The following is a 55,836-nucleotide window of genomic DNA, read 5'->3' as shown; positions in this document are numbered from 1 at the left end:
TTCGAGGTGCTTCGCGAGATTCGCGCTCGCGCTGATGCGCCAGTGCAGGTCGACGAAGTGATCGAAGCCTTCGCGCCCCTTCGCCTGCCACATTTCCTGAAAGCTGAGGCTGTCCCCGACGCGCTCGAAGCCGCAATCCGCGAAAACGCGGCGCGTGCGCGCCTTGTCGCGCTCGCGCACGAGGATGTCGGTGTCTCCCCGGCGGCGCAGGGCCGGGCGCGGATAGAGCGAATAGGCGAGCGCCGTCCCCTTCAGCACGACCGCCTCGACGCCCGCTTCGGCGAGGCTCTCGAGGAGGGGGGAGATCGCGGCGCGATGGCTCTCCTCCCAGAAGCTCTGGCCCGTGGCTTCGTCCCGCAAGGTGCGGGTGAGGCCCTGCGGCCAGCCCGAAGCGACCGGATCGGCCTCCCACAGCAGCAGGCTGATGCCGTGAAAGGCGATGCGGGCGGCGACCTTTTCCTCGCAATCCGCGAACCGGGCGGGCCATGCCGGCGGGTATTGCGCGCGCAATCCGTTGGCGACACAACCGGCCAGATAGTGGTCGATGGTCTCAACGTGCATCGCGAGAAGGTCCGTCGGGAATCGTGTCGACCACCATTCGTTCTTCAGCGGGCGGGCGGCAGGCGCGGCTTGACAGGGTTTCCTATGCACCGCGCGCCGCCGATTGGAAAGTCCGCGCGGCGAGTTTTCCGTTGACCCCCAATGGCTATGCTGCGATGCGGCCCGCCGGGCTAGTGCGAGGGGGTTCGGTTGAGCCAGGCAGGCAGTACGGCGCGGCGGGGGATCATCCTTGCAGGGGGGTCCGGCACCCGGCTTTACCCCCTCACCCGCGGCGTTTCGAAACAGCTCATGCCGGTCTTCGACAAGCCGATGATCTACTACCCGCTCAGCACCCTGATGCTGACGGGCATCCGCGACATCCTGATCATCACCACCCCCGAGGACGCCGAGCAGTTCCAGCGCGTGCTCGGCGACGGATCGGATTTCGGGATCGCCCTCAGCTATGCCGTGCAGCCCCGTCCCGAAGGCCTCGCCCAGGCGTTCCACATCGGCGCGGATTTCGTCTCTGGCGGGCCGAGCGCGCTGATCCTCGGGGACAACATCTTCTACGGCCACGGCCTTCCCGATCTGCTCCACCGGGCCGACGCGCGCACGGCCGGAGCAAGCGTGTTCGCCTATCGCGTCACCAACCCGCAGGCGTTCGGCGTGGTCGAGTTCGATGCGGCGGGCAGGGCGGTGTCGATCGAGGAGAAGCCCGCCGAGCCCAAGTCCAACTACGCCGTGACCGGTCTCTATTTCTACGACGAGACGGTGGTGGATCGTGCCCGCGACCTTCGCCCCTCCGCCCGCGGGGAGCTCGAGATCACCGATCTGAACCGGCTCTATCTCGACGACGGCGCGATGTCGGTCGAACTGATGGGCCGCGGATTCGCCTGGCTCGATACCGGAACCCACGCCTCGCTGCTCGATGCCGCGACCTATGTCCGCATTACCGAGGAACGGCAGGGCTTCAAGATCGCCTGTCCGGAGGAGATCGCCTGGCGACAGGGCTTCATCGACGATGCCCGGCTCGAGGAGATCGCCGGGCCGCTTCGCAAGTCGGGTTACGGCGAATACCTGATGCGATTGCTGAGCGAGCCGCACCCCGCGTGAAACTGATCCCCACCGCGATCCCCGGTCCCCTGATCGTCGAGCCGCGCGTCTTCGGCGACGAGCGCGGCTTCTTCATGGAAACCTGGAGCGAATCGGTTTTCGCGCGGCTGGGGCTCGAGCTTGCCTTCGTGCAGGACAATCACAGCCATTCGCAGCGCGGCGTCCTGCGCGGGCTGCATTTCCAGAACCCCGGCGCGCAGGGCAAGCTCGTGCGGGTCGCGCGGGGGCGGGTCTTCGATGTCGCCGTCGACCTGCGCCGGTCTTCCGACCATTTCGGGCAATGGATCGGGGTGGAGCTTTCGGCCGACAACAAGCGGATGCTGTGGATCCCCGAAGGCTTCGCCCACGGTTTCCTGACGCTCGAGGACGATACCGACTTCCTCTACAAGTGCACCGCGCCCTACGCCCCCGAATGCGAACACACGCTGGCCTGGGACGATCCGGCGGTCGGCATCGACTGGCCGCTCGACGGGCTCGATCCGGTCGTGTCGGCCAAGGACGGGAAGGGCGTCCCGCTGGCGCAGGCGGAGGCATTCGCATGATCGCGGCAGGTGCAGCGCGCGGCATGGTTCCCGGCGCCGGTGGTCCGGCCGATCCCCGGGCGGGCGGAGGATGGCGATGAAGGTCCTTGTCACCGGAGCGGGCGGGCAGCTCGGCGGAGCCTTGCAGCGCTGTGCCCCGGACTTTGCCGACCTCAACGCGATCGACGTGGACGATGTCGATCTCACCGACGCGGCGATGCTGCGGGCGCGGCTCGCGGTCGAAGCGCCCGACCTGATCCTCAACGCCGCCGCCTACACCGCGGTCGACCGGGCCGAGGAAGAGGAGGATGTCGCCCGGGCGATCAATTCCGACGCGGTCGGGATCATGGCCGAAGCGATGGAGGAGACCGGCGGCAAGCTCGTCCATGTCTCGACCGATTTCGTCTTCGACGGCGCCGGCGCGCGGGCCTACCGGCCCGGCGACGAACCGGCTCCGCTGTCGGCCTACGGACGCACCAAGGCCGAAGGCGAGGCGCATTGCCGCGCAAGCGACCTGCTGGTGCGGACGGCCTGGGTCTACGAGGCGGGCGGCGCGAATTTCGTCCGCACGATGCTGCGCCTCATGAAGGAGCGCGGGGAAGTGGCTGTCGTGGCCGACCAGATCGGGTCGCCGACCTGGGCGACGGGACTTGCCCGGACGATCTGGGCGCTCGTCGAGCGCGAGGCGAACGGCATCTTCCATCACAGCGATGCAGGCGTTGCGAGCTGGTACGATTTCGCCGTGGCGATCGCCGAGGAAGGCTTGGCGCTCGGCCTGCTCGACCGCCTGCCGACGATCCGCCCGATTACGACCGCGGATTATCCGACCCCGGCGCGGCGCCCGGCCTTCTCGCTGCTGGACTGCCGGGCGACGCGCGAGGCGATCGGCGATGCGCCGGTCCACTGGCGCGAGAACCTGCGGCACATGCTCCGGGAGGAAACGCGGCTTGGCTAACCTGCTCGTAACCGGCGGGGCCGGGTTCATAGGCGGCAATTTCGTCCATTACTGGACCGCGCACCATCCCGACGACGCGATCATCGTCCTCGACGCGCTGACCTATGCCGGGAACCGTTCGACCCTTGCCGGGGCCAATCGCGCCGAACTGGTCGAGGGGGACATCCGCGACACCGCGCTGGTCGAGCAGCTCCTGCGCGAACGCGAGATCGCGACGATCGTGCACTTCGCGGCCGAAAGCCATGTCGATCGCTCGATCACCGGGCCGGATGCGTTCATCGACACCAATATCCTCGGCACGAACAGCCTGCTCAAGGCGGCGCGCGCGGTCTGGCTCGAGGGCGACGGGATCGAGCATCGGTTCCACCACATCTCCACCGACGAGGTGTTCGGTTCGCTGGAACCGGACGACCCGGCGTTCAGCGAGACGACGCCCTACGCGCCCAATTCGCCCTACTCTGCATCGAAGGCGGCGTCGGACCATCTCGTGCGCGCCTATCACCACACCTTCGGGCTGCAGGTGACGACGAGCAATTGCTCGAACAATTACGGCCCCTACCAATACCCCGAAAAGCTGATCCCGCTGTTCGTCCTGAACGCCCTGCACGGGCGCAGGCTGCCGATCTACGGCGACGGGATGAACGTGCGCGACTGGCTCCATGTCGAGGACCATTGCCGCGGTATCGAGGCCTGCCTCGAACGTGGCCGACCGGGCGAAACCTACAATATCGGCGGCGGAGCGGAATTGCCGAACGTCGAGGTGGTCGAGGCGATCTGCCGCGAGGTCGATCGGGCGTTCGAGGAGATCGAGGGCCTTGCCGACCGCTTTCCCGATGCCCCGGCAGCGCGCGGGGAAAAGACCGAGACATTGAAGTCCTTCGTCACCGATCGCGCCGGGCACGACCGGCGCTATGCGATCGACGAGACCAAGGCGCGCGCGGAACTCGGCTATGAACCCACCCGGAGCTTCGACGAGGGCCTGCGCCAGACGCTGCGCTGGTATCTCGAACGCGAGGACTGGTGGCGCCCGCTGCTGGCGGGTTGAAGCTTACCCCGAACGCAGTTCCTGCCGCACCGCATCACGAAGATCGGTCATGAAGGGATAGGCGTCATCCCGCAGGTAATCCGGATTGCGATGGACCGTCGGCCCGGTGCCGAAATGCCCGCAGGCATCGGCCAGGGCCTGCGCGAGCGGCTCCTCCGCGATCGATTCGAGCGAGGTGATGTTCGGATGGAACCGCGAAAGATCCTTGTGGAGATAGCTGTTGGTGATGGTCCTGAGGCCGAAATGCGCCATTTCCAGAGGGGGGTAGCTCGGATGCGGCGAGGCCATCAGGCTCACCCCGGCAGAGCTGCCGAGGAGCATTTCCGCATAGGCGTCGAGCGACAGCTTGCCGACCGACCGCAGCTTGCGGCCATCGCCCAGATCGACCGGCCCGTGTTCGACACCGGCCGAGACGACCTGCCAATCGGAGAATTGCGGATAGTCCCGCGCCCATCGCCTGAGGCCGCGGACCAGCGCGGGGAAGCAATTGCGTTCGACCGTCGGCCGGCCATAGACCAGCACGCGCTTGTGCCTTGGCGATGTGGCGACCCGATCGAGATAGGGGCGCAGGCCATCCGGGATGACCGGTTCGAAGACGAAGGAGCGCTCGGGCCGGTGCCCGGCGGTCCGGATGTATCGGGCGAGATTGCCGCTGTTGATCACGCCCCAGAGCGGCTGCGAGCCGTCGTAGGCCGCGCGCGCCAGCAAGTGCGCGGACGAGAACGGCATGAAGGCCGGCTCGTAGTCCTGCATCAGCCAGACCAGGGGAACGGGCGCCCGGTCGAAGAGTGTCGCCTGGGCATCGCGCAGCTTCGCGAAAGCGAGCGTGGTCCACCAGTTGTAGGTCACGAACAGGTCGCGTTCGCGGATTGCGATCGGATCATCGCGGCGCTGCACCGTCTCGATCTGGCCGGGGGAGATGGTCAGGCCCGCCTTCGCCGCCCGGCTCGTGACGATCGAGGGATCGGTTTCCGCGACCACGTCGGTAACGAGAACGCGAAGGTCGATCGCCTCGGTGGCGGCAAGTTCGAGATAGAGGCGGCTGAAGATGTCGATGCCGGTCGCCGTGCCCCCGAAATCCGAACCCTTCTGCAGCAGCGGCAGGACGAGGTTCAGGCGCGCGGTCGCCGTCTTGTCGGGCATCGCCCGATATTCGGCGAGCACGACGTCGTCGATGGGCGGGGGGGCGAACCCGGCCCGCACTTTCAGGAACAGCGCCTTGAGCTGCGGCGGAGCCTTGCGTTTGAACAACGACCGGGCCGTAGACGCGATGGTCACGCCGGCTTCCGCGCGATGATCGTCGGGAATTCGGCATTGCTCCCGGTTTCGACCTCGCCAAGCGCGCGGTCAAGGGCGGCGGGGAAGCGGAGCGCGAAATGGCGCGGTGCCTCGAATTCGGACTCATGGTTTAGATCGCGTGTCCACTGGTCGGGAAACTGATTTCTTAACATTGGTGTTCCCCCAATGGCCCGGTCGGGGCTTGCCAGCGACCTGCATGGCAGCCCGCGTGGCTTCAAGGTATTGATGGCCATAACGCCTGTCCGGCTCAAGGTGATTGCCCTCCGCCCATTCGTTCCAAGCGTTGATGAAGACGAATCTTTGACCCGGCGGATTGTGGTCTTGCGACCATTGAATTATCTTTCTCAGCCAGTCTCTGTATTTGGCGGGTGTCGAACCCAAGTAAATCAGCGGACGCTTTTTTCTGCGCGCAGAATTGTCCCAAGATGGGGTGACGCAGCGGAGCCAGCGATCTGAAGTTGTGCCCTCCGGCGGCGCCGCCCCCAGGCGATCATCGATTAGGTCATCGTAAAGATGCAGGCTGGCTTCGTATGCACCGTTGAGCCGCGCGCTAATACGGCCTAGAAGCGTAATAAGAAGGCGTTTCGGAGCGCGATGGGCAGATTGTTTCGCTGGGCACGGAACGAATTCGACCGCTGTGTCGAAATCCCAACCATCAATGTCTACCTCCCGTGTAACGAATGCTCCGAGAAACAGTTCTCCGAGGCCTGCTTCCCTCACTTCCTTGCGCCATATACGAGCCGTGGCTGCGGCATCAGGTAGCATGTCCGCCCGATAAATAAATAATGCCGGCTTCCCATCCATCTTGATGTATCTGGGGTCGGCCAAGATGGGGATGAGCGCACGAATGTGTTCGCGGTCGTCTTCCGGCGAATATTTCTGTTCGAGCAGGACTTCCCGGTCTCTGTCGTACCAAGTCCGAGTCCAGTTCTCGTTTGCCCAGCACAAGCAGAAGGGAAAATCGGGCTCGCCTAATCTGACAATCTCATCGACCGGGCGCTCGAGAATGCGTTTGCCATTGAACCAATAGTGATAATAGCAAAAGCCCGAAATCCCATACTGCTTGGCGAGGTCCGCCTGAGCCTTCCGCGCTTCCGGCAGTCGCAAGTCATAAAAGCCCAGATCTGCCGGTAGCTGCGGCTGATGATGGCCTGGGAAAAGAGGCCGCGCCTTGGTGACGTTCGTCCATTCGGTGAACCCTTTACCCCACCATTCGTCGTTCTCCGGCACTGGATGAAACTGCGGAAGATTTATCGCGATGAGCCTTACATCATCTGGGGTGTCGCATGAGTGTGACGAAGCGGCTTGGGTCATCGAAGGTCCTCGGGCTTACTTCCCAGTTGCGAAGGCGGGTCGCACAGGCAATAGCTCCGGACAAGAGCCTTGGCGCGGGGAAAGCGGGAATAGGCTCGCGGCGGCGGCGGCACCGCTTGGCGTGCGGTGTTCGGACCCGGCAGGAAAGGCGGCTCGAGTGATGGCCCTACCCTCGTTTCGCGGATCGAACTGATGGCGCTCGCGCGCAATTCGTTCCTCAGCCTCGCCCCGACGGTGGCGGGCGTGGTGGTGAGCATCGTGACCATTCCGCTCTACATCTCGCTCGCGGGAGCAGAGCGTTACGGTGCCTTGCTGATCGCGTGGGTGTTGCTCGGCTATTTCGGGCAGGCCGATTTCGGGCTGGGGCGGGCGATCACGCAGCGGCTTTCCGCGACGCGGGAAGCGGCCCCTGCCCACCAGGCCGAAATCGTGTGGTCAGCCCTGTTCGGGGCGAGCCTCATTGCGGGCGCGGGCGCGGTGCTGGTCTACCTCAGCTCGAACCTGTTCTTCGGATCGTTCTTCGAAGCCGATGCCGGATTGCAGGCTGAAGCGCTCGCTTCGACATGGCTGTTCGCGCTCTGCGTTCCCGTCATCATGTATACCGGCGTTTCCGCGGGCGCGCTGGTCGGGGTCGAGCGTTTCGGGGTCGTGTCGATCGGGACGACGCTCGGGAACATCCTGTCCCAGATCCTTCCCCTGGTGGTGGCGGTTTCCCACTCGGTCGAACTGAGCTGGCTGCTCGGCGCGTCGCTGTGCGGCCGCATGATCGGGCTGATACCGATCTTGGCGAGCATGTGGGCGGTCTTCCTGCGGGGGCACCGGGTCAATCCCTCCCTCGCGCAACTGCGCCCGCTGTTCTCCTTCGGCGCCTGGATCATGCTCACGGCGATGGTCAGTCCCTTGATGACCATGTCGGACCGGGTCGTGATCGGGGCGGTGATCGGCACTGCGGCCGTGGTGGCCTATTCCGTGCCGTTCCAGATCGCCCAGCGCACCGTCATGTTTCCGCTGGCGATGGTCCAGGCCCTCTTCCCGCGGTTCGCTTCGCAATCGCCCGAACAGGCGGCTGCCCTGGGCAAGGACGCGGTCATCATCGTGGGCCAGTGGTATGGCCTCGTCGTGATCGGGCTGATCTGCCTTGCCGAACCGCTGTTGCGATTGTGGCTGGGCGACGAACTCGATCCGCGGTCCATCCTCGTCGGCAGGATCATCCTGGTCGGGTGCTGGGCGAATGCCATTGCCAGTGTTCCCTATGCCCATATCCATGCGCGCGGGAATTCGCGTTTCACCGCGCTCGCACACCTGGTCGAACTGCCGATCTACTTCGCCATGCTGTACGGCTTTGGATCGCTCTTCGGCCTCGCAGGGGTGGCGCTTGCCTATTCCCTGCGAACCTCGATCGATTGCGTCGTCATGCTGGTGAAGGCCCGGTTCAACGCCGCCGACCTGCTGCGCAAATTGATGGCGCCGGCCGCGCTGATCGCGGTCGCGCTTGCCGTTTCACCCTATGCTGCGGACTGGGTTTCCGGCCTCGCCGCGGCCAGCATACTGGCAGGCATTCTCCTGCCGGTATGCTGGATGCAGATGCCCGGCGAAGCGAGGCGGGCCCTGGCGGTGCGGTTCAACCAATAGCGCCCGCGGCGCAGGATGACGCCCTGCGGTTTCCCGCCAGATCGTGCAGGACCACCGGCGCTTTCAGGTTCTCCGCCAGCGCTCCCTCCGGCGCAAAGTCCCCCGCGCCTGCATCCGCGAACAGGCTGTCCACCGTGCCCCCGATGCTGTGCCCGCTCGCCCCTGCGGGCGCGGTGGTGCCGGTGAAGGTGTGGTTGCCCGCAATCGACAGGTCCGCGTCGGGCGTTCCTTCCCATTCGATCCCGCCGAATACGCTCGCAGCGATCAGGCAGTATTCGTCCGCGCCATAGGGATCGGTCGTGTTCGTCCGCAGCAGCAGGCCCTGCTCGATCGAACAATGTGCGACGACGACATGGGAATGCTCGCCCCGATCGAACTGCGAGAAGAAATCGCCCTTCGGCTCCGCCGACACGCCGTCCAGATCGTGCAGCGCGTTGTTGACGAAGAACACGTCGTTGAGCGGGTTGAAGGTCGAAAGGAACAGCTTCTGCCCGGCAAAGTCATAGGCGATGTTGCCGTAGGCGATGACGTTTTCGAACGGCGGATAGGGATCGCCCCACACGATCTGCGCCTGCCACCAGTCGTTGTGGGGATCGGGCCGGGCGTAAAGCTCCAGCGGCGCGCTCTTGGCGTCCTGCGGACCGAAGCTGGTGCCGAGATTGGTGGAAAGGCCGAGCATCGACGCCTTGTAGGTGTCGTCCTCCAGCGTCGCGGTCCAGTCGGGCAGGGTGTTGATCCAGTCCACCACGTCGCTCGGGAACTCGGCGTTGCTCGGGTTGAAGGTCGCTCCGACGTTGCGGACCGTCAGCGTGCCGACCGTCTCCCCGTCCACCTTGGCGGTGACGGTGCGCGTGCTGGCGCTGTTCACGCCGCTCATCTCCAGCGTCGCGGTGCTTCCGGTGCCGGTGTATTGCGCGGTCAGGGCGAGCGTGTGGACCATCGCCTCGGCGCTGGAATGGTCGGAGCAGATGTTCCCGACGAGACATTTCGCGTTGGAGGCATAATCCCACCACCCGCCGCTGTTGATGTTGCCGCGCGCCAGACGCGCCTCGTTGAAGGCGTTGGGAACGTCGCTGATGAGGCTGTCGAGGAAGTAGTTCTTGCCGCGCGCGACGCCGAGCTGGCGATGAGTCCCCATCCAGATGAAGCCGATGCCGGCGCTGTTCCGGATGCGGATGCCGTCGAAGGCGCAGCCGTGCTGCTGGCTGTCGAACTCGGTGTAGAGCGACTGGCGCTGGAGTTCGAGCGTGATGTTCGGCCCCTTGAACCAGATGCCGTCGAGGTTCGGGCGGGCGGCCTGCCCGCTATAGGCGGTTGCTTCATCGACGAAGGGGGCAGGCCGGTCGAAGACGACGGGGATGTCGGCCTCGATCGTCAGCCAGCCCTTGGGTGCATACCCTGCCCAGTGCCCGCGCTTGATCTCATGGAAGCCCGCTGCCGGGTTGCTCCTGATCGTGATGCGCGGGTTTTCCGCGTTCTGGGCGTTGACATAGGTGTGGGCGGCGGTGAAGTCGTGGTAGTTGGAACCGGCCACGACGGGCTGCGTGTCGTCCACCGTCAGGTCGATGTCGTGCAGCGTGCCGTTGGCGAAGGGGTCGCGCGGGAAGAAATCGAACGGCCCGATGACGCGGCTCTGCATGGTCGCGTCGGCGGGGATCGCCTCGATGTAGAGATGCGTGTCGCCGCTGGTGCCCGCCGGTTTCTCGAGCGTGACGGTGTAGCACGGCAGGCGATAGGTCGAACCGTCGAACCGGGTGAAGGTGCGAAGCTGCGGCTCGATCACGTCCGCGACGTTGCCCTCGAAATGGAACCGCACCCGGTCGATCCCGCCGATCAGCGTGCCCCCGTCATTGGCAAAGGCCATGGCGCTGACGGTCAGCTCGTCGTCGAAGAACTGGCAAGGCAGGTCGATCAGGTGAACCGCGGGCTTGGCCGTGGTGCGCTCCGGGTCGGTAGGCACGGTCTCGAACCCGCTCTCGGCGGTGCCGTCCCACGATGCGGAAGGAGAAAGAGCACTTTTGGCGGCAGGAGCCCCGCCCCGGCTTTCCCCCTTTCTCGCGGCGGGCGATTGGCCGAACCCCGCCATCAGGCAAGCCCCACGAGCGCGGAGGCCGTCGTGCCGGTCGCAAGCACGGCACGCACGCGCACGTCCAGCGTGTAACCGGACGGGAGATTGCGGAACACCACGTCTTCCTGGCCTCTCGCCGCGCGCAGAACGACATCGCCCCCTTCGCCGACATAGAGCGCCTTGGTCACCTTGGGCAATTCGCCCGTGTCGCTCGGGGTGATGGCGAAGCATTCGAGCGACGGGGCGGTGGGGCTGTCGGCAAAATCCTTGAAAGGCTCGGTAGCCATGAATCACCTCTTCGTGGAACAAATGGGAAACGGCGTGTTTCACACTCGAGCCGAGTAGGAAAACGATTCCCGAAGTCTGCGCCATTAGCGGTTGCCTCGCCGAGATCGCCGGGGCTATTGCAGTGCGGAAATGGCGAGACCTGCGCGGTAGGTGGCATGAGTGCTCCGAACCTCACTGTCGATCGGATGCCGCGCGGCGCTCTGCCGGGTAGCGCGCATCCGCAGCCCGTGGCGAGGGGTGGGGACCTTCTCCGGATAGCGCCGGTGATCGTGCTCGTGGTGGCGCTCATGATGCCGCCCGAAGTGCGAGTGAACCTCGCCGGACAGACGCTCTACGCCTATCGCCTGGCATGGATGCTGCTCCTGCCGTGGACCATCGTCCGGCTGCGGCAAGGCGACCTGACCTGGCGGCTCAACGATCTTTTCGTGTTCCTCGGTTCGGCATGGATGACGGTCTCATTCATGATCGTCTACGGGCCCGGCCCGGGTTTCATGCCCGGCATGGCGCTCACGCTCGACGTCTTCATGCCCTACCTGATCGCCCGCCTGGCAATCAGGGACCTGAATGACCTCAGGCGCGCCCTCATCTTCATGGCGCCGCTGGTCTTTCTCGTGGCCGCCATCCTCCCGCTCGAAGGCCTGGCGGACCGGCGTTATCTCAGGGACGCCGCCGCGGCCATCTTCGGCAATCTGGGTGCGGCCGAATTCGGCAGTTCGTTCGAGCCCTCGATCGCCATGGACCAGAGATACGGCCTGCTGAGAGCGATGGGACCCTTTTCCCACCCGATCCTGGCCGGCCTGTTCTTCAGCAGCCTTCTGCCGCTTTATCACTTCAGTCGCATCCGCGGCTGGCCGAAAGTGCTCGGCATGCTGTCGGGCCTTGGCGCGGTGTTCACCTTCAGTTCGGCGGCGATGATCGGCCTCATCCTGTTCTTCGTGTTCGCCGTGTTCGATGCGGTCCGGCGGATCGTGACCTTCCTGAACTGGCCCATTTTCATGGGCGCGACCGTGGCCGTGCTTTCGGCGCTTCACGTGGTTTCGCAGAATGGCCTCATCGCGGTGCTCATTCGCTACACCTTCAACCCGGCATCCGGTCGCTATCGCCTGCTGATCTGGGAATACGGCAGCAATTCGGTCGAACGGCATCCGCTTTTCGGGATCGGCTTCGCGCAATTCGACGGTCTCGACTGGATGGGCAACAGCGTCGATGCGTTCTGGCTTGCGATCGCCGTTCGCAACGGGCTGCCGGCGGCCGTGTTCCTGGTGCTTGCCACCCTGTTGGCGTTCGTCGGCCTTACCCTGGCGGTCCGCCGCGAAACGGGTCCGGACGAAGCGACGCTCATCGGCCTCGCGGCGACGATCTGCGTGATTTTCCTGCTGGGCTTCACGGTATCGTTCTTCGGGGGCCTCCTGACCTGGTTCGCGATCCTGCTCGGGGTGGCGACGACGTTCGGCGGTCTGACCATGCCGCGCAGGTCGGCAACGACCCTGCCGCTCGGCCCGGCCGTGCAGCCCGCGGCATTCGGACAAGGAACAAGATGAGCCTCAACCGCCTGGGTCGATTGCGCAATCTGCTCGTCTCCCTGAAGCGCGCTTTCTACGTGCGGGTTCTGGGCATGGATCTGCATCCGACCGTCCAGCTTTCGCTTTCCGCGAAGCCCGACAGGACGTTTCCGCGCGGCGTCCATGTCGGCGCCTACAGTTACCTTGCATTCAACGCCCGCGTGCTCACCCATGACCGCACGCGCGGACTTTATCTGCACACCCGGATCGGCAAGAACTGCTTCATCGGCGGGGAAAGCATCATCCTGCCCGGCGTGACGATCGGGGATGGTTCGGTCATCGGGGCCGGGAGCGTCGTCACGAAGGACGTCCCGCCGGGCTCGGTCGCAGCCGGCAACCCGGCAAGGGTGCTGCGATCGGGGATAGTCGTGGGAGCCTATGGTCGCTTCGCCGATGCCGACGAACGCGAACACGACCTGCGCCTGCGCGATCCCGATGCCGCCGCGCTGCCCGACCGCGAATTTCGCAAGGGCAACTGAATGACAGGGGGCGACCGGCACGGGATCGAGGCCGTGACAGATCCCGCGATGACCGGCGCTTCCCCGAATGGCGATGCCGTTCCCGAACTCACGGTCATCATGGTGAGCTACAACACGCGCGAATTGACCCTCGTCGCGCTGGATACGCTGTTTGCCAATGCCGGGCGGGTGACGATGGACGTCATCGTGTGGGACAATGCGTCGAGCGATGGTTCCGCGGATGCCATCGCCGCGCGGTTCGCCGACAGGGTCAGGCTCGTGCGCTCTTGCGAGAATCTCGGATTTGCCGCGGCCAACAACGCCGCAGCGGCGTCCGCCCGCACCGGGTGGCTCCTGCTGCTCAATCCCGATACGCAGACGCATCCGGGTGCGATCGAGAACCTGCTCCAATTCGCGAAGGCCCATCCGGAGGCCGGTATCGTCGGCGGGCGCACCGTTTTTCCCGACGGGTCGCTCAACATCGCCTCCTGCTGGAACAGGATGACGATCTGGAGCCTGTTCTGCCGGGCGACCGGGCTTTCACGCGTGTTTCCCGGCTCCGCGTTTTTCAACCCCGAAGCGATCGGCGGATGGCGGCGCGACAGCGTTCGCCATGTCGACATCGTCGTGGGCTGTTTCCTGATGATCTCGAAGCCGACCTGGGAAAAGCTCGACGGGTTTCGCGGGAAATACTTCATGTTCGGCGAGGAAGCGGACCTCTGCCTGCGCGCCGCAGGGCTCGGATACAGGCCGATGATCACGCCCGACGCGCAGATCGTGCATCATGTCGGGGCGTCCTACGCGGATAACGAGGAACGGATCATCAAGGTCCTCAAGGGGCGGGTGACGCTGATCCGGGATCATTGGCAGCGGCTGGCTCGTCCGATCGGCATCGGACTGCTCCTCGTGTGGGTGCTCAATCGCAAGACCGTCGAAGGTTCGCTGTCGCGATTTTCGAAAGGCGCGGCCGGTGCGCCCGGACCCTGGCGGTCCGTCTGGGAGCGGCGGGGCGAATGGCTGCCGGGTTACGAATGATGGCGGAGCGCGCGCCGGTGCCCAAGAAGGCGACCACGAGGTCACGCCGGGCGCTGCGGCTGGTGCTGTCGCTGCTCGACCCGCGGGCCTGGCTGCATCTCGTGAAGATCGTCAATTACTACAACTATTCCCACGTCGCCCCGCTCCGGCAGATCCGGATGGGCAAGCCGCTCGGCATCACTCCCGACGTCAATTTCAGCGAGCCGCAGAACATCGTCATCGGAGAACGGGTCAGCATCGGATCGCGATGCTTCCTCTGGGCGGGGCCTTGCCGGGGGCGCATCGTCATCGGCGACGACGTGCTGTTCGGTCCCGAAGTCATCGTCACCGCCGCCAATTACCGCTTCAACGACGGGGCGCCCGTGACGCGCCAACTGATGGACGAGCGCGACGTCGAGATCGGCGACGATGCCTGGCTGGGCGCGCGCGTCATCGTGCTGCCGGGCGTGAAGATCGGCGCGGGTGCCGTGATCGCCGCGGGGGCGGTCGTGACGAGTGACATACCGAGTTTCGCGATCGCGGCGGGCGTGCCGGCAAAAGTCGTCGGAACGCGCCGGATACCTGAAGTCTCAGGCGGGGAATGAAGCCGGCCGCCCCGCCTAGGCCCGATCGTTTGCACAGGCAGCCATGAGGCCTTCGCGGAAGGCGCTGCCGATCGCCGGCCGTCTGAAGGTCTGCGCGTGGTCCGAGGCCTGCCAATCGGCGAGCGCCGCCTTCATTTCGGATTCCCGCTCGATCGCCCGGCCTATCGCCCGCGCGATCGAGCGCGGGTCCCGCGCGTCCACTGCGAGTGCGAAGGGCGCATCATCGAAGAAGCCGTCGACCCCGGCTCCGCGCGGATAGATGATCGGGAGGCCCGCGAAGAGGGCTTCGATGAAGACGAGACCGAAGCTTTCGCGCAGCGAGGGAAGGACGAAGACCTTGGCGCGGTTCATCTTCGCGCGGAGCGTGGCGCGATCGGCGGGGCCTGCCAGGACGACCGGCGCATCGCCGATCACCCGTTCGCACGCCGCGCGCGTGGCGGCGTCCCCTCCGCCGAGCACCGTCAGCGGTTCCGCAAACCCCTGCTTCCCGAGCGCGCTCATCGCACGGGCGAGGCCTGGGAGATTCTTGCGCCGGTGGTTCCTGAGGTGAAAGGCCGTGAGTGGTCCGTCCTCGCCCTTTCGCGGGGGCAGCGGGTCGTCGAGATCGGTCGGGCAGGGCAGGATCACGACCGGCCTTTCGGCGATGCCCAGCCTTGAGCGGACCGCGTCCCATGCCCAGGGCGCGAACGGAAAGATCATGCGGGCCTTGGCGATGATCTTCCGAAACTCCCCGGCAAGGTCGCGCCGGATCCCCAGGATCTTGAGATCGGTATCGCCCTGGATCGAGACGGCATAGGGAATGCCGAGCCGCGCGGCGGCGCGATGCACGGCGATACCCTCTATCGACAGCTTGTGCGCCACCAGCAGGTCCGGACGGATGGCCTCGTCTTCCAGCCGGTCCGCCAGCCAGTCGCCGAGCCGATGCAGCCCGGTTCGGTGAAGGAGCCCGCGCGGCGGCGCCTTATAGCGCGCGGCAAGCCCGTATTCGAAAGGCTCCGCAGCGATCCCCGCTGCGCGCCCGCCGATGAGGTCGCCGAAGCTCGGAGCGGATCGGTTGATCGACAGGACCCGGTGCTCGAAATCGCCTTCCGTCAGGTCGAGAAGCGTCTTGATGACAGGGGTTTTCGCCGGCTCCAGCGGATCGGGAAAGTCGCCCGAGACATGAAGGACGACCGGTTTCGAGCGGGTCTGCCGGTCGATGGAGAACCCGAACCCGCTTTCTCGCCCGGCCCCTATGGCTTTGCCGGGTGTCTCAGCCGTCACGCCCGTACCGGTAATATTCCTTGTAGCTGTAATCCACCCCGGCTTCGAGCGGCTTGTACTTGGTGAGCACCGCGCCTGCGATGCGGGCGCCGACCTTCTGCAGCCGGCCGACGGCCGAGCGGGCCTGGCCGAGGCTGGTGCGGTTGGCTTCCACCACGAACACCGTCAGGTCGACGAGCCGGGCTATTTCTGGAGCGTCTGCAAGGCCGAGCACCGGGCTCGTGTCGATGATCACCACCGAATATTCGTTCCGCACGTTCTCGATCAGGCCCTGCATGTGGCCCGAGGAGAGCAGGACGACGGGATCTGGCGGAACCTGCCCGACAGGAAGGATGGTGAGGTTGGTGTGGACGTGATCGACCTTGGCGTCGTCGAAGCTGGCCCGCCCGAGCAGGACCTCGGTCAGGCCGATTTCGGGTCTCCCGATGCCGATCAGCGAGTGGATCGAAGGCCGGCGCAGGTCCGCTTCGATGAGCAGGGTCTTGCGCCCCATGCGCGCGAAGAGTTCCGCGAGGATCAGCGAGGTCGTCGACTTGCCTTCGCTCGGCTGGCTGCTGGTGAGCTGGACGACTGCGCCGTCGCGGCCGATCGTGTAATCGAGCGCCGAGCGGATCGAGGAATAGGATTCCTTCAGGCTGCTGAAATTGTCGGAGCCCTGGTTTTCGAGCTCCTCGTTCCGGACGTGGGGCGTCATGCCGAGCAAGGTGAGGCCGAGGCGTTCCTCCACGTCTTCGGGGCGCCGCAGCTGGTCCACGAAGATTTCCCGCACCAGCGCAAGACCGCCTGCGAAACCTGCCCCGAGGACGAGTGCGATCAGCATGTTGCGGAACATGCTCGGCGAAACCGCCTCCGTCGGGACCGTTGCCCGATCAAGCGGGGTGATCGACCCGCTCTGGACGTTCGCGGCGGTGGTGAGCGAGTTGTAGCGCTCGAGCAGGGCATTGAGCTGCATCCTCAGCGAGCTCGCCTCGCGCTGCAACTCGTCGTACCTGATCGTCTCGTCCTGCTCGATTAGCGCATCCTCGGTCACGGCATTCAGCTCTGCCCGGAGCGCGGCTTCCTGTCTCCGGGCGATGTCGTATTCGCTGCGGATCGAATCCTTGATATCCCGCGCCGCACGGTCGATTTCCTCGTCGAGCAGCGCGATCCGGGACTTGATGTCGGCGATCACCGGATACTGGTCGTCGTAGCGCTGGCGCAGCACCGACAGTTCCCCGTTGAGCTTCGCCCGTTCGCCGAGCAGGCTCTGGACTGCGGCGCTGGCCTGGACTTCCGGCACCCTCAGGGGATCGAGATCGCGGACCGCCTGCCATTTCTGCTCGGCCGAGATCCTGCGGGCGCGGGCGTCGGCGGCGGTTTCGTTGATCCGCGCGAGGTTCGAGGTCGTGACCGTCGCGCCGCCTTCGCCTTCCTCGCCGGCGGATTGCGCGATGATCCCGGCGTTCCGGGCATAGATGTTGGCCGACCTTTCGGCCTCGCGCAGTCTCTGGCGGACGAGGTCGATCTGTTCGAGCAGGTATTCGCGCGCATAGGCGTTGCTGTCGAGGTTCCGGCGCGTGTCGGCCTGCGCGAATGCTTCGAGATACTGGTTGACGATTTGCGCCGCCAGCACCGGATCGTCCGAATTGTACGAAATGGTGAGGATCATCGCCGCGGTCGGGATGTCGGCCGATATGCCGGCGTGCAGCACTTCCCCGGCGAGACGGGCCTTTTCCCTTGCCCATTCTTCATCGTCGGCACCCGCGGGCCGTTCGCGATCTATCTCCGCCCCGAGGAGGGTCGCTATCGTGGACGGTTCGAGCGCCGCCGCGACGATTTCCGCCATGCTCCGGCTTTCGACCACTTCGACCTGCGTCGACAGGAAGTTGTCGATCTCGCTCGCTGACATGAGCGGCGTCTGCAGCTCCTGCCCTTCGACGATCATGTTGCCCCAGGGCGATACCCGGACCGATGCGGTCGCCTTGTAGATCGGGGTCATCAGCAGGGTGGCGACGAAGCCGAGCAGGAGCGCCGCCGCGAGTGTCCCGCCGATCAGCCACCGCTGGCGGAAGAGCGCGCCGCGCAGCCATCCCGTGTCGAAGACGGGTTGCGGCCGGCTCTCCCGCGGCGCGTATTCGACCGGAAGATAGGCGTCGGTCCACAATTCCCGGCCCATCGAACCGGCGGATTTCGGGGCGGGGGAGGGTTCGTTCATCAGGTCAATTGTTGTTGAGGCCTGCCACGGCGAAGACACCGAAGGCCGGCAGGGCCTTGAGGAGGTCTTCCCAGAACAGCGACAGGCCGTCGGTCCCCATCACCACGCGGTCGCCCGGCTCCAGCACCGGATCGAGCATCGTGCCCTGCCTGACCTGCTGGTAATCGAACTTGGCGACCATGATCCCCTCCGCGCTTTCCCGGAAAACCGCGACCTGTTCGGTCTTGGCGGTGCGCTTGGGCCCTTGTGCGAGGGCAATGGCCGCCGAAAGCCGAGCCCCCGGCTGGAAGGTGTAGACGCCCGGTTCCTCGACCGCGCCTTCGACCGTGACGAGATGCGAGGCGTAGTCGGAGATGTTGACGCTGACCATGGGCGATTTCAGGCCCGCCGCCGCGAGACGGCGCGCCACGTCCTGCTCGAACTGGCGCGGCGTCATTCCCGCCGCCGGGATCGACCCGAGCATCGGCAGCGACACGCTGCCGTCGACCCCGATCATCACTTCCTCGATCGACAGGTCGGGTTCGCGAAAGACGTTCACGGAAATCCTGTCGGAGGGGCGCAGGCCATAGGTGTCGGCGCGGCGGAACGTGAAGTCCGCCTGCCCCAGGTCCGCGCGGGACTGGGTCACGGCCGGGCCGATGATGGGCTCCGGACTCGAAGCGCAGCCGGACACCGCGATCGCGGCACCGACGCCGAGCAAGATCCTTGTCGCTGCCCCGTTTGCAACCATTGACTCCCCCCGAGCTTTGCAATGCTCGGGCTTAGACCGGGCGGGTGCAAAGCGCAACGGCCTGGGCGCGCGCGGGCCATCCCCGAAAGTCGCGGCTTTCCGCGCCTTGCGAGGGGGCGGATTCGTGTGGCGCGTGCAGGATGGCCGGTTGCGTGGCGGAGCGGAGCCGTTATGCAACGGGACGCGCCGCGTTTCGGCTCTGGAAGGGGAAAGCAGTCCGCCCATGCAGCCCGGACCGACGATGCTCAGCCTGGCGGCCAGCGCGCTCTATGCCATCGTCATCGCTGCAAGCCTGGTGGCGGCCTTCGCGGCCCGTGCACGCCGGCAACGATCCTGGCACCTCGCGGCATGGCTCGGCCTTGCGGTGCTGTTCGCCGCTTTGGTCCTGCTGCGCGTGTTCACCGTCGAGGAATTCCTGCGCGGCGAACTGCGCGCCTTCCTGGTCGAGCAAGAGATGGTGAACCAGAGGCGGTCGGTCCAGGGCCTCTTCGTCGCCGCCGTCCTGCTCTTCGCGGCCGCCGCCGCGTTCCTCGGGGCGCGCCGTGCGGCGAGCCGGCTGCGCGGACGCCGCGACCGGGCGGTGGGCGCCGCGCTGGCCGCCGGCGTTTTCCTGACGCTGCTGGTGGGCCTGCGCGTGATTTCGCTGCACGCCACGGACAGATTGCTGTTCGGCCCGCTCAAGCTCAACTGGATCGGCGACCTCGGCGCGACCTTCGCGGCGCTGGCCGCGGCGGTGTTCTACACGCTCATCGTGACGCGGCGACCGTAACCGCGACGGCGTCCGCAGCCAGGTCCCGGCTGCCGGGATGCGCCGCGGCCACGATACCGGCGATCCGGACCGCAGCCGTCCCGTCGCCATAGGGATTGTGGGCCTTCGCCATGGCCTCGTAGGCGGCGGGATCATCGAGCAGCCGCGTCGTCTCGGCAACGATCCGGCCGGTGTCGGTCCCGACCAGCCGCGCGGTCCCCGCCGCGACGCCTTCGGGCCGTTCGGTCGTCTCGCGCATCACCAGCACCGGCTTGCCGAGGCTCGGCGCCTCTTCCTGCACGCCGCCCGAATCCGTCAGCACGAGGTCGCTCGCCTCCATCATCGCGACGAAGCCGAGATAGTCGAGCGGTTCGATCAGCGCGATGTTGCAGATGCCGGACAGAGCGGGCCGCATCACCCCGGTCACGTTCGGGTTGGGGTGGACGGGATAGATGACCGCGACATCCTCGCGCGCGGCGAGGCGCACGAGCGCCGCGGCGATGCGTTCCATCCCCGCTCCGAAATTCTCGCGCCGGTGGGCGGTGACGGCGACGATCCGGCGGCCCGCGAACCGCGTCCGCAACTGCGCCAGTTGCGGGGCGAGCGAGCGATCCGCGGCGAGCTTCGCGCGGGCGGCGAACAGGGCGTCGATGACGGTGTTCCCGGTCACGTGGATCGCGGCCGGTGCGACGTTTTCGGCGCGCAGCGCGGCCGCGGCCGCTTCGGTCGGGGCGAAGTGGAGGTCCGCGATCGCCCCGGTGACCTTGCGGTTCACCTCCTCGGGCCAGGGCGCATAGATGTCTCCGCTCCTCAGGCCCGCCTCGACATGGCCCACGGGAATGCGCCGGAAATAGCAGGCGAGCGTCGCCATCATCGTCGTCAGCGTGTCGCCGTGGACCAGCACGCGGTCGGGTTTCTGCGCGTCGAGCGCTTCGCCGAAACGGGTCAGGATGCGCGCCGCGAGATCGTCGAGGCTCTGGCCCGGCTCCATCAGGTCGAGGTCGATGTCGGGTTCGATCCCGGCGATCGCGAGCACTTGGTCGAGCATTTCGCGGTGCTGCGCCGTCACCGCGACGCGCACGTCGAACCGGCCGGTCCGGGCGAGGGCATTGACGACCGGGAACATCTTGATCGCTTCGGGCCGGGTCCCGAAGGTGACGAGGATGCGGGGCCGGGACCGGGCGCCGCTCATCGCGTGAGCATGCCCCTGGTGTCGTAGACGATCCGGCCCGCCAGATCGCCGGGCGAAAGATGTCGGAAGGCGGTGTGATCGACGAGCACCACCACCACTTCCGCTTCCCTCAGCGCCGCGTCAAGCGTCGCGAGGCTTGCGCCGGTCCCCGCGAGTTCGCCGGGCAGGTCGTCGGTGAAGGGTTCGACCACCATCACGCGCTCGCCCAGGTCGCGGGCGAGGGCGGAGGCGATCTCGAGCGCGGGGCTTTCGCGGAAATCGTCGATGTCGGGCTTGAACGCGAGGCCGAGCAGCGCGACCTTGCCGCCCGGCGCGGCGGCGAGCAGGGCGCGGATCTTCTCCTCTGTGTAGACGGCCTTGCGGTCGTTCACTTCGCGCGCGGTGCGGATCAGCCGGGCTGTTTCGGGCGCGCCGGCGACGATGAACCAGGGATCGACCGCGATGCAGTGGCCGCCAACGCCCGGCCCCGGCTGGAGGATGTGGACGCGCGGATGGCGGTTGGCGAGGCGGATCACCTCCCACACGTCGATTTCCATGGCATCGGCGATCATCGACAATTCGTTGGCGAAGGCGATGTTGACGTCGCGAAAGCTGTTCTCGACCAGCTTGACCGTCTCGGCGATGCGGGCATTGGTGACGAGGCAGTCGCCCTTGACGAAGCTGTGGTAGAGCGCCGCCGCCCGGGCCGCGCAGGCCGGGGTGACGCCGCCGATCACGCGGTCGTTGTAGACCAGTTCGGTCACGATCCTGCCCGGCAGCACGCGCTCCGGGCAATAGGCGAGCGCGATGTCGCCGGCGTCCTCGTCGCCGAAGCGCGGCACGGCGAGGTCGGGGCGGACCTCGGCGATGAGCTCGGCGACCCGTTCGGTGGTGCCGATGGGCGAGGTGCTTTCGACGATGACGCAGGCACCCGGCAGGATCTTCGGCGCGATCGCCCGCGCGGCGGCTTCGACGAAGGAAATGTCGGGCGTGTTGCCGGGCCCCAGCGGGGTGGGCACCGCGATCATGTAGAAATGCGCGGTCGGCACCTCGGTCGAGGCGACGAGCAGCCGGGCCTTGGTCGCGCTGCGCACGAGCCCGTCGAGATCGCGCTCCTCGATATGGACCCCGCCGGCGTTGACGGTTTCCACCACGTGGGGCGAGACATCGACCCCGCACACGCTCCAGCCGTGGCTGGCGAGCACGGCGGCGGTCGGAAGGCCGATATAGCCCAGCCCGATCACGGCGACCTCGTGTTCGGGCGTCGCCTCGCGCGTCGCATCGGGGGCGAGGGCACTTGCTGCTTCGAAGGGTGCGTTCATCGGTCCGTCGCTTTCGTATCGCGCGGCGGCAATGCACCCGGAGGGCTTAAAATCGCGTTAGGCTAACCGCGTCTTTCACCATCGCGAGCGCGGGCGGACCGGCGCGTCGCGGGGGGCGATGGAAGCCATTCGGGGGTATCCTGGCCAGCACCGCTCCCGCGCTGTCAGCCCTCCAGCGCCTGGCGATAGGCGGCGAGCAGCGGGGCGATCTGGTGCTGCCAGTTCAACTCCTCGACCACCCGGCGCCGGCCAAGCCGGCCCATCTCCTCGCGCCGGGCGGGGTCGTCGACGAGTTCGAGGATCTTCTCCGCCATGTCGCGCGCGTCGTTGGGCGCGGCATAAAGCGAGGCTTCCTGCGCCGAGAACCGCCCCTCGGTCACGTCGAACTGGACGATCGCTTTCGCCAGGCTCATGTATTCCATGATCTTGTTCATGGTCGACTTGTCGTTCATCGCGTTGACGCGATCGGGGTTGACGCCCAGATCCATGGTCGAGAGCACCTCGAACAGGTCCTTGTCGGGCGCGCGGCCGGTGAAGGTGACGTAGTCCGACAGTCCGCGGCTTTCGCTCAGGGCCTGAAGGTCGGCCAGGGCAGGCCCGCCGCCGACCAGCACGAACTGCACGTCCTCGCGGCCCCTGCCGCGCACGATGTGATCGACCGCGTCGATCAGGAGGTCGATCCCCTCCTGCTCGCCCATCACGCCGACATAGCCGACCATGTGCGCGCGCCCGTTCTTCCACGTGGGGACCGGCGCGACCCGCTTCAATCGCGAGAGGTCGGGGCCCGAGCGCACGACATGGACCCTGTCAGGCGCCATCCCGCCGCGCTCGATCGCGATCTTCCGGTAGCTTTCGTTCGTCGCGATCGAGACGTCGGCGGCCCTGAAGGTCAGCTTCTCGAACAGGACCATGAGCCGCCAGAAGAACCCGCGCCTGTCGAACTTGGCTTCGTAGAGCTCGGGATTGATGTCGTGATGGTCGAAGATGTAGCGTACGCCCAGCGCCTTGAACGGCAGGGCGACAAGAAAGATGAGGTCGGGCGGGTTGCAGCCCTGGATCACGTCGATCCGGCGCCCGAGGTGGATCTTCCAGGCCAGCACCGTCTCCCAGAACAGCGCCGCGCCGTATTCGGCGAGGAAGCCGAGCGCGCCCGATGCCTCGAGCGGGAGGGGGTGGCGGTGGATCGCTATCCCCTCGATCTCCTCGAACCGCGCCTCGTGGCCCTTGCCGGTCGGGCAGATGATCGAAACCTGCGCGCCCGCCGCCTTGAGCGTGCGCGCCTCCTGCCAGACCCGCCGATCGAAGGGCAGGGGCAGGTTCTCGACCACGATGAGGACGTGCCGCCCCTTCAGCGGCTCGCCTTCGATGACCGCGGGGATGCCTTCCTCGGCGGTGCTCACGCGATCACGCTGATGTCGACGATCCTGGTGCCCGCGCCGAGCGCTAGGTCCCCGACCAGCCGGTTGGTCGCCACGATCACCGCATAGTCGCGCCGCTCCGCCTCTTCCTTCGCCACCAGCAGGTCGTCGATCTGCGGCAGCAGCGAATAGGCATAGCCGAGGTTCTGCCCGACGAGGTTTTCGGGTGCGATGTGGGGATCGTAGACGTCGAGGTCATAGCCCGCCTCGAGCAGCTTTCTCGCCATGTCGACCGCCGGGCTTTCCCTGAGATCGTCGGTCTCGGCCTTGAAGGCGAGGCCGACCAGCAGCACCTTCGCCCCCGGCGCGAGCCCCTCGGTCGCCTTCACGAACTGGTGGTGCTTGTGCGCCTCGTTCGAGCGCAGGAGGGAATCGACCAGATGGGTCGCCGATCCGGTGTCGGCGGCGATGTATTGCAGCGCGCGCACATCCTTGGGCAGGCACGACCCGCCGAACGCGCCGCCCGGGCGGGTGTAATGGGGCGAGATGTTGAGCTTGGTGTCGCTGACGAAGATCTCGTGCACCGTCTTTGCCGAGATGCCGAGATTCTGGCACACCCGGCCGATCTCGTTGGCGAAGGCGACCTTCACCGCGTGCCAGGAATTGTCGACGAACTTGGTGATCTCGGCCTCGCGCAGGCCGACCTCGAACACCGGGGCCTCGATTCCCTCGTGCAGCTTCGCCATGGTGGCCGAGGGTTTCCCGCCGAGCGTGCCGATGACGATCTTGGGCGGGTGGAAATAATCCTCGATCGCGCTCGCCTCGCGCAGGAATTCGGGATTGTAGACGAGCTCGACCGCGCTCGCCGCCGCATCGCCGAGGTGGCTTTCGAGGATCGGCCAGATGATGTTCTCGCACGAACCGGGCCGCATGGTCGATCGATAGGCGAGCGTCAGGGGCTTCGTGCGGTCCGGTTTCAGCGCGGTCGCGATCGAACGCGTGACCTGCGCGATGTAGCTCATGTTGTGGGCGCCATCGACGCCCGAGGGCGTGCCGACGCAGACCACGGCGAGGTCGCAATCGTCGAGTTCGTCGGTGAGCGTGGCAACCGCCGAGATGCGCCCGTCGGCATGGGCCGCGGCGATCAGCTCTTCAAGGCCCGGCTCGTAGACCGGTGCGCGGCCCGCATTGAGCGTCTCGACCTTGGCCGCGCTGACATCGACCCCGATGACCGTGTGGCCCTGGCTGGCAATGCAACCCGCGGCGGTGGAGCCGACATAGCCGAGCCCGAAGATTGCTACTTTCAAGACGTCCCCCCCGAAACGCGACCCCACCCGATACGCGAGCGTACCGGGTATGCGACCGGCGCGTAGCAACAGGCCCGGCATGGTGCAATGCACAAGCGAGCGGCCCGGCCGGGGCGCGCCCGATCGGGCAAGCGGGGTCTTGCCACAGGCCCGACTGCGCGCCAGAGAGGCGCCGGAGCGAGGGGAAAAGGGAGAATTGCCCGATGGAGAACGCCGCGGGGCCGCTTTCCGGCCTGAAGGTCATCGAGTTCAGCGGGATCGGTCCGGGTCCGCACGTCGCCATGCTGCTGGCCGATCTCGGCGCCGAGGTGGTGCGGATCGAACGCCCGGGGAGCGCGGTGTCGAACCCGGTGGTGGAGCGCGCCCGGCACCGCGTGGCGATCGATCTCAAGAGCGAGGAGGGCAAGGCCTTCTGCCGCGATGCCGCCGCGCGGGCCGACGTGCTGATCGAGGGTTTCCGCCCCGGCGTGATGGAACGCCTCGGCCTCGGTCCGGATGAGCTCCTCTCCGCGAACGAACGGCTTGTCTATGCCCGCATGACCGGGTGGGGACAGGACGGACCGCTTGCCCACGCGGCGGGGCACGACATCAATTACATCGCCCTGACCGGCGCGCTCTCGGCGGTCGGCAAGGCGGGCGAGCCGCCGGTCCCGCCGCAGAACCTCGTCGGCGATTTCGGCGGGGGCTCGATGTACTGCGCCTTCGGGATCGTGGCCGCGCTCTACGAACGCGAAAGATCGGGCATGGGGCAGGTGGTCGATGCCGCGATCGTCGACGGGGCGACCAGCCTGATGAGCTTCTTCTTCGGGGTGCGCGGGCGGCCTTTCGTCACCACCGAACGCGGCCGGGGGATGCTCGGCGGGGCGGCGCATTTCTACCGCTGCTTCACCTGCGCCGACGGCAAGGAGATCTCGCTCGGTTCGATCGAACCGCAGTTCTACGCCGAGATGCTGGCGAAGACGGGCGCCCCGGCGGAACTGGCCGAGGGGCAGATGGACGTGTCGAAGTGGGAGGAGAACGCGGAAGGACTCGCGGCGCTCTTCGCCACCAGGACCCGCGACGAATGGTGCGAAATCCTCGAAGGATCGGACGCCTGCTTCGCCCCTGTCCTCGACCTCGAGGAGGCGCGCGACCATCCCCACATGAAGGCGCGCGGGGCCTTCGTCGAACATGACGGCGAATGGCACACCGCCCCCGCGCCGCGCTTCAGCCGCACCCCGGGAGCGGTCCGTTCGAGCGCCGGCGACGGGGCGGAGGTGGTCGCACGCTGGACCGCGGAAGGATAGGCATGGCGGGCCGGTATTTCGACGAATGGCAGGTCGGCGACCGGATCGAGCACCCGATCCGCCGCACCGTGACCGAGACCGACAACCTCCTGTTCTCGACCATGACCCACAACCCGCAGCCGCTCCACCTCGATGCGGAGGCGGCGAAGGCGAGCGGGTTCGGGCAGATCCTCGTCAATTCGACCTTCACCTTCAGCCTGCTGGTCGGCCTGTCGGTGGGCGAGACGACACTGGGCACGCTCGTCGCCAATCTCGGCTTCACCGATGTCGTGACGCCCAGGCCGGTCTTCATCGGCGACACGCTCCACGCGGTGACCGAGGTGAAGGAATTGCGCGAAAGCAAGTCGCGGCCCGAGGCGGGGATCGTCACCTTCGTTCACGAAATGATGAACCAGCGCGGCGAGGTCGTGTGCCGCTGCGAGCGCACGGCGTTGCTCCAGCGGGCGCCTTCGGGGGACTGATCGCGGCGGATAACGGCCGCGGTTTCGCGCCTTCCGTGCCGATCCGCGCCCGCGGGGCTATGCGGCGCTACGGCGCGGCGGCGGTGCGTCCGTTTTGCGATGCCTCTGCCCGGGGCGCGGGCGGATCGCCGCCCAGCGCCTGCCACAGCCCGATCCGTGCCCGCCGCGCCCGCCCGAGCGCGGCCGCCGCGCGTTCGCCGCTGGCATCGGCGGCGCGGCGCGCCTCGAGCACGGTGAGGAAATCGGCGAGCCCCGCGCGGTAACGCGCATCGGCGATCCTCGCGGCGCGTTGCAGGGCGTCGCGTTCGCGGATCGCCTGCCGCGCCTCGGCATCGCTCGCCGCGATCAGGCCATAGGCGGCCTCGGCATCGCCCAGCGCCTCGAACACCGCGCCGCGATAGGCGGCGAAGGCGGCGCGTTTGCCGGCGGCGGCGGTGTCGATCCCGGCCTCGATCCGCCCGAAATCGAGCAGCGGCCCGGCAACCCCCGCGGTGAGGTTGCCGACGATGGAATCGGTGTCGAACAGGTCCTCCGGGTCGAAGGCGAGCAGGCCGATCACCCCCGACAGCGTCAGCCGCGGGAAGCGCGCGCGCGAGGCGGCCGCGAGATCGGCGTCGGTCGCGGCGAGCTCGGCCGCGGCGGCGAGCACGTCGGGCCGGTTTGCGAGCAGCAGCGAGGGCAGCGCGGCCGCGGCGGGCGGCTCGGCGACAGGCGGCGTGGCGGCGGCGGCGAGCAGGGCGCGCACCTCCCCCGCGGCGAGCCCGGTGAGCGTCACCAGCCGCCCGACGATCCGCACCCGCTCGCTTTCGAGCCCGACGAGGCGCGAGGCCGAGGCGCTCGCCTGGGCCTCGGCGCGGACCCGGTCGAACCCGGGCGCCAGGCCCGCCTCCTCCCGGGTCGCGGCCAGAGCGGCGAGGCGTTTGGCCGCCGCTTCGTCCGCCTCGAGCGCGGCGGCGCGGGCATCGAGCGTGCGCCAGTCGATCACGCTCGCCGCGATCTCGGCCAGCAGCGCGTTGCGGACCGCCGCGGCCTGCGCGCTCGCCGCGTCGATCCGGGCGATCGCGGCGCGTTCCTGCGCGCGCAGCTGGCCGAAGATGTCGGGGTCCCAGCTCGCCGCGACGTTGGCGCCGTACTGGGTGAGGTTGCGCGGGATCAGTCCGCTCGCCCCCGCGTCGCCGAACTGCGCGGGGTTGATGCGCTGTTCGCGCAGGCTCGCATCGGCGGTGACGTCGGGCAGGCGTTCCGCCCCGGCGCGCTCCGCCCGGCCGCGCGCGGCATCGACCCGCGCGAGCGCCTCGGCCAGCGACGGCGCGCCTGCCACGGCCTTGTCGGCCAGTGCGCGGAAGGCCGGGTCCTCGCGCGGCAGCAGGGCGGCGACCGATGCGCCCGGCCCGGCTTCGGGGGCGTGGAAGAAGGCGCCGGGAAGCTCGGGCGGCGGGGTCGCGACCTCGGGCGCGGGTTTCAGCCCGCAGGCACCGAGCGACAGCGGCAGCATGGCCGCGAGCGCCATCCTCGCGCGGCGGCGCAGGGCGAAGCGCGGCGTCATTCGCGCCCGCCCGCCTTGTGTTCGCCGGTCGCCGGGATGAAGGCATCGACCTGCTGGCCGACCCGGAAGGGTCCGCGTTCGCCCGCGTCGGAGGGCAGGGCGTAGATCAGCTGGAGCACGCGCACGTCGACCCGCTCGGCCGCGCTGTTGGTCAGCTGGCGCTTGGGCACGACCTGCGGTTCGGCGCGGATGAAGTTCGCCCGGACCTGGATATCCGCGGCGCCCCGCGGCGAGACCAGCGCGGGCGCGCCGAGCCTGACCCGGGCGGCCTCGTTCTCGTCCACGTCGACCCGGACGTGGAGCGGATCGGTCCGGCCCATCTGGATGAAGGGCGCACTGGACCCGCCGCCCTGCGTGGCGACGAATTCGCCCGGCCGGATATTGACCGCGAGTATCTCGCCCGCGATCGGCGCGCGCACGGTCAGGCGGTCGAGTTCGGTGCGCACGCTCGCCGCGCGCGCCTCGGCCGCGGCGAGCCGGGCGCGGGCGAGCTCGAGCCGGCTCGCGGCGGCGACTTCCTCCCCCTTGACGCGGATCACCTCGGAGCGGCTGACGGCGGCCGGGTCCGCGATCTCGTCGTAGAGCGCGAGCTGCTCGCGCGCGGTCGCCCTTGCCGCCGTGGCCTCGGCGATCGCGGCGCGCCCCTCGCGGATCGCGGCTTCGGCCTCGCCCAGCTGGGCGCGCGCGGCGCGCGGATCGACCGCGAAAAGCACGTCGCCTTCCGCAACGCGGTCGCCCGGTTCGACCTGCACCCGGGTGACGAGGCCCGACAGCGCCGAGCCGATGTCGATGATCTCGCTTGCCGGTTCGACCAGCCCGGTGCCCGCGACGCGCGCCGCACCGGCCAGCGCGCCGGACGGCTTGGGCGGCTGTTCGGCGGGCTCGCTGGTGGCGCGGTCGGGGAGGATCGCGGCGATGTAGACCGCGGCCAGGAGGATGCCGATGAGCGCGATCACCGGCAGCACCTGGCGCGAGAAGCTGACGTCAGCGGGGAGAAGGGCCATGCATTCCTCGGCGCAGGGGGAAGGGGGAAAGGCGGCGGGGCATCAATTGTCCTCGGGCATCTCGGCGCCATCGTGGATGACGCGCCCGTCCTCGAGCACGAGGATGCGGTCGGCGAGGTCGAAGATGCGGTTGTCGTGGGTGACTATGATGCAGGCGCGGTCCGGGGCGACGGCGACTTCGCGCAGGAGGTCCATCACCCGTCGGCCCGAACGCGCGTCGAGCGCGGCGGTAGGCTCGTCGCAGACGACGAGGCGCGGTTCGTGGACCAGCGCACGGGCGATCGCGACGCGCTGTTGCTGGCCGCCCGAAAGCTGGCTCGGCAGCTTGTCGGCCTGGTCGGCGATGGCGAGCTTGTCGAGCAGGACCTTGGCCCGTTCGCGCGCCTCGGCCACGGCCATGCCGCCCGCGATCAGCGGGACGGCCGCGTTGGCGGCGACGTCGATCGAGGGAATGAGGTTGTACTGCTGGAAGATGAAGCCGATGTTGGCGAGGCGGAAACTGACCAGTTCGGTATCGGACAGGGCGTAGATGTCGGTCCCGAACACCTTCACCTCGCCCTCGGTGGGGAAGAGGATGCCGCACATGATCGAAATGAGCGTCGTCTTGCCCGACCCGCTTTCGCCCACGACATAGGTCATCTCGCCCGAGCGGATGTCGGTGTCGATCCCGTGGAGCACGCGGATGGTGGTCTGTCCGGTCTCGAAATCGCGCGTGATGCCGCGCGCGCTGATCGCCGCTTCGCGCGGTTCGACGGAGGGCGAGGGTGCGGGTGCGGGGGAGGGCGGCTTCACCGGAACACCGCCGCCGGTTCGGTCCTGAGGACGGAGCGCAGGCCGATCCAGCCCGTCAGCGCGAGGATCAGCACGACCGCGACCAGGCTGACGAGCGGGACCTGCCAGGGGATATAGAAGCCCTTGAACGTGGGATTGCCGGAAAAGCTCCAGATGAACAGGACGGTGCCGACCACGCCGAGGGCATAGCCGATCGAGCCGACCATCGCCGCCTGCGCGGCGACCATCCGCACGATCTTGCCGTTGGTGACGCCGATCGCCTTCAATGCGCCGAACTGCTTGATGTTGTCGCGGATGAAGAGGCTGAAGGTCAGGCCCACGATCGCCACCCCGACGATGAAGCCGAGCGCCACGGTGATCCCGAAATTGAGCGGGATGCCGGTGTTCTCGACGATGAAGTCGATCCCGTTCTGCGCGAATTGCGGCCGGGTCAGCGCCTTCAGGCCGGTCTGTCGCTCGATCCGCGCGGCGACCGCCTGCGGCGTCTCGCCCTCGCTCGCCCCGGCGAGGACGAAGGTCAGGCGGTTGCGCGTGCCCGGCACGTAATTCAGCGCCCGGCTGTAGGTGGTGTAGAGGGTGACCTGGCTGGTGAAGGTCGGGATCGCGTCGGTCACGCCCCGGATCACGGCGCGCTGGTCGTTGAGTTCGAGCCGCGCGCCGATCGCCGATTCGCCCGGGCCGAACAGGTTGAACACGCCGAAATCGTCGATCAGCACGCTGTCGGGCTGGTAGAGGATGCGCTTGTCCCCTTCCTTCAGCCGCGCCGGCAGGCCGATCAGGGTCGCATCGTCGACCCCGATCATCTGCACCCCTTCCAGATCGCCCTCGCGCGTGCGGACCGAGGCCGGGGCGCGCAGGTGCGGCACGGCCCATTCGACCCCCTCGACCGAACGCACCTCGTCGAGCGCGGTCGAGGGCATGGCGTAATGAACCTCGGTCGTGCGGCTGACCGGGTCCATCACCCAGATCTCCGCCTCGGGCGCGTTGAAGACCCCGCTCGCCCCGCGTTCGATGAGGTTGGAGAAGATCGTCAGCTGCTGGGTGATGAGCAAGGTGGAAAAGGCGATGCCGAACAGCAGGCCGTAGAATTTCTGCGCGTCGCCGGTGAGCATTCGGATGGCGATCCAGAGCATCGGGGGAACCTTCGGTCCGGGACGGGGTTGCGCCGTGGGGCGATTCGCGACATTACTGAACGGTCTCGTTTAATTGAACGGAGCCGTTCATTTTGTCAACCGTCCGCGCCTCGGCCGCTCCGCGAAGGCCCGGCCGCCCTTCGGACCGGGCGAAGCGCGCGGCCATCCTCGAGGCGGCGACGCGGAGCTTCTTCCGCAACGGGTTCGCCGCGACCTCGATCGAGCAGGTCGCCGCCGAGGCGGGGGTGTCCAAGGTCACCGTCTACAACCATTTCGGCGACAAGCGAGCCCTGTTCACCGCGGCGGTGCACAGCGAATGCGACAACATGCGCGAGCATCTGCCGATCCGCGATGCGGGCGGCGAGGTCGGGACGATCCGCGAACGGCTGGTCGCGATCGGCGAGGCGATCGTCGCCTTCCTTTCCCGCCCCGAGATGATCCAGTTCGAACGCCGCATCGCCGCCGAGACCGAGACCGACCCCGAGATCGGGCGCGCCTTCTTGCTGGCGGGGCCGCGGCGGATGAGGGACGCTTTTTCCGCCTATCTCGAACACGCCGCTGCGGCGGGCGAGCTCCGGATCGAGGATCCGGCGATCGCGGCGGAACAGTTCGTCTCGATGTGCAAGGGCATGGGCGACCTCGAACGGCGTTTCGGCGCGGCCCTGCCGGGCGGGCAGGACCGCCACCGGATCGAGCGCGCGGTCGATGTCTTCCTGTCCGCCTACGGGCCGCAATGAAGCCCGCCGCGCCGTTTCCAAAAACCGCAATCGCGGTTTCGAAAAACGGCATCCTCGCGCGGGGGCACCATTATCTTGCCATTCATTCGCGCTGTCCTACATTGTGACGGCAGAAAGGAATCCAGCCGATGGCCGACCAGAACGATCCCAACCAGCAGCCGCCCGACGGTCCGAACCCCTGGGTCAAGCAATTGATGATCTGGGGCGGGATCTTCCTTGCCCTGCTGCTGCTCGTGTCGCTGTTCGGCAATGCCGGTCAGCCTTCGGGCACGCAGATCCGCTATTCCGATTTCCGCGAGGCGGTGATCGAGGGCGAGGTGCGCGAGGTCCAGCTTGGCGAGGACATGATCACCGGCACGCTGCAGAACAACGAGACGTTCCAGACCGTGCCCGTGCCCAATGATGCGGAAATCACCCGCCTGCTGGAAGAGAACGGCGTCGAGTTCTCCGGCAAGCCGCGCGAGGGGCAGAACGTGCTGCTGTTCCTGCTGATCCAGTCGCTGCCTTTCATCCTGATCCTCGGCATCGCCTTCTTCGCCCTGCGCCAGATGCAGAAGGGCGGCGGCGGCGGCGCGATGGGTTTCGGCAAGTCCAAGGCCAAGATGCTGACCGAACGCCAGGGCCGCGTCACCTTCGAGGATGTCGCAGGTATCGACGAGGCGCGTGAGGAACTGCAGGAGATCGTCGAGTTCCTGAAGGACCCGCAGCGCTTCTCCAAGCTCGGCGGCCAGATTCCCAAGGGCGCACTGCTGGTCGGTTCGCCCGGTACGGGTAAGACGCTTCTGGCGCGCGCGATCGCGGGCGAGGCGGGCGTGCCCTTCTTCACCATTTCGGGCTCGGACTTCGTCGAGATGTTCGTCGGCGTGGGCGCGAGCCGCGTGCGCGACATGTTCGAACAGGCCAAGAAGAACGCGCCCTGCATCGTCTTCATCGATGAGATCGACGCGGTCGGCCGTTCGCGCGGGCACGGGCTCGGCAATTCCAACGACGAGCGCGAGCAGACGCTCAACCAGCTGCTTGTCGAGATGGACGGCTTCGAGGCGAATGAAGGCATCATCATCATCGCCGCAACCAACCGGCCCGACGTGCTCGACCCCGCGCTGCTGCGCCCGGGCCGTTTCGACCGGCAGGTCGTGGTGCCGATCCCCGACATCGACGGGCGTGAGAAGATCCTCGGCGTGCACATGAAGAAGGTGCCGCTGGCCCCGGACGTGAACCCGCGCACGATCGCGCGCGGCACGCCCGGTTTCTCGGGCGCGGACCTCGCCAACCTCGTCAACGAGGCCGCCCTGCTCGCCGCGCGCCGCAACAAGCGGCTGGTCGCGATGCAGGAATTCGAGGACGCCAAGGACAAGGTCATGATGGGCGCGGAACGCCGCTCCATGGTGATGACCGACGACGAGAAGAAGATGACCGCCTATCACGAGGCGGGCCATGCGATCGTGTCGGTCCACGAGGAAGCGTCCGATCCGATCCACAAGGCGACGATCATCCCCCGCGGCCGTGCGCTGGGCATGGTGATGCGCCTGCCGGAGCGGGACTCCTATTCCTACCACCGCGACAAGATGCACGCGAACCTCTCGGTCGCGATGGGCGGGCGCGTGGCGGAGGAAATCATCTTCGGTCACGACAAGGTCAGCTCGGGCGCGTCGTCGGACATCCAGTACGCGACCGACCTTGCGCGCAACATGGTGACCAAGTGGGGGATGAGCGAGAAGCTCGGCCCGCTCCAGTACGAGAGCAGCCAGGAAGGCTATCTCGGCATGGGCCAGACCCAGCGGACCATGGCGGGTGCCGAGACGAACAAGCTGATCGACGCCGAGATCAAGGCGCTGGTCGAGGGCGCGCACAAGCGGGCGACCGAGATCCTGACCAAGCACGAGGACGAGCTCCATCTGCTTGCCCAGGCCATGCTCGAATACGAGACGCTGACGGGCGAGGAGATCAAGACGCTGCTCGAAACGGGCAAGATCGACCGCCCGAACGAGCCGAAGAGCCCGACTTTCGTCCGCCCGCCGCGCGGTTCGGCGATCCCCAAGGCGGGCAAGCGCTTCGGCGGCAAGGGCGCCGAGGACACCGGCGGGCCGGAACCGCAGGGCGCCTGAACGCTCGCGGCCGTTCGGCCGAGCCATCTGACACGCGAAAGGGGCGCCCGGACCGGATCCGGGCGCCCCTTTCCCTTGCGCCTCGCCCATGGCCCGGCCGGCGCGCGTGACTGGCCGCGCCTATCCCCCGGGTGCCTTTTGAAGGTGCAAAAACGCGGCAATCCGGCGGTCGCCGCCAGCCCCCGCTATTTCTCGGCCAGCTTGCGCTCGATCGCAGCCCAGAGGTGAGCGAAGGCGCGCGCGGCCGCCGAGCGCGGGGCGAAGGCGCCGACCGGCTTCCTTTCGACCGCGCATTGTTCGATCGCGGAGGCGAGCGGGACCACCGGCCAGTTGCCGTTCGCCTCGCGCGCTTGCTTGTGCAGCGCCCGGCGCATGTCGAGCATCGAGAGCACCGGCAGGATCGGCGGATGCCCCTTGCCGCTGCCGCGCACCTCGTCGACCACCAGATCGAAGGCGCGCGCCGATAGCGGCGAGGGCGGCAGCGGCACGATCACGAGGTCGGCCGCGCGCATCACCTGCGTGCTCAGCTCGTTGAGCACCGGCGGGCAGTCGAACAGGATCCGCTCGTAATCCCTGGACAGCGTCTCGACCAGCTTGGCGAGCCGCTTCTTCTTGCCGATCGCGTCGAGCTGGCGGCCGATCGTGCGGATGCTCTCGTCCGCCGGCAGCAGGTCGAGCGTCGGGTAGGCGGTCCGCTGGATCAGCTTGTCCGGCCCGCGCTCGGCGGCGAAGACCGTGTCGGCGGTGCGTTTCTTCCGGGGATCGACGCCGAGCAGGAAGCCCGAGCCATTCGAGGCATCGAGATCCCACAGCAGGGTGCGCCGCCGCGATATCTGCGCCGCGCACCAGGCGAGGTTGACCGCGAAAGTCGTCTTTCCGACGCCGCCCTTGACGCTGTAGACCGCGATCGTCGCCATCCCGCCTCCAACCTTCCGCTTCGCTCCGCGCGTATTGTTACGTTTCGATTACACGAGATTTCGTTACATCACCACGGGCCAAAGGCAAGCGCTGCGCCGTCGGGTTAGAATCTTGTCATCAAGCGCAATATCCTGCGGCAAACAAAAAGGCCGCCGAAACGGCGGCCTTTCGTGTGTTTCGCGAGCCTTTGCGGCGCCCCGGTCAGCCGTCGTAATCGGCCCCGATCGAGGTCGAACGGGTCGGCGCGGAGGCGGTGATCCGCAGCGCTTCGGCCGACTGGCTGAGCGAGCCGATCTCGTCGGCGTCGTCCTCGTCGTCGGGCAGGATCTTCTGCAGGCCGACGACCAGCGATTCCTCGAGGTCCCTGGGCCGGATCGTCTGTTCGGCGATTTCGCGCAGCGCGACGACCGGGTTCTTGTCGCGGTCGCGGTCGATCGTCAGTTCGGCCCCGCCGGAGATTTCGCGCGCGCGCTGGGCGGCGAGCAGGACGAGGTCGAAACGGTTCGGAACCTTGTCGACGCAATCTTCAACGGTAACGCGGGCCATGGGCGTGTCTCTTCCTGTCCGGGGCTGCGGGAAAGCGTGTCAGCTAGGCGCGGAGCCTTGACCTGTCAAGGATTCGCGCGGTCGCAGGCGCGTGGCCGCCAGCCTATTCGTACCCGTAATCAGAATAGTCGCGCCGGTTGGGCGAGGTGAACTTGGTGATGTCGCTCTGGAAATGCAGCGGCACGTTGCCGGTCGAACCGTGGCGCTGTTTCGCCACGATCAGGCTCGCCTTGCCGACCAGTTCTTCGTGCTTCTGTTCCCAGGCGAGGTATTTCTCGCGCGCCTCGGGCGAGGAGGTCTCGTCGGGCGTGTCGGGCTTCACCAGCAGGTGGTAGTAATCGGAGCGGTAGATGAACCAGACCATGTCGGCGTCCTGTTCGATCGAGCCCGATTCCCTGAGGTCGGACAGCATCGGCCGCTTGTCCTCGCGCTGCTCGACCGCGCGGGAGAGCTGCGACAGCGCGATCACGGGCACCGACAATTCCTTGGCGAGCGTCTTCAGGCCCCGGCTGATCTCGGAAATCTCGTTCACCCGGTTGTCGTTCGCCCGGCCGGAACCCTGCAGCAGCTGGAGGTAGTCGACCACGATGAGGCCGATGTCGTGCTTGCGCTTCAACCGGCGCGCGCGGTTGCGGAGCGCCGCGATCGTGAGCGCGGGGGTGTCGTCGATATAGAGCGGCAGTTCGGCGAGCCGCTGGCTGGCGAAGGAGAGCTGCTGGAATTCATCGCGCGTGAGCTTGCCGCTGCGCAGCGCCTCCGAAGAGATCTCGGCCTGTTCGGCGAGAATGCGGGTGGCGAGCTGGTCGGAGCTCATTTCCAGGCTGAAGAAGGCGACCGGCGCACCGTAATTGAACTCGCCCCCTTCCGACAGCCAGCGCAGGTGCTCCTCGGCGCAGTTGAAGGCGATATTGGTGGCAAGCGACGTCTTGCCCATGCCCGGCCGCCCGGCAAGGATGATGAGGTCGGAATTGTGCAGGCCCGAAGTCTTCGAATCGATCGTGTCGATGCCGGTCGTCTTGCCCGACAGCCCGCCGCCCGAGTTGAGCGCGGCCTCGGCCATCTTGAGCGCGCTCATAGAGGCTTCGCGGAAGGTCGCGACCTCGCTTCCCGTCGCGGCCCCGTCGGCGACCCTGAACAGGTCCGCCTCGGCCTGTGCGATGCGTTCCGTCGGGCTCACGTCCTGCGAGGTGTCGAGCGCGCCTTCGACCAGCCAGCGCCCGACCGTCACCAGTTCCCGCAGGAGCGCAAGGTCGTAGATCTGCTGGGCCAGTTCGCGGGGGGCGAGCAGGCCCGCCCCGCTCGCGGTCAATTGCGCGAGATAGCTGGTGCCGCCGAGGTCCCTGAGCGCCTCGTCGGCTTCGAAATAGGGGCGCAGTGTCACCGGCGAGGCGGTCGCGTTGCGGTCGATCAGCGTGAGCACGCGTTCGTAGATGCGGGCGTGGATCGGCTCGAAGAAATGCTCCGGGCGGATCGGAACCTGCAATTCCTCGATCACCCGGTTGTCGATCAGCACCGCGCCCAGAAACGCCGCCTCCGCTTCGAGATTGGCGGGAAGCTTGCGGGTCTCGGTCGATTCGCCGCTGGTTACGAGGGAGAGCTTTTCGGGTTCAGGCATCCCCTCCCAATGCGCCCGCGTACCGCACCGGGCAAGACCTCGGCCGGGCAATATATTTTTCGCGCGCGCCCTTGCCGCTGTGGATAGCGGGGATGGGGAATCGAAGTGCTTGAATAATGGCCCCGCGATCTGCGAAGGCATCGCGTCATGGCCAATTCGCCGCCCGATTCTGACGTTCCGCCCGCGCCGGGCTCGTCTTCGGCCGCCCACCGGATCGTGCACATCTCGCTCGACGAGGAGACCATCCTGTGGCGGAACGCCGATGTCGAGCAGGAGCGGCGGGTGGCGATCTACGACCTGATCGAGGAAAACACCTTCAAGCCGGTGCGCAGCGCCGAGCGCGGGGCGAAGGGGCCTTATCGCCTGCACCTCTCGGTGCGCGACGGGCGGCTGGCGATGGACATTGCCGACGAGGGCGAGGCCCCGCTCGAGACACTGCTGATCGGGCTCGCCCGGTTCCGCCGCCCGATCCGCGAATATTTCGCGATCTGCGACAGCTATTACCAGGCGATCCGCAAGGCGACTCCGACCGAGATCGAGACGATCGACATGGCCCGGCGCGGCATCCACAACAACGCCGCCGAATTGCTGCTCGAACGGCTGGAAGGCAAGGTCGAGACCGATTTCGCGACCGCGCGGCGGCTTTTCACGCTGATCTGCGTGCTCCACATCAAGGGTTGAGGGAGACGTGGCCAAGCCCCGCCTGAGGACCGCCCGCCGCCGCAAGCTGGGGGCGGGGGGCCGGATCATCCGCCTCGTGTGGCAGGGCTTCGTGCTCGCCGTGCTGGCGATCATCCTCTATTCGTGCTGGCTGTGGGTCGACATGCGCGGCTGGCGTCCGGCGGAGGCCGCCTATCCCGAACAGGGCGCGGTGATTCGCAGCGGCTCATCGGGCACGCGGTTCGAGACGCTGCGCGCGCTGGGGGCGCGGTTTGTCTATCTCGAGCTCGCCCCGAGCGGCGCGGCCCCCGATCCCGGTTTCGCCGCGCGGCTCGACGCGGCGCGGGCGGCGGGGCTCGACGTGGGGATCGCGTTTCCCTTCGACCTGTGCACGCGGGCCGATCCGCAGAGCGCGCGCTTCACCCGCATGGTGCCGCGCGATGCCGATCTGCTGCCGCCCGCGCTGGTGCTTGCGATCGCACGCATCCCGTGCACCCCGCCGATGAGCGAGGCGGCGGTAGAAAGCGAACTGATGACGCTCATCAACCAGATCGAGATGCACGCCGGGCGTCCCGTCATCCTCAAGCTCGGCCCGGCGTTCGAGCGCAAGTACCGCATCGCGGCGAAGCTGGAGCGCGACCTGTGGCTGGTGCGCGACCGGGCCGAGCCGGACTATGCCGGGCGGCCCTGGCTGCTGTGGAGCGCGAACGCTGGCCTGATGACCGAGGCTTCGCAGGATCCGATCGAATGGGTGGTGGTGCAGAAATGACCTTGTCCGCGGATGCCGAGACGGCGTTGGTCGCGGCCGCGCGCGCGGCGGCGCTGAACGCCTATGCGCCCTATTCCGATTACAGCGTCGGCGCGGCCCTGCTGTTCGAGGACGGCGCGGTGATCACCGGATGCAACGTCGAGAACGCAAGCTACGGCCTTGCCCTGTGCGCCGAGACGGTCGCGGTCGCCAAGGCCCTGGGCGAAGGGCGGCGCGGCGGGCTCGTCGCGGTCGCGGTGACCGGCCCGGCGGACAAGGGAGCCAAGGGAACGAGGGGCGCGCCGATCACGCCCTGCGGGCGCTGCCGGCAGGTGCTCAACGAGATCGCGCAACTGGGCTCCACCGACCCGATCGTCCTGTGCGTCGGGACGACGCGGACCGAGCGAGTGCGCCTGTCCGACCTCCTCCCGCGCGCCTTCGGCCCCGCCAATCTCGCCTGAAGGTCATTCCTTCCCGATAGGACCGCCCAGGACCCCGCCGACGATCGGCAGGCCGATGCGGATGTCCTCGTCAGCGGAGAACGCGCCCCGCGCGAAACCCTGTCACACGCGGCGTGACGGGAAGAAGTCAGCGAGTCTCGATCCATTCGACCAGCGCCGCGAGGCAGTCGCGCGCAAGCAGCTTGCAGCGTTCGGGCGACCAGCCCTGCTCGGGTTCGGGAAAATCGGCGAGGTCCTTGTAGGGCATTTCCAGCGTCATCGCGCAGGCGCCGAAACGTTCGGCGACCTGATTGGTGCTCATCGCGAGATTGCCCTTGCCTGGCGCTGCCCTGGGATAGCCGAGCTTGGTCTGGAAATCGGGCGTGCGGCGGTCGAGGATGCGCTGGTAGCGGTAGAAGCCCTCGCCCTGTTCGTCGGTCCAGGACGGGATGCCTTCGAACCCCGCGAGGAAGACCGCGGGAATCGCCTCGTCGCCGTGCACGTCCATCGCGAAATCGACCCCGGTTTCGTCCATCTTCGCCAGGATCGCGAGCACTTCGGGCGATTTCTCCGCGCTGGGCGAGGCCCATTCGCGGTTGAGATTGGTTCCGACCGCGTTCGTGCGCAGGTGCCCCCGGCGCGATCCGTCGGGATTGCAGTTCGGCACGATATGCAGGCGGCAATGCTTCCTCAGCGCCCGCGCCACCGGGTCGGCCGGATCGGTCAGGCATTCGAGCGCGCCTTCCATCCACCATTCGGCCTGCGTCTCGCCCGGGTGCTGGCGCGCGTAGAGCCACACCTGCATCGCGCCTTCGCCCAGTTCGAGCAGGTCGAGCGGCTGGCCGTCGAGCGTCTCGCCGAGCCGGACGAGGTCCACCCCCTCGCTCGCAGCGGTCTCGGCGACGAGGTCGTGGTGCCGTTCCATCGAATAGGGCGCGAAATAGGCGAACCAGCACAGGTTCGACGCGGGCGTGTAGCGGATGGTGAGAGTACCGTTCGCCTCGTCCTTGTCGAAGCTGCTGGCCGCACGCGCCCAGTATTCGCGGTCTTCCGACACGCAGGCGTCGTAACCGGGCCAGCCGCCCGGATAGGCGCTGTCGTTGAGGCCGGTGAGCTTGAGTTCGAGTTCCTCGCCCGCGGCGCCCGTCACCCGGAAATGGAACCACTGCGCGAACCGGGAACCGTGGTCCTTCCTGAGCGCGAGGCGGGCGGATCGACCCTCGATGGACTTTATCTCGATATTGCCGCTGTCGAAGGCGGCGTCGATGGCGATTGCGGTCATTCGGTTCCCTTGAGGTCGGCGACGTCGATGGTGACGGTCTCGCCATTGCCACCGGGGAAATCGCGGAACAAGGCCGCAGCCAGCGTGCGCGCCGCCGCAACCGTGTCGGCATAGGGCGAATCGATCGAGGTTTCGAGATCGGCGCGACCTTCCCACAGGCTTTCGCCGGCCGGGCCGAGGATGCGCACGGCAAGATCGGTGACGACGCGCGGGGCCCTGCTGCCTTCCCCGAGGTTGACCCCGACCCCGACACCCACGCCCGAGCCGAAACCGCCGGTCCGTCCGCCGACCCCGACATTGACCGGCGAGCGCCCCTGGCCCGCGCGCCCGATCGGCTCGCGGCCGGTGCGGATGGTCGCGGTCTGGCCGGCGGTTCCGGGCTCGGTCGCGATGGAGTAGCCGAGTGCGCGCAATTCACCCGCCACCGCCGCCTCGAAGGCGTCGCGCGCGGCCGCGTTCCCGATCTCGTCGGGAAAGACGATCGCGATCGCGCCCTGGCCGAGCGCCGCGCGGCGGTCCTCCGCGACGAAGCGGGTGACCTCGACCGGGCCGGTGTAGACGCCGGCGCAGCCGCCGAGGGCGAGGGCGGAAAGCACCGCGGCAAAGGCGGCGCGGCGTGCGGGGGCGGCGCGGCGTGCGGGGGCGATGTGCATGGAATGTCCTTTCTTTCGGGGCGCGACTATAGCCTCCTCGCACGCACGCGCCACGACCGCTTTCGCATATGCGATTGTTCATGGTTTCGGGGCATTCGCGTGCTAGGGGCGCGGGCATGGACAGGACGCAGATTCCCGTGCTTGTGACCGGCGGCGCCGGCTATATCGGCAGCCACGCGGTGCTCGCTTTGCAGGATGCGGGCTGGCCGGTTGGCGTGATCGACAACCTGTCGACCGGGTTCCGCTTCGCCGTCCCGCAAGGCGTCCCCTTCTACGAAGGCGATATCGAGGACGGCGCGCTGCTCGACCGGATCTTCGCCGAACAGGGCATGGGCGGCGGGCGCGGCGCGGTGATGCATTTCGCAGGCTCGATCGTGGTGCCCGAAAGCGTCGCCGACCCGCTCGGGTACTACCACAACAACACGGTGAAGAGCCGCGCGCTGATCGAATCGGCGGTGCGGGCGGGCGTGCCGCATTTCATCTTCTCCTCGACCGCGGCGACCTATGGGATGCCCGAGGTTTCGCCGGTGGACGAGAACACGCCCCGCGCGCCGATCAATCCCTATGGCTGGTCGAAGCTGATGACCGAGCAGATGCTGGCCGATACCGCCGCCGCCGGCCACGGGATGAATTACTGCGCGCTGCGCTATTTCAACGTCGCCGGGGCCGATCCGGACGGGCGCAGCGGGCAATCGACCGCGGGGGCGACCCATCTCATCAAGGTCGCGGTCGAGGCCGCGCTCGGCAAGCGCGACCATGTCAGCGTGTTCGGGACCGATTACGACACGCCCGACGGGACGGGGGTGCGCGACTACATCCACGTGAGCGACCTCGCCGCCGCCCATGTCCTCGCGCTCGAGGCGCTGATCGAGGCGCCGGGCCGCTCGCTGACGATGAACTGCGGCTACGGACGGGGCTTTTCGGTGCTCGAGGTGCTCGACGCGCTCGACCGGCTGACGAATGCCCCGATCGAGCGGCGCTACGCGCAGCGGCGGCCGGGCGATCCCGGCTCGCTCGTCTCGGACCCCACGCGCATCCGGGCGACGCTGCCCTGGACGCCGCGCTTCGACGATCTAGAAACGATCATCTCCCACGCGCTCGCCTGGGAGCGGCGGCTGGACGAACTGCGCCGGAGCGATGCCGCGAATGGTTGACGAAGCGGCCTCGCGGCGCTAACGGACGCGGCAACGAATGCGCGCGCCGGGATGCGTCTCGGCGCTTTTTGTTTGGAAAGACACGACGATGAAAATCCGCAACAGCCTCAAGTCGCTGAAGAAGCGCCACCGCGATTGCCGCGTCATCCGGCGCCGCGGTCGCACCTATGTCATCAACAAGACCAATCGCCGGTTCAAGGCCCGCCAGGGCTGATTCGGCTTGACGATCCGGCCCCGCGCGACGCGGCGGCCGGACGGGTTCAAACGGCCTGCCTCCCCACGGAGCGCGGGCCGTTCGCCGTCTGGGGGCTGTCATGAGTGACGATAATCGCGCCGTCGTGTTCGACGTGGGCCGGGTGCTGTTCCAGTGGCAGCTTCGCGCCCTGTTCGAAAAGCTGATCGAGGACCCGGCGGAGCTCGACTGGTTCCTCGCCAATGTCGTGAGCGAGGAATGGCATTTCCAGCACGACCGCGGCATGACGCTGGCCGAGATGCTGTGCGCGCGCATCGCCGAATTCCCGCAGCAAGCGCTGCTCATCGCGGCCTATGCCGCGCGCTTCAATGAAACCGTGCCGGGCGAGGTCGAAGGCGTCCACGACATCGTGCGCCGGCTGGCGGATCGCGGCGTGCCGCTTTTCTGCCTGACCAATTTCGGCGACGAACTGTTCGCCCGGTTCCGGCCCGAACAGCCGATCTTCGACCTGTTCGAGGACATCATCGTTTCCGGAACCGAACGGATCGCGAAGCCCGATGCGCGCATCTACGAGATCGTCGAGCGGCGCAGCGGGCGCAGCGGCGGAGCGCTGTTCTTCACCGACGACAATCCCGACAATGTCGAGGCGGCGCGGGCGCGCGGCTGGGACGCCCACCTGTTCAGCGATGCCGCCGCGCTCGAACGGCAGCTGGCGCAGGCGGGCCTGCTCTGAGACGAAGCGGCCCCCGGATCGCGCGCCGGTTGGGGACAGGCCGCGCGCCGGGGGCCGGAGGGTCGCCCGCGCCGGAGCGGCGCACGGGCGACGGGGGATAGGGGGCGGATCAGTTGCCGTTGCACTTCGCCAGCTTGTCCGCCTCGAGCTCCTTGCCGCGCGCGGCGAAGGCCGTGATCTCGCCGAATTCGCGGTTGAGATCGCGGCAGACGTTGATCGGCCGCGAATTGCCCTTGTTCGCAACGCAGATGTCGCCCTTGCACGCCCAGGCGACGCCGCCCGCGACCGCGCGCGTTTCGGCCGCGGGCTGGGCGAGCCTGGCGATGTGATAGGGGCCGTCCCTCGCTTCGACCGGGTAAGGGACGGCGGCAGTGCCGAAGATCGCCGCGGTGCAGGCGAGCGCGGCGACCAGGATCGGGCGGCAATGCGTGCGGGAGAGGGTCATGTCGGTGTCCTTTCGCGGCGGGGCTTTGGCTTGGCCTGCGGTATCGGGTTTCGATTCGAAACTCATTGCGCCAAGCAGTTACAGTGACAGATTTCAAGTTGCAACCAGAAACCTAAATTTTCCCCTCACCCCTGCCCCGCTACATTTTGCCTCGCGCCCGATTGCGCGTAGAGTGCGCGGCGCAACGACAAGGCTTTCGAAAGGAGCTGACATGGGCGATATCAGGGAGCCGCTGCGCGATCTCATCGAATGCGGCCTGCCGCAGGCGCTCGAGGTGATGGGCGAACGCTGGTCCTTCATGATCCTGCGGGCGAGCTTCAACGGGCTCAAGCATTTCGAGGAATTCCTGAGCGAGCTCGGCATTGCCCGCAACATCCTCTCGAACCGCCTCGCCAAGCTGGTCGAGCACGGCATCCTCAAGCGCGAACCGTGCGAGGACGACCGGCGCAAGATCGAATACCGGCTCACCGAGAAGGGCTTCGACCTCCTGCCCGCGATGATCGCGCTGCGCCAGTGGGGGCAGAAATACGGTACCGAACCGGTCAAGGAGGACCCCGTGCTGGTCGACGCACGCGACCGCCTGCCGATCGGGCCGGTGTCGATCCTCGCCCATGACGGGCGGATCCTGGGCCACGAGGATCTCTGGCTCACCCGCCGGGCCGATCTCGGCAGGCGCGCCGACGGGAGCGTTGCCGAACCGGGCGGCGGGCTGGGCCGCGGGGATGTCGCCGAGCTCGAAGCAGGACGGAAATCCGCCGCCGGGTGATCGCCCCGCCTTACCACCAATCATCAGCAGGTGAGACATGAGCCGGGTCGCCACGGCGGACGTGCATTACATCCTGCGCCGCACCTTCGGCTTTTCCGGCTTTCGCGGACAGCAGGAGGCGGTGGTCACCCGCGTGCTCGCGGGGCTGCCGACGCTCGCGCTGATGCCGACGGGCGCGGGCAAGTCGCTGTGCTACCAACTGCCCGCGCTCGCGCTCGACGGGACGGCGATCGTCATCTCCCCGCTGATCGCGCTGATGCACGACCAGATTCGCGCGGCCGACGCGCTCGGCATCCGCGCCGCCTCGATGACCTCGGCCGATGCCGACAATGCCGCCACCGCCGCGGCGCTGAAAGCGGGCGAACTGGACCTTCTCTACGTCGCCCCGGAACGGGCGACCACGCCTGGGTTCGAGGCGCTGCTGGCGCAGGCGAAGCTGTCGCTCTTCGCGATCGACGAGGCGCATTGCGTGTCGGAATGGGGGCACGATTTCCGGCCCGACTACCGGATGCTGCGCCCCCTGCTCGACCGTTTCGCCGATGTCCCGCGCCTTGCGCTGACCGCGACCGCGGACGAGGTGACGCGCGCCGACGTCCTGCGCCAGCTCGGCATTCCCGACGACGGGCTCGTCGTCGCCGGATTCGACCGGCCGAACATCCGCTATGCCATCGGCCCGCGCGCCAATGCGGGCCAACAGGTCGCCGATTTCGTCAGGCGCACGAGCGGGGCGGGGATCGTCTATGCGAACAGCCGCGCCGCGACCGAGCGGCTGGCCGAGCAGATCGCGCGGACCGGGCGGCCGACCGGTTTCTATCACGCCGGCCTTCCCCCCGAACGGCGCAGCGCGGTGCAGGCCGAATTCGTGGCCTCCGAGGACATGGTGATGGTCGCGACCATCGCCTTCGGCATGGGGATCGACAAGCCCGACGTGCGGTTCGTCGTCCACGCCGGGCTGCCCAAGTCGATCGAGGCCTATTACCAGGAAACGGGCCGCGCCGGGCGCGACGGGGATCCGGCCGAAGCCGCCCTGTTCTGGAGCCCGAATGACTTCGCCCGCGCGCGCCAGCGCCTGTCCGAGGTCGAGGAGCACCGCCTCCCCGGCGAACGCGCGCGATTGGACGCGCTTGCCGGTCTCGTCGAGACGCCGGGTTGCCGCCGCGCCATCCTGCTGCGCCATTTCGGCGAGGATCCGCCCGCATCCTGCGGCAATTGCGACAATTGCGAAAACCCGCCGAGGCTGGTCGATGCGACCGAGCTTGCCCGCAAGCTGCTCTCGGCGGTCTATCGCACCGGGCAGAGCTTCGGCATGGGCCATATCGAGAAGGTGCTGCTCGGCCGCGCGGACGAGCGCGTGACCAGCCGCGAGCATGATCGGCTGTCGGTGTTCGGCATCGTCGGCGAGGAGGAGGCGCCGCTGCTGCGCCCGCTGGTGCGCAGCCTCACCGCGCACGGGATGCTGACCACGACCGATCACGGCGGCCTCGCCCTCGGCCCGGCGGCGCGCCCCGTGCTGAAGGGCGAGCGCCCGGTCACCATCGCCGAGCCGCCCGCGAAGAAGCGGAGCAGGGCGCGCACGCAGGCGGCGAACCCGGTCGGCGACCCGCTGTTCGACGCGCTGCGGGCCAAGCGCAAGGCGCTGGCGAGCGAACGCGGCGTTCCGGCCTATGTCATCTTCCACGACAGCGTGCTGCGCGACATGGCGCGCGAACGGCCCGAAACGCTGCGCGAACTGGGCGAATTGCAGGGCGTCGGGGCGACGAAGCTCGAAACCTACGGCGCGGATTTCATCGCCGTGATCCGCGATTCCTTCCGGGCCTGATCCTCACCGCGCGACGGCCTGGCGGTAGTCGATCCGGATACGCACCCAGGACCCGACCTGCGAACGCCCGCCGATGATCGCCGGGCGCACGCGAAACTGCCACGCGGCCGCCAGCACCGCTCGCCCGATCTGCGAACCGCGCGGGGTTTCGGCCAGAAGCTCGCAGTCCTCGACCCGGAAATCGGGCACCGTCCGGCACGCGATCAGCGCGGCCCCCGGCCCCGATGCGGTCGAGAGATAGCCGGCGAGGTCCTGCCGCGTCGGTTCGCGATACCAGCGCGCGGCATACATCGGCTCGCCATTGGGCGCGGTGCCCACCCGTTCACTGTCGTTCGCTGCCCCGGGCGGGCCGGAATCGACCGGGCCATAGGCGCGGTCGGACCGGATCACCGCCTTCGGGGGCGAACGCTTCGGCCGCGGCTCGGCCGGGGGCGGGGCGGGTGCGGGTGCGGGCTGCGGGGCAACGGGCCGGGGCAGGGGCAGCTCCAGCGCCGGCGGGAGGGCGAGCTCGGGCGGTTCGAGCGGCGGCTCTTCCGCGCGTTCCGGTTCGGGCGGGCGGGGAACCGGCTCGGCCTCGCTTTCGGCGGCTTCGGGCTGGGCCTGCTCCTCTTCTTCCGAAGGCGTCTCCGCCGGCAGGTTGCGCGCCTCGAAGGTCACGGGAGCGGGCGAATCGCCGTCCCCCTCGACGACGTTCCACCCGAGCGTGAGGAGCAGCGCGATGACGACCAGTTCCGCCAGCACCGTCGCCGCGATCCCCGCGATCCGGCGGCGCAGTGCGCCGTCGTCCGCGGCCCCGGCAGCGGTAAAGGATCGGGAGCGATCGGCAGAGGGGAGGGTGACGTCGGACAAGCTCGGCTCGTGCGGGGAGGGTGCGTGCGTGCGGCTTGCTAGCAGCAATGGCCGGGCCTTGCAGGACCGATCTTTCTCGCCGCGCGGCCGGGGCGCTTTCTCATTCCGCCGCTTCGAGCAGTTCCACCGTTTCGCGCGTCGGCGGCAGCGCGTCTTCGGGGCGGTAGCTCGCGGTCAGCTTGCGCGCGAGATCGCGGGTGAGCAGCGCGTTGAGCGCATTGCCGAGATTGGGATGGCGCCGCCCCAGCCGCCGCAGGGCATCGGCATCCCATTCGACATAACGCACCCCCGGCGGCGCGACCGTGGTGGCGGTGGTCTTGCGCTTGAGCACGAAAGCGATCTCGCCCACGAAGTTGTCCTGCGGCAGTCGGAACAGGCGCTCGCCCTTCTGGACCGAGATGATCCCCTCGAACACGTAGAACAGCGCACCCGAAGGCTCCGCCTCGCGGGTGAGGACGGTGCCGTCGGGATCCTCTGCCACGCGCCACTGCGCGAGCTTGAGGATGCGCCGGAACTGGCCCGGGGTGAGCGTTTCGAAGGCGTCGAACAGGCGCTTTGCGTCGGGCGACAGGCGGAAGGTCGTCCGTTCGAGCAGCACTTGTGCGAGCACGTAGCAATTGGCGAGGATCATCAGCACGCTGGTGACGATCGCGTCCCACAGCGGCGGGTCTAGCGCGAAGTAGTAATAGGCGATGTAGATCACCGTCGAGACGATGATGAGCGAGCGCAGCGGCAGCTCGTCGCGGATGAAGAACGCGAAGAGCATCAGCGCGGCGGCGATCTGGATCAGCCAGGCGGGGTCGAAGGCGATAAAAGGGGTCCGGTGCTATCTGGTGCCGATGAACTGGCGATAGCTCAAAGCCTCCGCGATGTGCACCCTCCCGACGCCCTCGCTGCCCGCCAGATCGGCGACGGTGCGCGCGACGCGCAGCATCCTGGTGTAGCCGCGCGCGGACAGGCGCAGCTTTTCCGCCGCCTGCACCAGCAGCGCCCGGCCAGCTTCGTCCGGGGAGGCGAAGCGTTCCAGCCTGTCCCCTTCGAGTTCGGCATTGGAGCGCACGCCGCGCGCCTTCTGCAGCTCGCGCGCGGCGGCGACCCGGGCGGCGACCGCGGCGCTGCCTTCGGCGGGCGGGGGCAGGGCGAGGTCCATCGCGGAGACGGCGGCGACGTGCACGTGGAGGTCGATCCGGTCGAGCAGCGGGCCGGAAAGGCGCGCCTGGTATTCGCTCGCGCAGCGCGGGCCCCGCGCGCAGGCGTGCCCCTGCTCGCCCGCATGGCCGCAGCGGCACGGGTTCATCGCCGCGATCAGCTGCACCCGCGCGGGGAAGGTGACATGGGCATTGGCGCGCGCGACATCGACCTGGCCTGTCTCGAGCGGCTGGCGCAGCGAATCGAGCACCGGGCGCTGGAATTCGGGCAGTTCGTCGAGGAAAAGCACGCCAAGATGGGCAAGGCTGACCTCGCCCGGGCGCACCTTGAGCCCCCCGCCCGTCAGCGCCGCCATGCTCGCCGAATGGTGCGGCGCGCGGAACGGGCGGGCGCGGCTGATCCTCCCGGCCTCGAGCGCGCCCGCGACCGACTGCACCATCGACACCTCGAGCGCCTCGGCCGGGGTGAGTTCGGGCAGGATGCCGGGCAGGCAGCTCGCCAGCAGGCTCTTGCCGGATCCGGGCGGGCCGACCATCAGCAGGTTGTGCCCCCCGGCGGCCGCGATCTCGAGCGCGCGCTTGGCGGTTTCCTGTCCCTTCACCTGCGCGAGATCGGGCGCGGGCGGGGCCTCGACGATGGTGCCGCGTTCGGGTTCGGGGAGGACCAGCGAGCCCTTGAGATGGGCGAGCAGGCTGGGGAGGTCCCTGGGCGCCAGCACCGGGATGCCGCTCGCCCAGCGCGCCTCGGGGCCTTGCTCGGCCGGACAGATGAGACCCGCTTCCGCCTCGCTCGCATGGAGCGCGGCGACGAGGACGCCGGGGCTAGCAACGATCCGCCCGTCGAGGGCGAGTTCGCCCACCGCGATCCAGTCGCCCAGCTGCTCGGCATCGGTCACCCCCATCGCGGCCAGCAGGGCGAGCGCGATCGGGAGGTCGTAATGCGATCCGTCCTTGGGCAGGTCCGCGGGGGAGAGGTTGATCGTGATCCGTTTCGGCGGGAGCGACAGGCCCATGGCCGACAGCGCCGCCTGCACCCGTTCGCGGCTCTCGCTCACGGCCTTGTCGGCCAGCCCGACAATCGCGAATCGCGGCAGGCCCGAGGCGACCTGGCATTGGACTTCGACCGCGCGCGCCTCAAGCCCGAGATAGGCGACGGTCCGAACCAGTGCGACCACGCAAACCCCCTCCCCGATCGGATTCACCCGTTAATCATGATTGTGCAGGCTTCGGTGATGGTTGTCGAGTTAGTTTGGCTGGCGTTAGTTGGTTGGCAGACTATTCACGATCTCGGAAAATAATAACAAGAATCGATATGCACTCTCCGGAACGATCGGTTCATGCGCCCAGTTGCGGAACCGAATAAGCCGGTCTCTATTAAGAGAATATAATCGAATGATGCTAATTCGGGGGCCCATAATCTCGAGGGGCAGATTTCGTGTTGCCATTCGTAAATCCAGTCGGAACAAGCGTATCCGATACTAAGGCAAATATCCGAAGCTTCGATGTCGTCTCCTGGGCGTCGAAAGGCCTTGCCCTGGCGCTCGCGGCGCTTGTGGCCATGGTCCTGCCGGCGGGGGAAGCGCGAGCGCAGGGCGCGCGCGCAGACCACGGCCCGGTCGTCGTCTCGGTGCACCGCTGGGTCGAGGAATGGGACCCGGCCGCGCGGCGCTGGGTCAAGGTCGAGGACACGCAGACACCGGCCGACAACGGGTCCGAAAATTTCCGGCCGACGGCGTCGAGCACGCGGCTCGAAATCCGGGGCGGGGCCTTCGCGCGCCTTGCCGGACCGATCGATCTTTCGACTGACGTCCACAAAGCGGCGGGCCACCAGGTATCGGGACGGCGTGGTCCTGCTGTCCTGCGTTACGGCCCGTTCGAGGTGCGCGGAAGGAACCGGGCCGCGCTCGTCGGCGCGACCGATGCGCGCACGCCCGGCCAGTTCGACGCCATGCTGCGCGACTTTCCCGGGCTGCAGGTGATCGAGCTGGTGGAAGCGCCGGGCACCAGCAACGACATCGCCAACCTGGCGCTCGGGCGCCGTATCCGGGAAGCCGGGCTCCATACCCACGTGCCCACCGGCGGATCGGTGCGATCGGGCGCGGTCGAGCTCTTCCTCGCGGGAGAGACCCGCTCGATCGACCGGGGCGCGCGATTCGCCGTGCACAGCTGGCTCGACACGCACGGCCGGGAGGCGCACGATTTCGCCCCCGGCGCGCCCGAACATCGCATGTATCTCGACTATTACATGGAGATGGGGATGAGCGCCCGGCGCGCGCGCGCCTTTTACGACATGACCAATTCGGTCCCGCACCACAGCGCGCTGTGGCTGCGTTCGGACGAAATGCGGCAATGGATCGACCCCGCATCGCCGGACCTCGCGCCGCGCAATCCGGCGCGCCGCCTGCTGCGCGAACAGCCGGTGCTGGCCCTGCAGGACGGAGCCCGCGCGCTGTCTCCCCTGCTCGATGCGTCGGTGGAATTGCTGGCAGAACCGCTCGATGCCTTGCCGGTCATTGCCTATGGCGACGTGATCCGCGTTGCCCCGGTATCGCCGCCCGCCATCGCCTGGTCCCGGATCGTCTTGCGCGACAGCTGAGCTTGACTCGCACGGGCTGCGAGCCTATTTGCGCGCGCCTGCATTCAATCGCGAGGCTCTGCGTGTTTCTTTCGCAGCGACCTCCCACATTACCGGGCTCGTGCGGGAATGGGTTCCACCCCGCCGGGTCCGCCAGGATATCGAGGACGACATGAAGCGGACTTTCCAGCCCAGCAATCTCGTGCGCAAGCGCCGCCACGGCTTCTTCGCGCGCAAGGCGACCCCCGGCGGCCGCAAGGTCCTGCGCCTGCGTCGCCGCCGCGGCCGCAAGAAGCTTTCGGCGTAATTTTCTGGCGCCCTCGGGCGCCGGGCGCGGGCCATCCGGCTCGCCTGGCTTTCGCGGCATGAGCCGCGGCGGGCAGTCGCCCTTGCGGGCTCCCTTCGGGAGCCCGTTTGTCTTACGGTGACACGCGTGATTTCCGTCCTCACCCGCCGCGCCGATTTCCTTGCCGCCAACCGGGGCGCCCGCAACGCCAAGGCGGGCTTCGTCCTCCTGACCAGGCCCAATGGGGGGCAGGGGATGCGCTACGGCATCACCGTCACCAGGAAGATCGGCAACGCGGTCGTTCGCAACCGGATGAAACGGCGCTTTCGCGAACTCGTCCGCGCGGTGCTGCCCGAACACGGCCTGCCCGATCACGACCACGTCCTCATCGGGCGCAGCGGCGGGGTGGAGCGTGATTTCGAGGTCATGCGCGCCGAACTGGTCGGGGCGCTGGAACGGGCGCGATCGGGCCGGAGCGATCCGGGCCGGGGGCGCCGCCCGCGCCGCGGCCCGCGCCGCGCAGGCCGGCGGTGAGGCGCGCCGGCATGGACGGCGCCGGCCACCCGGTCTAGGTTCGCGCGCGAAGCCCCCGGAGCCCCGACCCATGAAACACGCGCTCATCCTCATCGCCCGGGCGTGGCAGATCGGTCCCTCGCGCCTCCTTCCGCCGACCTGCCGCTACGCCCCTTCCTGCAGCGAATACGCGATCGAGGCGCTGTCGCGACATGGCGCGCTCAAGGGTGGATGGATGGCGATTAAGCGGCTAATGCGCTGCCACCCCTGGGGCGGCCACGGCTACGATCCGGTCCCCTGAGGCAGCCCGCCGGGACCGCTCCGCGCCCGGCACTTCGAGAACACACGCTAAGACGCCAGCTTCGGAAACCGACTATCTTGGACACTCGCAATCTCGTCATCGCCGCGGCGCTTTCCTTCCTGCTTATCGTGGGTTGGGATTACGGCATGCGCTATTTCTATCCCGAAGCCTCGATCAGCGCGGCGGTCTCGCCCGAGGCGGATGCCCCGGTCGCCTCGAAGGTCGAAGGCCCGGCGGCGGGCGACCTGGCGAGCGCGGCACCGGACGCGGCGCGCCGCGGCGACCCGGCGATGAGCGGGCCGGTCGACCTGTCCTCCGCACTCGAGAGCGGGACGCGGGTCGCGATCGACGCGCCGCGCGTGGCGGGTTCGATCAACCTCGTCGGCGCGCGGATCGACGACATCGTGCTCAAGGACCACCGCGAGAGCGTGGACAAGGATTCGGGCCCGGTCCGCCTCTTCGCCCCCGATCGCACCGAGGTGCAGCATTTCGCCGAACTCGGCTTCGTCACCGGCGACGGCAAGCTTCCCGCCGACACGCTGTGGCAGGCGAACGGGGAGCAGCTGACGCCCGAAACCCCGGTCACGCTCACCCATGAGGCGGACGGGCTGACCTACCGGATCGAGCTTTCGATCGACGACAATTACATGCTCACGGCGCGCCAGAGCGTTTCCAACAGCGGCTCGTCGGGCGCGATCGTGCAGCCTTTCGCGCTGCTCAAGCGCACCAGCCGGACTGCGACCGCCGACGAATTCCTTGTCCATTCCGGCCCGGTCGGGGTGTTCGGGGGATCGCTGTTCGACGGCAATAACTACGAGGAACTGGCCGAGCTCGGCCGCGACACGCCCCCCGGCCAGCCCGCCTGGCTCGGGTTCACCGACCGTTACTGGCTGTCCGCATTGATCCCCGGCGACGGGGAAGGCGCGGTCAATCGTGCGGGCTTCTATTCGCTGGGCGACGGCCTGTTCAGCACCGAGCTGCGCTACGACGCTCAGCCGGTCCCGGCCGGCCAGACGCTCGCGCAGGAGACCCGCCTGTTCGTCGGCGCGAAGGAGAGCAAGCTGCTCGATGCCTACGAGGAAGGCCTCGGGATCGAGAATTTCGGCCTCGCGATCTCCTGGGGCTGGTTCCAGATCATCGAGAAGCCGCTGCTCTGGCTGCTGCGGAACCTCAATGCGCTCACCGGCAATTTCGGCGTCGCCATCATCCTGCTGACCGTGATCATCCGCGGCCTGCTGTTCCCGATCGCGCAGAAACAGTTCGCGAGCATGGCCCAGATGAAGGCCGTCCAGCCCAAGATGAAGGCGATCCAGGAACGCTACAAGGACGACAAGCAGAAGCAGCAGCAGGAGATCATGAAGCTCTACAAGGACGAGAAGGTGAACCCGCTCGCCGGGTGCCTGCCGCTTCTCATCCAGATCCCGATCTTCTTCGCGCTCTACAAGGTGCTGATCCTCGCGATCGAGATGCGGCACGAATCCTTCATCGATTTCTGGATCCGCGACCTTTCCGCGCCTGATCCGTGGACGATCCTCAACCTGTTCGGCCTGCTCCCCTACGAGGTGCCGGGCTTCCTCGGCATCGGCGTGCTCGCGATCCTGCTCGGCATCACGATGTGGCTCACCTTCAAGCTCAACCCGAGCGCGATGGACCCGATGCAGCAGCAGATCTTCAACATCATGCCATGGATCCTGATGTTCGTGATGGCGCCCTTCGCCGCGGGCCTCCTGATCTACTGGGTGACCTCGAACATCCTTACGCTGGCCCAGCAGAGCTATCTCTATTCCAGGCATCCCCAGCTGCGCGCGCAGGCGGAAAAGGACAGGGCGGAGATGGCGAAGAAGAGCGCGGGCGCGGACGGCGACGCGAAGAAGAAGGGCAAGGCGTGACCGAGCCGGAGGAGCGCGAGCGACAGGTCCGGGAAGACGTCGCCTCGCGCCTCTTTTCGGGGCGGGTCGAATTCCTCCTTTCCGCCCCGCAATTGAAGTTCCTGCCCGACCCCACCGTGCCCGAGATCGCCTTCTGCGGGCGCAGCAATGTCGGCAAGTCCTCGCTCCTCAACGCGCTGACCGGGCGCAGGGCGATCGCCCGTGCGTCGGTCACGCCGGGGCGCACGCAGGAGCTCAATTTCTTCGAGGTGGGCGAGCCGACCCTGTTCCGGCTGGTCGACATGCCCGGCTATGGTTTTGCCAAGGCGCCGGTGAAGGTGGTCGAGCGCTGGAAGAACTTGGTGAAGAGCTATCTGCGCGGGCGGCAGGTGCTGGCGCGCAATCTCGTGCTGGTCGACAGCCGCCACGGCCTCAAGGACGTCGACCGCGAGATGATGCGGATGCTCGACGAGGCGGCGGTGGGATACCGCATCGTGCTGACCAAGGCCGACAAGGTGAAGGCGAGCGAGCTGGAGCGCGTCGCGAACAAGGTCGCGGAGGAAGCGCGCCGGCACCCCGCAGCCTATCCCGAACTCCATCTCACCAGCGCGGAAAAGGGCATGGGGATCGCCGCCCTGCGTGCGGCGGTGGTCGCCGATGCGCTGGGCGAGGAATGGTTCTCGGCCTGAGCGCGGCGCGGATGGTCCCGATCGAACCCCTTACCGTGCGAACAGCTGCGCCGGGTCCGCGAAGGCCTTGAACTCGAGCGCATTGCCGGCGGGATCGCGCAGGAACATCGTCGCCTGTTCGCCCGGCTGCCCCCTGAAGCGCACGGTCGGCTCGATCACGAATTCGCAGCCCGCGGCGCGCAGGCGTTCGGCGAGCGCTTCCCACTCGGCCATTTCCAGCACCAGCCCGAAATGCGGGACCGGCACGCCGTGGCCGTCGACATGGTTGCTCGCCCGGTCGCCCGCCCCGCCCGGCGCGAGGTGGGCGACGATCTGGTGGCCGTGGAAGTCGAAATCGATCCATTCTTCAGAGGACCGCCCCTCGGCGCAGCCCATCACCCCGCCGTAGAAGCGCCGCGCGGCGTCGAGGTCGTCGACCGGGAAGGCGAGGTGGAATGGGGCGAGCGGCATGGCGGCGAATCTCCGGTTGGCGCGGTCCGTCTAGCCCGTTCCGGCTCGACAGCCAAAGCCTCCATGCCTACCTGCGTCATTCACCGCCGCGCGGCCTACGCGACGCGGCGCCGCTTGCAAGGTGGAGCAGGAGAGCCATGAAGCTCATCATCGGCAACAAGAACTATTCGAGCTGGTCGCTGCGCGGCTGGCTCGCGGCGAAGCAGTCGGGCCTGCCCTTCGAAGAGATCACCGTGCCGATCATGGGCGAGGACTGGGACCGCGCCAAGGCCGACATGGGCGAGGTCCAGCCCTCGCGCGGAAAGGTGCCGATCCTGTGGGACGGCGATGCGGTGGTGTGGGACAGCCTCGCGATCATGGACTATCTCGCCGACAAGGTCGGGCGCGACCGGTTCTGGCCCAAGGACGACGCGGCGCGCGGCATGGCCCGTTCGATGGTGGCGGAGATGCACTCCTCCTATGCCGCCCTGCGGCGCGAACTGCCGATGAACATCCGCCGCCGCGTCCAGCTCGACGGGGTGAGCGAGGAAACCCGGCACGATATCGTCCGCATCCTCGGCCTGTGGGCGGAGGCGCGCGCGCGCCACGGCAAGGGCGGGCCGTTCCTGTTCGGGACCTTCGGCGCGGCGGACATCATCTATGCCCCGGTGGTTTCGCGCTTCATCACCTACGGGGTGCCCGTTCCCGGTTTCGCGCAGGGATACATGGAGGCGATCTGGGAACATGACTGGATGAAAAGCTGGATAGATGCGGCGGAGAACGAGGAATGGGTGATCGAGCAATACGAAACCGTCGGCTGAGCGCGGCGGCACTGCCGGGTGCGCTGGCCGTGCTGGTGCTCCTGGCGTTTCTAACGGGGCTGGTCGCGCCGGGCGAGGCGCGCGCCTGGGGCTTCTATGCGCACCGCAAGACCGCCGAGATCGCCGAGGCGAACGTCTCGCCCGCGACGCGCGCCAAGATCCGCCGGCTGATGCGCTCCGAACGGCTGGTCGGCACGCCCGACTGCGCGCTGTCGACGATCGAGGACGCGAGCGTGTGGCCCGACTGCATAAGGCGCGATTTCGCGCGCTGGGGCTACACCGCGGCGTGGCACTATCGCACCGCGCCGATCTGCGAGGCCTATGACCCGCGCGCCAACTGTCCCGGCGGGTCCTGCGTCACCGGCCAGATCGAGCGCGCGCACCGGGTGCTCGCCGACGAAAGCCTGCCCGACAATATCCGGCTGGAGGCGCTCGCCTTCATGGTCCATTTCGCGGGCGACGTGCACATGCCGCTCCATTCCGGCGACAAGGGCGACCGCGGCGGGAACGACCGCGAGGCCGCCTACGGCATCAAGCCGGGGCTCAACCTCCACTCCATCTGGGACGGTCCGCTGGCCGAGCGGGCGATCAGCGACCCTGCCGATCCGGTGGTTCGCCGCTATTCCCCCGCCGAACGCGCCGACCTCGGCGGCGGCACGCCCGCCGACTGGGGGCGTGAAAGCTGGCGGATCAGCCGCGATTTCGTTTACCCGACCGCCTTCGACACCGAGGACGTCTGCGGGAGCGAGCTGCCGATGGAGACGAAGCTCAGCCAGGAGGACATCGCCCGCGGCGTGCCGATCGCGAAACGGCG

General features: G+C 67.8%; 56 protein-coding genes (2 of these 56 only partly in view). 30 read left to right on the top strand and 26 right to left on the bottom strand.

Annotated features, from left to right (window positions below):
• Window positions 1–561, bottom strand: partial view of a nucleotidyltransferase family protein gene (locus BLU08_RS08800; RefSeq protein WP_090198360.1) — the 5' end (the start) only. It extends 585 nt beyond the left edge of the window; the window shows 561 of its 1,146 coding nt (coding positions 1–561); its start codon is at window positions 559–561; its stop codon lies beyond the left edge, outside the window.
• A gap of 189 nt (window positions 562–750) precedes the next feature.
• Between BLU08_RS08800 and rfbA the strand changes: the two genes are divergently transcribed.
• The 4 genes from rfbA (at window position 751) to rfbB (ending at window position 4,174) form a co-directional block, all read left to right on the top strand.
• Window positions 751–1,653, top strand: a complete 903-nt coding sequence (gene rfbA, locus BLU08_RS08795) for a glucose-1-phosphate thymidylyltransferase RfbA (RefSeq protein WP_090198356.1) — start codon at window positions 751–753, stop codon at window positions 1,651–1,653.
• Window positions 1,650–2,195: a dTDP-4-dehydrorhamnose 3,5-epimerase gene (gene rfbC, locus BLU08_RS08790; protein ID WP_090198353.1), complete on the top strand. Its 546-nt coding sequence runs from the start codon at window positions 1,650–1,652 to the stop codon at window positions 2,193–2,195. Before rfbA ends, rfbC begins: the two co-directional genes overlap by 4 nt.
• A gap of 76 nt (window positions 2,196–2,271) precedes the next feature.
• A complete protein-coding gene (rfbD, locus tag BLU08_RS08785) occupies window positions 2,272–3,129 on the top strand; it encodes a dTDP-4-dehydrorhamnose reductase (protein ID WP_090201193.1) in 858 nt (285 codons plus the stop codon).
• Window positions 3,122–4,174, top strand: a complete 1,053-nt coding sequence (gene rfbB / locus BLU08_RS08780; protein WP_090198349.1) for a dTDP-glucose 4,6-dehydratase — start codon at window positions 3,122–3,124, stop codon at window positions 4,172–4,174. Before rfbD ends, rfbB begins: the two co-directional genes overlap by 8 nt.
• 3 nt (window positions 4,175–4,177) lie before the next feature.
• Here rfbB and BLU08_RS08775 read toward each other — a convergent pair whose 3' ends face one another.
• The gene (locus BLU08_RS08775; protein ID WP_172801007.1) at window positions 4,178–5,452 is read right to left on the bottom strand and encodes a hypothetical protein; all 1,275 of its coding nucleotides are present in this window, start codon (window positions 5,450–5,452) and stop codon (window positions 4,178–4,180) included.
• Window positions 5,453–5,575: 123 nt separating this feature from the next.
• The gene (locus BLU08_RS08770) at window positions 5,576–6,787 is read right to left on the bottom strand and encodes a glycoside hydrolase family 99-like domain-containing protein (RefSeq protein ID WP_090198342.1); all 1,212 of its coding nucleotides are present in this window, start codon (window positions 6,785–6,787) and stop codon (window positions 5,576–5,578) included.
• Window positions 6,788–6,979: 192 nt separating this feature from the next.
• On the opposite strand from BLU08_RS08770, the gene BLU08_RS08765 reads away from it, so the two are divergent.
• Window positions 6,980–8,419, top strand: coding sequence for a flippase (locus BLU08_RS08765; RefSeq protein WP_090198339.1), 1,440 nt, complete (start codon window positions 6,980–6,982; stop codon window positions 8,417–8,419).
• Here BLU08_RS08765 and BLU08_RS08760 read toward each other — a convergent pair.
• On the bottom strand, window positions 8,409–10,379 hold the full coding sequence (locus BLU08_RS08760) for a hypothetical protein (protein WP_090198336.1): 1,971 nt from the start codon (window positions 10,377–10,379) through the stop codon (window positions 8,409–8,411). The genes BLU08_RS08765 and BLU08_RS08760 overlap by 11 nt on opposite strands.
• A 125-nt stretch (window positions 10,380–10,504) precedes the next feature.
• A complete protein-coding gene (locus BLU08_RS08755; protein ID WP_090198332.1) occupies window positions 10,505–10,774 on the bottom strand; it encodes a hypothetical protein in 270 nt (89 codons plus the stop codon).
• A 264-nt stretch (window positions 10,775–11,038) separates the two neighbouring features.
• Here BLU08_RS08755 and BLU08_RS08750 point away from each other — a divergent pair, with 264 nt between their 5' ends.
• The 4 genes from BLU08_RS08750 to BLU08_RS08735 are packed head-to-tail and all read left to right on the top strand — an operon-like array spanning window position 11,039 to window position 14,414.
• Window positions 11,039–12,316, top strand: a complete 1,278-nt coding sequence (locus BLU08_RS08750; RefSeq protein WP_157674488.1) for an O-antigen ligase — start codon at window positions 11,039–11,041, stop codon at window positions 12,314–12,316.
• Complete coding sequence (locus BLU08_RS15595; protein WP_090198324.1) at window positions 12,313–12,816, top strand: DapH/DapD/GlmU-related protein; 504 nt, start codon at window positions 12,313–12,315, stop codon at window positions 12,814–12,816. The genes BLU08_RS08750 and BLU08_RS15595 overlap by 4 nt, the downstream gene beginning before the upstream one ends.
• Window positions 12,817–13,830, top strand: a complete 1,014-nt coding sequence (locus BLU08_RS08740; RefSeq protein ID WP_233995917.1) for a glycosyltransferase family 2 protein — start codon at window positions 12,817–12,819, stop codon at window positions 13,828–13,830.
• Window positions 13,809–14,414, top strand: a complete 606-nt coding sequence (locus BLU08_RS08735; protein WP_233995916.1) for an acyltransferase — start codon at window positions 13,809–13,811, stop codon at window positions 14,412–14,414. Before BLU08_RS08740 ends, BLU08_RS08735 begins: the two co-directional genes overlap by 22 nt.
• Window positions 14,415–14,429: 15 nt before the next feature.
• Here the strand turns inward: BLU08_RS08735 and BLU08_RS08730 are convergent, their stop codons facing one another.
• The 3 genes from BLU08_RS08730 to BLU08_RS08720 are packed head-to-tail and all read right to left on the bottom strand — an operon-like array spanning window position 14,430 to window position 18,499.
• Complete coding sequence (locus tag BLU08_RS08730; RefSeq protein WP_090198317.1) at window positions 14,430–15,677, bottom strand: glycosyltransferase family 4 protein; 1,248 nt, start codon at window positions 15,675–15,677, stop codon at window positions 14,430–14,432.
• On the bottom strand, window positions 15,667–17,871 hold the full coding sequence (locus BLU08_RS08725; RefSeq protein WP_090198315.1) for a polysaccharide biosynthesis tyrosine autokinase: 2,205 nt from the start codon (window positions 17,869–17,871) through the stop codon (window positions 15,667–15,669). Before BLU08_RS08725 ends, BLU08_RS08730 begins: the two co-directional genes overlap by 11 nt.
• Before the next feature lie 4 nt (window positions 17,872–17,875).
• The gene (locus BLU08_RS08720; protein ID WP_233995915.1) at window positions 17,876–18,499 is read right to left on the bottom strand and encodes a polysaccharide biosynthesis/export family protein; all 624 of its coding nucleotides are present in this window, start codon (window positions 18,497–18,499) and stop codon (window positions 17,876–17,878) included.
• A 343-nt stretch (window positions 18,500–18,842) separates the two neighbouring features.
• On the opposite strand from BLU08_RS08720, the gene BLU08_RS08715 reads away from it, so the two are divergent.
• Window positions 18,843–19,370: a hypothetical protein gene (locus BLU08_RS08715; protein WP_157674487.1), complete on the top strand. Its 528-nt coding sequence runs from the start codon at window positions 18,843–18,845 to the stop codon at window positions 19,368–19,370.
• Here BLU08_RS08715 and wecB read toward each other — a convergent pair.
• From wecB to BLU08_RS08695, 4 genes are all read right to left on the bottom strand, one after another.
• The gene (wecB, locus tag BLU08_RS08710; protein ID WP_090198307.1) at window positions 19,348–20,541 is read right to left on the bottom strand and encodes a non-hydrolyzing UDP-N-acetylglucosamine 2-epimerase; all 1,194 of its coding nucleotides are present in this window, start codon (window positions 20,539–20,541) and stop codon (window positions 19,348–19,350) included. The genes BLU08_RS08715 and wecB overlap by 23 nt on opposite strands.
• Window positions 20,538–21,842, bottom strand: a complete 1,305-nt coding sequence (gene wecC / locus BLU08_RS08705) for a UDP-N-acetyl-D-mannosamine dehydrogenase (protein ID WP_090198303.1) — start codon at window positions 21,840–21,842, stop codon at window positions 20,538–20,540. The genes wecB and wecC overlap by 4 nt, the downstream gene beginning before the upstream one ends.
• Window positions 21,843–22,006: 164 nt before the next feature.
• Complete coding sequence (locus tag BLU08_RS08700) at window positions 22,007–23,242, bottom strand: glycosyltransferase family 4 protein (protein WP_090198298.1); 1,236 nt, start codon at window positions 23,240–23,242, stop codon at window positions 22,007–22,009.
• On the bottom strand, window positions 23,239–24,507 hold the full coding sequence (locus BLU08_RS08695; RefSeq protein WP_090198293.1) for a nucleotide sugar dehydrogenase: 1,269 nt from the start codon (window positions 24,505–24,507) through the stop codon (window positions 23,239–23,241). Before BLU08_RS08695 ends, BLU08_RS08700 begins: the two co-directional genes overlap by 4 nt.
• A gap of 203 nt (window positions 24,508–24,710) precedes the next feature.
• Between BLU08_RS08695 and BLU08_RS08690 the strand changes: the two genes are divergently transcribed.
• Both BLU08_RS08690 and BLU08_RS08685 read left to right on the top strand, forming a co-directional pair.
• On the top strand, window positions 24,711–25,793 hold the full coding sequence (locus BLU08_RS08690; RefSeq protein WP_090198289.1) for a CaiB/BaiF CoA-transferase family protein: 1,083 nt from the start codon (window positions 24,711–24,713) through the stop codon (window positions 25,791–25,793).
• Between the two features lie 2 nt (window positions 25,794–25,795).
• The gene (locus BLU08_RS08685) at window positions 25,796–26,254 is read left to right on the top strand and encodes a MaoC family dehydratase (RefSeq protein WP_090198286.1); all 459 of its coding nucleotides are present in this window, start codon (window positions 25,796–25,798) and stop codon (window positions 26,252–26,254) included.
• 67 nt (window positions 26,255–26,321) lie between these two features.
• On the opposite strand, the gene BLU08_RS08680 is transcribed toward BLU08_RS08685, so the two are convergent.
• Genes BLU08_RS08680 through BLU08_RS08665 form a run of 4 tightly spaced genes read right to left on the bottom strand, consistent with a single transcriptional unit; the run spans window position 26,322 to window position 30,729 of the window.
• Complete coding sequence (locus BLU08_RS08680) at window positions 26,322–27,800, bottom strand: efflux transporter outer membrane subunit (protein ID WP_233995914.1); 1,479 nt, start codon at window positions 27,798–27,800, stop codon at window positions 26,322–26,324.
• Entirely contained in the window at window positions 27,797–28,804 is a 1,008-nt protein-coding gene (locus BLU08_RS08675; RefSeq protein WP_090198283.1) for an efflux RND transporter periplasmic adaptor subunit, read from the bottom strand. Before BLU08_RS08675 ends, BLU08_RS08680 begins: the two co-directional genes overlap by 4 nt.
• Before the next feature lie 42 nt (window positions 28,805–28,846).
• A complete protein-coding gene (locus tag BLU08_RS08670; protein ID WP_172801006.1) occupies window positions 28,847–29,596 on the bottom strand; it encodes an ABC transporter ATP-binding protein in 750 nt (249 codons plus the stop codon).
• Window positions 29,593–30,729 (bottom strand): ABC transporter permease, encoded by a 1,137-nt coding sequence (locus tag BLU08_RS08665; RefSeq protein ID WP_090198279.1) that lies wholly within the window; start codon window positions 30,727–30,729, stop codon window positions 29,593–29,595. The genes BLU08_RS08670 and BLU08_RS08665 overlap by 4 nt, the downstream gene beginning before the upstream one ends.
• A gap of 92 nt (window positions 30,730–30,821) precedes the next feature.
• Here BLU08_RS08665 and BLU08_RS08660 point away from each other — a divergent pair, with 92 nt between their 5' ends.
• Entirely contained in the window at window positions 30,822–31,466 is a 645-nt protein-coding gene (locus tag BLU08_RS08660) for a TetR/AcrR family transcriptional regulator (protein ID WP_090198276.1), read from the top strand.
• 128 nt (window positions 31,467–31,594) lie between these two features.
• A complete protein-coding gene (ftsH, locus tag BLU08_RS08655) occupies window positions 31,595–33,571 on the top strand; it encodes an ATP-dependent zinc metalloprotease FtsH (protein ID WP_090198274.1) in 1,977 nt (658 codons plus the stop codon).
• 185 nt (window positions 33,572–33,756) lie between these two features.
• Here the strand turns inward: ftsH and BLU08_RS08650 are convergent, their stop codons facing one another.
• The 3 genes from BLU08_RS08650 to BLU08_RS08640 form a co-directional block, all read right to left on the bottom strand.
• The gene (locus BLU08_RS08650) at window positions 33,757–34,488 is read right to left on the bottom strand and encodes a ParA family protein (RefSeq protein WP_090198270.1); all 732 of its coding nucleotides are present in this window, start codon (window positions 34,486–34,488) and stop codon (window positions 33,757–33,759) included.
• A gap of 202 nt (window positions 34,489–34,690) precedes the next feature.
• Window positions 34,691–35,035, bottom strand: a complete 345-nt coding sequence (rpoZ, locus tag BLU08_RS08645) for a DNA-directed RNA polymerase subunit omega (RefSeq protein ID WP_090198265.1) — start codon at window positions 35,033–35,035, stop codon at window positions 34,691–34,693.
• A 103-nt stretch (window positions 35,036–35,138) separates the two neighbouring features.
• Window positions 35,139–36,650 carry a replicative DNA helicase gene (locus tag BLU08_RS08640; RefSeq protein WP_090198261.1) on the bottom strand — a complete coding sequence of 504 codons (1,512 nt, stop codon included), beginning with the start codon at window positions 36,648–36,650 and terminating at the stop codon, window positions 35,139–35,141.
• Window positions 36,651–36,797: 147 nt separating this feature from the next.
• Between BLU08_RS08640 and BLU08_RS08635 the strand changes: the two genes are divergently transcribed.
• From BLU08_RS08635 to BLU08_RS08625, 3 genes are read left to right on the top strand one after another with little or no spacing between them, the layout of a single operon-like run.
• A complete protein-coding gene (locus tag BLU08_RS08635; RefSeq protein ID WP_172801005.1) occupies window positions 36,798–37,331 on the top strand; it encodes a UPF0262 family protein in 534 nt (177 codons plus the stop codon).
• 7 nt (window positions 37,332–37,338) lie between these two features.
• Window positions 37,339–38,079, top strand: a complete 741-nt coding sequence (locus BLU08_RS08630; protein WP_233995913.1) for a glycoside hydrolase family 25 protein — start codon at window positions 37,339–37,341, stop codon at window positions 38,077–38,079.
• Entirely contained in the window at window positions 38,076–38,519 is a 444-nt protein-coding gene (locus tag BLU08_RS08625) for a cytidine deaminase (protein ID WP_090198256.1), read from the top strand. The genes BLU08_RS08630 and BLU08_RS08625 overlap by 4 nt, the downstream gene beginning before the upstream one ends.
• Before the next feature lie 127 nt (window positions 38,520–38,646).
• Here BLU08_RS08625 and BLU08_RS08620 read toward each other — a convergent pair whose 3' ends face one another.
• Both BLU08_RS08620 and BLU08_RS08615 read right to left on the bottom strand, forming a co-directional pair.
• Window positions 38,647–39,780, bottom strand: a complete 1,134-nt coding sequence (locus BLU08_RS08620; RefSeq protein WP_090198252.1) for a M14-type cytosolic carboxypeptidase — start codon at window positions 39,778–39,780, stop codon at window positions 38,647–38,649.
• Complete coding sequence (locus BLU08_RS08615) at window positions 39,777–40,433, bottom strand: hypothetical protein (RefSeq protein WP_090198249.1); 657 nt, start codon at window positions 40,431–40,433, stop codon at window positions 39,777–39,779. Before BLU08_RS08615 ends, BLU08_RS08620 begins: the two co-directional genes overlap by 4 nt.
• A 116-nt stretch (window positions 40,434–40,549) precedes the next feature.
• Between BLU08_RS08615 and galE the strand changes: the two genes are divergently transcribed.
• The 3 genes from galE (at window position 40,550) to BLU08_RS08600 (ending at window position 42,513) form a co-directional block, all read left to right on the top strand.
• A complete protein-coding gene (galE, locus tag BLU08_RS08610) occupies window positions 40,550–41,587 on the top strand; it encodes a UDP-glucose 4-epimerase GalE (protein ID WP_090198244.1) in 1,038 nt (345 codons plus the stop codon).
• Between the two features lie 88 nt (window positions 41,588–41,675).
• Window positions 41,676–41,801: a type B 50S ribosomal protein L36 gene (gene ykgO / locus BLU08_RS08605; protein WP_034905333.1), complete on the top strand. Its 126-nt coding sequence runs from the start codon at window positions 41,676–41,678 to the stop codon at window positions 41,799–41,801.
• A 100-nt stretch (window positions 41,802–41,901) separates the two neighbouring features.
• Window positions 41,902–42,513 carry an HAD family phosphatase gene (locus tag BLU08_RS08600; RefSeq protein ID WP_090198242.1) on the top strand — a complete coding sequence of 204 codons (612 nt, stop codon included), beginning with the start codon at window positions 41,902–41,904 and terminating at the stop codon, window positions 42,511–42,513.
• 109 nt (window positions 42,514–42,622) lie between these two features.
• Here the strand turns inward: BLU08_RS08600 and BLU08_RS08595 are convergent, their stop codons facing one another.
• Window positions 42,623–42,958 carry a hypothetical protein gene (locus tag BLU08_RS08595; RefSeq protein WP_090201180.1) on the bottom strand — a complete coding sequence of 112 codons (336 nt, stop codon included), beginning with the start codon at window positions 42,956–42,958 and terminating at the stop codon, window positions 42,623–42,625.
• A gap of 211 nt (window positions 42,959–43,169) precedes the next feature.
• Here BLU08_RS08595 and BLU08_RS08590 point away from each other — a divergent pair, with 211 nt between their 5' ends.
• Window positions 43,170–43,724, top strand: a complete 555-nt coding sequence (locus BLU08_RS08590; protein ID WP_090198240.1) for a helix-turn-helix domain-containing protein — start codon at window positions 43,170–43,172, stop codon at window positions 43,722–43,724.
• A gap of 37 nt (window positions 43,725–43,761) precedes the next feature.
• On the top strand, window positions 43,762–45,543 hold the full coding sequence (gene recQ, locus BLU08_RS08585; protein ID WP_090198237.1) for a DNA helicase RecQ: 1,782 nt from the start codon (window positions 43,762–43,764) through the stop codon (window positions 45,541–45,543).
• A 3-nt stretch (window positions 45,544–45,546) separates the two neighbouring features.
• Here recQ and BLU08_RS08580 read toward each other — a convergent pair whose 3' ends face one another.
• From BLU08_RS08580 to BLU08_RS08570, 3 genes are all read right to left on the bottom strand, one after another.
• Complete coding sequence (locus BLU08_RS08580) at window positions 45,547–46,392, bottom strand: hypothetical protein (protein WP_090198235.1); 846 nt, start codon at window positions 46,390–46,392, stop codon at window positions 45,547–45,549.
• A 100-nt stretch (window positions 46,393–46,492) separates the two neighbouring features.
• Window positions 46,493–47,173, bottom strand: coding sequence for a cyclic nucleotide-binding domain-containing protein (locus BLU08_RS08575; protein ID WP_255361274.1), 681 nt, complete (start codon window positions 47,171–47,173; stop codon window positions 46,493–46,495).
• A gap of 45 nt (window positions 47,174–47,218) precedes the next feature.
• Window positions 47,219–48,715 (bottom strand): YifB family Mg chelatase-like AAA ATPase, encoded by a 1,497-nt coding sequence (locus BLU08_RS08570; protein ID WP_090201178.1) that lies wholly within the window; start codon window positions 48,713–48,715, stop codon window positions 47,219–47,221.
• Window positions 48,716–49,098: 383 nt separating this feature from the next.
• On the opposite strand from BLU08_RS08570, the gene BLU08_RS08565 reads away from it, so the two are divergent.
• The 6 genes from BLU08_RS08565 to yihA all read left to right on the top strand — a co-directional run bounded on the left by BLU08_RS08565 (window position 49,099) and on the right by yihA (window position 53,772).
• Window positions 49,099–50,136, top strand: coding sequence for a hypothetical protein (locus BLU08_RS08565; RefSeq protein ID WP_090198231.1), 1,038 nt, complete (start codon window positions 49,099–49,101; stop codon window positions 50,134–50,136).
• Window positions 50,137–50,287: 151 nt separating this feature from the next.
• Complete coding sequence (rpmH, locus tag BLU08_RS08560) at window positions 50,288–50,422, top strand: 50S ribosomal protein L34 (RefSeq protein WP_034905346.1); 135 nt, start codon at window positions 50,288–50,290, stop codon at window positions 50,420–50,422.
• A gap of 117 nt (window positions 50,423–50,539) precedes the next feature.
• A complete protein-coding gene (gene rnpA, locus BLU08_RS08555; protein WP_090198229.1) occupies window positions 50,540–50,935 on the top strand; it encodes a ribonuclease P protein component in 396 nt (131 codons plus the stop codon).
• A gap of 70 nt (window positions 50,936–51,005) precedes the next feature.
• A complete protein-coding gene (gene yidD / locus BLU08_RS08550; RefSeq protein WP_090198227.1) occupies window positions 51,006–51,215 on the top strand; it encodes a membrane protein insertion efficiency factor YidD in 210 nt (69 codons plus the stop codon).
• Between the two features lie 74 nt (window positions 51,216–51,289).
• Window positions 51,290–53,104 (top strand): membrane protein insertase YidC, encoded by a 1,815-nt coding sequence (yidC, locus tag BLU08_RS08545; protein ID WP_090198223.1) that lies wholly within the window; start codon window positions 51,290–51,292, stop codon window positions 53,102–53,104.
• A complete protein-coding gene (gene yihA, locus BLU08_RS08540) occupies window positions 53,101–53,772 on the top strand; it encodes a ribosome biogenesis GTP-binding protein YihA/YsxC (protein WP_090198220.1) in 672 nt (223 codons plus the stop codon). Before yidC ends, yihA begins: the two co-directional genes overlap by 4 nt.
• Window positions 53,773–53,802: 30 nt before the next feature.
• Here the strand turns inward: yihA and BLU08_RS08535 are convergent, their stop codons facing one another.
• A complete protein-coding gene (locus BLU08_RS08535) occupies window positions 53,803–54,222 on the bottom strand; it encodes a VOC family protein (RefSeq protein ID WP_090198217.1) in 420 nt (139 codons plus the stop codon).
• A 137-nt stretch (window positions 54,223–54,359) separates the two neighbouring features.
• Between BLU08_RS08535 and BLU08_RS08530 the strand changes: the two genes are divergently transcribed.
• Both BLU08_RS08530 and BLU08_RS08525 read left to right on the top strand, forming a co-directional pair.
• Window positions 54,360–55,022: a glutathione S-transferase family protein gene (locus tag BLU08_RS08530; RefSeq protein WP_090198214.1), complete on the top strand. Its 663-nt coding sequence runs from the start codon at window positions 54,360–54,362 to the stop codon at window positions 55,020–55,022.
• On the top strand, window positions 54,989–55,836 hold the 5' portion of the coding sequence (locus BLU08_RS08525; protein ID WP_090198212.1) for a S1/P1 nuclease. Its footprint extends 85 nt past the window's final position; the window shows 848 of its 933 coding nt (coding positions 1–848); it begins with the start codon at window positions 54,989–54,991; its stop codon lies beyond the right edge, outside the window. Before BLU08_RS08530 ends, BLU08_RS08525 begins: the two co-directional genes overlap by 34 nt.

This window comes from Erythrobacter sp. HL-111 (assembly GCF_900105095.1).
Lineage (GTDB): Bacteria > Pseudomonadota > Alphaproteobacteria > Sphingomonadales > Sphingomonadaceae > Erythrobacter.
This window is presented reverse-complemented; position numbering and strand designations above follow the sequence as displayed.

Bases quoted from the DNA above. Each gene is read 5' to 3' on its own strand.
- BLU08_RS08680 (WP_233995914.1), bottom strand. From the start codon at position 27,800: ATGACGCCGCGCTTCGCCCTGCGCCGCCGCGCGAGGATGGCGCTCGCG.
- BLU08_RS08755 (WP_090198332.1), bottom strand. From the start codon at position 10,774: ATGGCTACCGAGCCTTTCAAGGATTTTGCCGACAGCCCCACCGCCCCG.
- BLU08_RS08625 (WP_090198256.1), top strand. From the start codon at position 38,076: ATGACCTTGTCCGCGGATGCCGAGACGGCGTTGGTCGCGGCCGCGCGC.
- yidD (WP_090198227.1), top strand. From the start codon at position 51,006: ATGAAACACGCGCTCATCCTCATCGCCCGGGCGTGGCAGATCGGTCCC.
- BLU08_RS08590 (WP_090198240.1), top strand. From the start codon at position 43,170: ATGGGCGATATCAGGGAGCCGCTGCGCGATCTCATCGAATGCGGCCTG.
- BLU08_RS08675 (WP_090198283.1), bottom strand. From the start codon at position 28,804: ATGGCCCTTCTCCCCGCTGACGTCAGCTTCTCGCGCCAGGTGCTGCCG.
- BLU08_RS08690 (WP_090198289.1), top strand. From the start codon at position 24,711: ATGGAGAACGCCGCGGGGCCGCTTTCCGGCCTGAAGGTCATCGAGTTC.
- ftsH (WP_090198274.1), top strand. From the start codon at position 31,595: ATGGCCGACCAGAACGATCCCAACCAGCAGCCGCCCGACGGTCCGAAC.
- BLU08_RS08665 (WP_090198279.1), bottom strand. From the start codon at position 30,729: ATGCTCTGGATCGCCATCCGAATGCTCACCGGCGACGCGCAGAAATTC.
- BLU08_RS08635 (WP_172801005.1), top strand. From the start codon at position 36,798: ATGGCCAATTCGCCGCCCGATTCTGACGTTCCGCCCGCGCCGGGCTCG.
- BLU08_RS15595 (WP_090198324.1), top strand. From the start codon at position 12,313: ATGAGCCTCAACCGCCTGGGTCGATTGCGCAATCTGCTCGTCTCCCTG.
- galE (WP_090198244.1), top strand. From the start codon at position 40,550: ATGGACAGGACGCAGATTCCCGTGCTTGTGACCGGCGGCGCCGGCTAT.
- BLU08_RS08535 (WP_090198217.1), bottom strand. From the start codon at position 54,222: ATGCCGCTCGCCCCATTCCACCTCGCCTTCCCGGTCGACGACCTCGAC.
- recQ (WP_090198237.1), top strand. From the start codon at position 43,762: ATGAGCCGGGTCGCCACGGCGGACGTGCATTACATCCTGCGCCGCACC.
- BLU08_RS08615 (WP_090198249.1), bottom strand. From the start codon at position 40,433: ATGCACATCGCCCCCGCACGCCGCGCCGCCCCCGCACGCCGCGCCGCC.
- BLU08_RS08715 (WP_157674487.1), top strand. From the start codon at position 18,843: ATGCTCAGCCTGGCGGCCAGCGCGCTCTATGCCATCGTCATCGCTGCA.
- BLU08_RS08685 (WP_090198286.1), top strand. From the start codon at position 25,796: ATGGCGGGCCGGTATTTCGACGAATGGCAGGTCGGCGACCGGATCGAG.
- BLU08_RS08650 (WP_090198270.1), bottom strand. From the start codon at position 34,488: ATGGCGACGATCGCGGTCTACAGCGTCAAGGGCGGCGTCGGAAAGACG.
- ykgO (WP_034905333.1), top strand. From the start codon at position 41,676: ATGAAAATCCGCAACAGCCTCAAGTCGCTGAAGAAGCGCCACCGCGAT.
- BLU08_RS08600 (WP_090198242.1), top strand. From the start codon at position 41,902: ATGAGTGACGATAATCGCGCCGTCGTGTTCGACGTGGGCCGGGTGCTG.
- wecC (WP_090198303.1), bottom strand. From the start codon at position 21,842: ATGAACGCACCCTTCGAAGCAGCAAGTGCCCTCGCCCCCGATGCGACG.
- rpoZ (WP_090198265.1), bottom strand. From the start codon at position 35,035: ATGGCCCGCGTTACCGTTGAAGATTGCGTCGACAAGGTTCCGAACCGT.
- BLU08_RS08640 (WP_090198261.1), bottom strand. From the start codon at position 36,650: ATGCCTGAACCCGAAAAGCTCTCCCTCGTAACCAGCGGCGAATCGACC.
- BLU08_RS08595 (WP_090201180.1), bottom strand. From the start codon at position 42,958: ATGACCCTCTCCCGCACGCATTGCCGCCCGATCCTGGTCGCCGCGCTC.
- BLU08_RS08565 (WP_090198231.1), top strand. From the start codon at position 49,099: ATGGTCCTGCCGGCGGGGGAAGCGCGAGCGCAGGGCGCGCGCGCAGAC.
- BLU08_RS08725 (WP_090198315.1), bottom strand. From the start codon at position 17,871: ATGAACGAACCCTCCCCCGCCCCGAAATCCGCCGGTTCGATGGGCCGG.
- wecB (WP_090198307.1), bottom strand. From the start codon at position 20,541: ATGAGCGGCGCCCGGTCCCGGCCCCGCATCCTCGTCACCTTCGGGACC.
- BLU08_RS08770 (WP_090198342.1), bottom strand. From the start codon at position 6,787: ATGACCCAAGCCGCTTCGTCACACTCATGCGACACCCCAGATGATGTA.
- BLU08_RS08620 (WP_090198252.1), bottom strand. From the start codon at position 39,780: ATGACCGCAATCGCCATCGACGCCGCCTTCGACAGCGGCAATATCGAG.
- rfbD (WP_090201193.1), top strand. From the start codon at position 2,272: ATGAAGGTCCTTGTCACCGGAGCGGGCGGGCAGCTCGGCGGAGCCTTG.
- BLU08_RS08765 (WP_090198339.1), top strand. From the start codon at position 6,980: ATGGCGCTCGCGCGCAATTCGTTCCTCAGCCTCGCCCCGACGGTGGCG.
- BLU08_RS08740 (WP_233995917.1), top strand. From the start codon at position 12,817: ATGACAGGGGGCGACCGGCACGGGATCGAGGCCGTGACAGATCCCGCG.
- BLU08_RS08735 (WP_233995916.1), top strand. From the start codon at position 13,809: ATGGCTGCCGGGTTACGAATGATGGCGGAGCGCGCGCCGGTGCCCAAG.
- BLU08_RS08530 (WP_090198214.1), top strand. From the start codon at position 54,360: ATGAAGCTCATCATCGGCAACAAGAACTATTCGAGCTGGTCGCTGCGC.
- rpmH (WP_034905346.1), top strand. From the start codon at position 50,288: ATGAAGCGGACTTTCCAGCCCAGCAATCTCGTGCGCAAGCGCCGCCAC.